This window comes from Paenibacillus solanacearum, assembly GCF_910593845.1.
Lineage (GTDB): Bacteria > Bacillota > Bacilli > Paenibacillales > NBRC-103111 > Paenibacillus_G > Paenibacillus_G solanacearum.
The window spans coordinates 177,069-234,363 of the sequence record NZ_CAJVAS010000002.1; the positions used below are offsets into that span (position 1 = coordinate 177,069).

At 55.9% G+C, this 57,295-nt stretch carries 54 protein-coding genes (2 of these 54 only partly in view); 14 read left to right on the plus strand and 40 right to left on the minus strand.

Translation table 11 applies throughout. The features are described from left to right. From rsmB to KXG62_RS03230, 11 genes are all read right to left on the minus strand, one after another. Positions 1–1,183, minus strand: partial view of a 16S rRNA (cytosine(967)-C(5))-methyltransferase RsmB gene (gene rsmB / locus KXG62_RS03180; protein ID WP_281426615.1) — the 5' portion only. It extends 230 nt beyond the left edge of the window; only the first 1,183 of its 1,413 coding nucleotides appear in the window; it begins with the start codon at positions 1,181–1,183; the stop codon falls past the left edge of the window. A 98-nt stretch (positions 1,184–1,281) separates the two neighbouring features. Beyond that, positions 1,282–2,232, minus strand: coding sequence for a methionyl-tRNA formyltransferase (gene fmt / locus KXG62_RS03185; protein ID WP_246627268.1), 951 nt, complete (start codon positions 2,230–2,232; stop codon positions 1,282–1,284). After that, complete coding sequence (def, locus tag KXG62_RS03190) at positions 2,229–2,711, minus strand: peptide deformylase (RefSeq protein WP_218090473.1); 483 nt, start codon at positions 2,709–2,711, stop codon at positions 2,229–2,231. The genes fmt and def overlap by 4 nt, the downstream gene beginning before the upstream one ends. Before the next feature lie 90 nt (positions 2,712–2,801). After that, on the minus strand, positions 2,802–5,285 hold the full coding sequence (gene priA, locus KXG62_RS03195; RefSeq protein WP_218090474.1) for a primosomal protein N': 2,484 nt from the start codon (positions 5,283–5,285) through the stop codon (positions 2,802–2,804). After that, on the minus strand, positions 5,270–6,499 hold the full coding sequence (coaBC, locus tag KXG62_RS03200) for a bifunctional phosphopantothenoylcysteine decarboxylase/phosphopantothenate--cysteine ligase CoaBC (RefSeq protein ID WP_218090475.1): 1,230 nt from the start codon (positions 6,497–6,499) through the stop codon (positions 5,270–5,272). The genes priA and coaBC overlap by 16 nt, the downstream gene beginning before the upstream one ends. Positions 6,500–6,622: 123 nt before the next feature. Continuing rightward, entirely contained in the window at positions 6,623–6,838 is a 216-nt protein-coding gene (rpoZ, locus tag KXG62_RS03205) for a DNA-directed RNA polymerase subunit omega (protein ID WP_218090476.1), read from the minus strand. Next, positions 6,838–7,479 (minus strand): guanylate kinase, encoded by a 642-nt coding sequence (gmk, locus tag KXG62_RS03210; protein ID WP_218090477.1) that lies wholly within the window; start codon positions 7,477–7,479, stop codon positions 6,838–6,840. The genes rpoZ and gmk overlap by 1 nt, the downstream gene beginning before the upstream one ends. Then, positions 7,469–7,729: an extracellular matrix/biofilm regulator RemA gene (remA, locus tag KXG62_RS03215; RefSeq protein WP_009672664.1), complete on the minus strand. Its 261-nt coding sequence runs from the start codon at positions 7,727–7,729 to the stop codon at positions 7,469–7,471. Before remA ends, gmk begins: the two co-directional genes overlap by 11 nt. 173 nt (positions 7,730–7,902) lie before the next feature. Continuing rightward, positions 7,903–8,784 (minus strand): YicC/YloC family endoribonuclease, encoded by an 882-nt coding sequence (locus KXG62_RS03220; protein ID WP_218090478.1) that lies wholly within the window; start codon positions 8,782–8,784, stop codon positions 7,903–7,905. A 257-nt stretch (positions 8,785–9,041) separates the two neighbouring features. Then, positions 9,042–9,878: a diaminopimelate epimerase gene (gene dapF / locus KXG62_RS03225; RefSeq protein ID WP_218090479.1), complete on the minus strand. Its 837-nt coding sequence runs from the start codon at positions 9,876–9,878 to the stop codon at positions 9,042–9,044. A gap of 182 nt (positions 9,879–10,060) precedes the next feature. Further along, positions 10,061–12,847, minus strand: a complete 2,787-nt coding sequence (locus KXG62_RS03230) for a calcium-translocating P-type ATPase, SERCA-type (RefSeq protein ID WP_218090480.1) — start codon at positions 12,845–12,847, stop codon at positions 10,061–10,063. 429 nt (positions 12,848–13,276) lie between these two features. Here KXG62_RS03230 and KXG62_RS03235 point away from each other — a divergent pair, with 429 nt between their 5' ends. Continuing rightward, on the plus strand, positions 13,277–15,082 hold the full coding sequence (locus KXG62_RS03235; protein WP_218090481.1) for an Rqc2 family fibronectin-binding protein: 1,806 nt from the start codon (positions 13,277–13,279) through the stop codon (positions 15,080–15,082). 235 nt (positions 15,083–15,317) lie between these two features. Here the strand turns inward: KXG62_RS03235 and galU are convergent, their stop codons facing one another. The 5 genes from galU to KXG62_RS03260 form a co-directional block, all read right to left on the minus strand. Next, a complete protein-coding gene (gene galU, locus KXG62_RS03240; protein WP_218090482.1) occupies positions 15,318–16,193 on the minus strand; it encodes a UTP--glucose-1-phosphate uridylyltransferase GalU in 876 nt (291 codons plus the stop codon). Beyond that, entirely contained in the window at positions 16,190–17,038 is an 849-nt protein-coding gene (locus tag KXG62_RS03245) for a PHP domain-containing protein (protein WP_218090483.1), read from the minus strand. Before KXG62_RS03245 ends, galU begins: the two co-directional genes overlap by 4 nt. Before the next feature lie 88 nt (positions 17,039–17,126). After that, positions 17,127–18,038, minus strand: coding sequence for a selenium metabolism-associated LysR family transcriptional regulator (locus KXG62_RS03250; protein ID WP_218090484.1), 912 nt, complete (start codon positions 18,036–18,038; stop codon positions 17,127–17,129). A gap of 95 nt (positions 18,039–18,133) precedes the next feature. Next, positions 18,134–18,571 carry a hypothetical protein gene (locus KXG62_RS03255; protein WP_218090485.1) on the minus strand — a complete coding sequence of 146 codons (438 nt, stop codon included), beginning with the start codon at positions 18,569–18,571 and terminating at the stop codon, positions 18,134–18,136. 202 nt (positions 18,572–18,773) lie between these two features. Further along, on the minus strand, positions 18,774–19,040 hold the full coding sequence (locus KXG62_RS03260; protein WP_218090486.1) for a YlbG family protein: 267 nt from the start codon (positions 19,038–19,040) through the stop codon (positions 18,774–18,776). Positions 19,041–19,092: 52 nt separating this feature from the next. Between KXG62_RS03260 and KXG62_RS03265 the strand changes: the two genes are divergently transcribed. Continuing rightward, positions 19,093–20,115 carry an asparaginase gene (locus KXG62_RS03265; RefSeq protein ID WP_218090487.1) on the plus strand — a complete coding sequence of 341 codons (1,023 nt, stop codon included), beginning with the start codon at positions 19,093–19,095 and terminating at the stop codon, positions 20,113–20,115. A 13-nt stretch (positions 20,116–20,128) separates the two neighbouring features. On the opposite strand, the gene KXG62_RS03270 is transcribed toward KXG62_RS03265, so the two are convergent. The 3 genes from KXG62_RS03270 to KXG62_RS03280 all read right to left on the minus strand — a co-directional run bounded on the left by KXG62_RS03270 (position 20,129) and on the right by KXG62_RS03280 (position 24,390). Beyond that, positions 20,129–20,575: a YlbF/YmcA family competence regulator gene (locus KXG62_RS03270; RefSeq protein ID WP_218090488.1), complete on the minus strand. Its 447-nt coding sequence runs from the start codon at positions 20,573–20,575 to the stop codon at positions 20,129–20,131. A gap of 78 nt (positions 20,576–20,653) precedes the next feature. Next, positions 20,654–22,684, minus strand: coding sequence for a helicase-associated domain-containing protein (locus tag KXG62_RS03275; RefSeq protein ID WP_218090489.1), 2,031 nt, complete (start codon positions 22,682–22,684; stop codon positions 20,654–20,656). Further along, on the minus strand, positions 22,681–24,390 hold the full coding sequence (locus tag KXG62_RS03280; protein WP_218090490.1) for a DNA repair helicase XPB: 1,710 nt from the start codon (positions 24,388–24,390) through the stop codon (positions 22,681–22,683). Before KXG62_RS03280 ends, KXG62_RS03275 begins: the two co-directional genes overlap by 4 nt. A gap of 137 nt (positions 24,391–24,527) precedes the next feature. Here KXG62_RS03280 and KXG62_RS03285 point away from each other — a divergent pair, with 137 nt between their 5' ends. Beyond that, positions 24,528–25,085 (plus strand): thermonuclease family protein, encoded by a 558-nt coding sequence (locus KXG62_RS03285; protein WP_246627269.1) that lies wholly within the window; start codon positions 24,528–24,530, stop codon positions 25,083–25,085. A gap of 39 nt (positions 25,086–25,124) precedes the next feature. Here the strand turns inward: KXG62_RS03285 and KXG62_RS03290 are convergent, their stop codons facing one another. The 3 genes from KXG62_RS03290 to KXG62_RS03300 all read right to left on the minus strand — a co-directional run bounded on the left by KXG62_RS03290 (position 25,125) and on the right by KXG62_RS03300 (position 28,208). After that, complete coding sequence (locus KXG62_RS03290; protein WP_218090491.1) at positions 25,125–26,291, minus strand: Gfo/Idh/MocA family protein; 1,167 nt, start codon at positions 26,289–26,291, stop codon at positions 25,125–25,127. 179 nt (positions 26,292–26,470) lie between these two features. Continuing rightward, entirely contained in the window at positions 26,471–26,902 is a 432-nt protein-coding gene (locus KXG62_RS03295; RefSeq protein WP_218090492.1) for a CBS domain-containing protein, read from the minus strand. Between the two features lie 118 nt (positions 26,903–27,020). Then, positions 27,021–28,208 carry a M20 family metallopeptidase gene (locus KXG62_RS03300; RefSeq protein ID WP_218090493.1) on the minus strand — a complete coding sequence of 396 codons (1,188 nt, stop codon included), beginning with the start codon at positions 28,206–28,208 and terminating at the stop codon, positions 27,021–27,023. A gap of 294 nt (positions 28,209–28,502) precedes the next feature. Here KXG62_RS03300 and KXG62_RS03305 point away from each other — a divergent pair, with 294 nt between their 5' ends. Next, on the plus strand, positions 28,503–28,850 hold the full coding sequence (locus KXG62_RS03305; RefSeq protein ID WP_218090494.1) for a YugN family protein: 348 nt from the start codon (positions 28,503–28,505) through the stop codon (positions 28,848–28,850). 13 nt (positions 28,851–28,863) lie between these two features. Beyond that, on the plus strand, positions 28,864–30,003 hold the full coding sequence (gene ftsW, locus KXG62_RS03310) for a putative lipid II flippase FtsW (RefSeq protein WP_218090495.1): 1,140 nt from the start codon (positions 28,864–28,866) through the stop codon (positions 30,001–30,003). 36 nt (positions 30,004–30,039) lie between these two features. Here the strand turns inward: ftsW and KXG62_RS03315 are convergent, their stop codons facing one another. The 3 genes from KXG62_RS03315 to KXG62_RS03325 all read right to left on the minus strand — a co-directional run bounded on the left by KXG62_RS03315 (position 30,040) and on the right by KXG62_RS03325 (position 31,688). Beyond that, positions 30,040–30,429, minus strand: a complete 390-nt coding sequence (locus KXG62_RS03315) for an Asp23/Gls24 family envelope stress response protein (protein WP_218090496.1) — start codon at positions 30,427–30,429, stop codon at positions 30,040–30,042. A 158-nt stretch (positions 30,430–30,587) separates the two neighbouring features. Beyond that, entirely contained in the window at positions 30,588–31,373 is a 786-nt protein-coding gene (locus KXG62_RS03320; RefSeq protein ID WP_218090497.1) for an SDR family oxidoreductase, read from the minus strand. Positions 31,374–31,499: 126 nt separating this feature from the next. After that, entirely contained in the window at positions 31,500–31,688 is a 189-nt protein-coding gene (locus KXG62_RS03325) for a hypothetical protein (protein WP_218090498.1), read from the minus strand. A 253-nt stretch (positions 31,689–31,941) separates the two neighbouring features. Here KXG62_RS03325 and KXG62_RS03330 point away from each other — a divergent pair, with 253 nt between their 5' ends. The 4 genes from KXG62_RS03330 to KXG62_RS03345 are packed head-to-tail and all read left to right on the plus strand — an operon-like array spanning position 31,942 to position 34,429. Beyond that, positions 31,942–32,580, plus strand: a complete 639-nt coding sequence (locus KXG62_RS03330; RefSeq protein ID WP_218090499.1) for an energy-coupling factor ABC transporter permease — start codon at positions 31,942–31,944, stop codon at positions 32,578–32,580. After that, a complete protein-coding gene (locus KXG62_RS03335) occupies positions 32,577–32,852 on the plus strand; it encodes a PDGLE domain-containing protein (protein WP_218090500.1) in 276 nt (91 codons plus the stop codon). Before KXG62_RS03330 ends, KXG62_RS03335 begins: the two co-directional genes overlap by 4 nt. After that, positions 32,849–33,571: a cobalt ECF transporter T component CbiQ gene (cbiQ, locus tag KXG62_RS03340; protein ID WP_218090501.1), complete on the plus strand. Its 723-nt coding sequence runs from the start codon at positions 32,849–32,851 to the stop codon at positions 33,569–33,571. Before KXG62_RS03335 ends, cbiQ begins: the two co-directional genes overlap by 4 nt. Before the next feature lie 9 nt (positions 33,572–33,580). Next, complete coding sequence (locus tag KXG62_RS03345; protein ID WP_218090502.1) at positions 33,581–34,429, plus strand: energy-coupling factor ABC transporter ATP-binding protein; 849 nt, start codon at positions 33,581–33,583, stop codon at positions 34,427–34,429. Here KXG62_RS03345 and KXG62_RS03350 read toward each other — a convergent pair. Genes KXG62_RS03350 through KXG62_RS03360 form a run of 4 tightly spaced genes read right to left on the minus strand, consistent with a single transcriptional unit; the run spans position 34,426 to position 38,760 of the window. Beyond that, positions 34,426–35,679, minus strand: coding sequence for a M20/M25/M40 family metallo-hydrolase (locus KXG62_RS03350; protein WP_218090503.1), 1,254 nt, complete (start codon positions 35,677–35,679; stop codon positions 34,426–34,428). The genes KXG62_RS03345 and KXG62_RS03350 overlap by 4 nt on opposite strands. After that, a complete protein-coding gene (locus KXG62_RS03355) occupies positions 35,676–37,577 on the minus strand; it encodes a heavy metal translocating P-type ATPase (protein WP_218090504.1) in 1,902 nt (633 codons plus the stop codon). Before KXG62_RS03355 ends, KXG62_RS03350 begins: the two co-directional genes overlap by 4 nt. 31 nt (positions 37,578–37,608) lie before the next feature. After that, positions 37,609–37,737, minus strand: a complete 129-nt coding sequence (locus KXG62_RS34345) for a hypothetical protein (RefSeq protein WP_281426624.1) — start codon at positions 37,735–37,737, stop codon at positions 37,609–37,611. Between the two features lie 18 nt (positions 37,738–37,755). After that, positions 37,756–38,760, minus strand: a complete 1,005-nt coding sequence (locus KXG62_RS03360; protein WP_246627290.1) for an ABC transporter substrate-binding protein — start codon at positions 38,758–38,760, stop codon at positions 37,756–37,758. A gap of 349 nt (positions 38,761–39,109) precedes the next feature. On the opposite strand from KXG62_RS03360, the gene cax reads away from it, so the two are divergent. Then, the gene (cax, locus tag KXG62_RS03365; RefSeq protein WP_218090506.1) at positions 39,110–40,162 is read left to right on the plus strand and encodes a calcium/proton exchanger; all 1,053 of its coding nucleotides are present in this window, start codon (positions 39,110–39,112) and stop codon (positions 40,160–40,162) included. 107 nt (positions 40,163–40,269) lie between these two features. Here the strand turns inward: cax and KXG62_RS03370 are convergent, their stop codons facing one another. The 4 genes from KXG62_RS03370 to KXG62_RS03385 all read right to left on the minus strand — a co-directional run bounded on the left by KXG62_RS03370 (position 40,270) and on the right by KXG62_RS03385 (position 42,858). Then, a complete protein-coding gene (locus KXG62_RS03370) occupies positions 40,270–40,557 on the minus strand; it encodes an Fpa/YlaN family protein (RefSeq protein ID WP_218090507.1) in 288 nt (95 codons plus the stop codon). A 198-nt stretch (positions 40,558–40,755) separates the two neighbouring features. Continuing rightward, on the minus strand, positions 40,756–41,004 hold the full coding sequence (locus KXG62_RS03375; protein ID WP_218090508.1) for an HPr family phosphocarrier protein: 249 nt from the start codon (positions 41,002–41,004) through the stop codon (positions 40,756–40,758). Positions 41,005–41,113: 109 nt separating this feature from the next. Beyond that, a complete protein-coding gene (locus KXG62_RS03380) occupies positions 41,114–42,232 on the minus strand; it encodes an aminopeptidase (protein WP_218090509.1) in 1,119 nt (372 codons plus the stop codon). Between the two features lie 35 nt (positions 42,233–42,267). Continuing rightward, complete coding sequence (locus KXG62_RS03385; RefSeq protein ID WP_218090510.1) at positions 42,268–42,858, minus strand: TVP38/TMEM64 family protein; 591 nt, start codon at positions 42,856–42,858, stop codon at positions 42,268–42,270. Between the two features lie 326 nt (positions 42,859–43,184). Here KXG62_RS03385 and rpsD point away from each other — a divergent pair, with 326 nt between their 5' ends. Further along, positions 43,185–43,784 (plus strand): 30S ribosomal protein S4, encoded by a 600-nt coding sequence (rpsD, locus tag KXG62_RS03390; RefSeq protein ID WP_218090511.1) that lies wholly within the window; start codon positions 43,185–43,187, stop codon positions 43,782–43,784. Positions 43,785–43,970: 186 nt separating this feature from the next. Here the strand turns inward: rpsD and tyrS are convergent, their stop codons facing one another. Next, entirely contained in the window at positions 43,971–45,230 is a 1,260-nt protein-coding gene (gene tyrS / locus KXG62_RS03395; RefSeq protein ID WP_218090512.1) for a tyrosine--tRNA ligase, read from the minus strand. A gap of 499 nt (positions 45,231–45,729) precedes the next feature. Here tyrS and KXG62_RS03400 point away from each other — a divergent pair, with 499 nt between their 5' ends. Further along, positions 45,730–48,936, plus strand: coding sequence for a transglycosylase domain-containing protein (locus KXG62_RS03400; RefSeq protein ID WP_218090513.1), 3,207 nt, complete (start codon positions 45,730–45,732; stop codon positions 48,934–48,936). Positions 48,937–49,114: 178 nt separating this feature from the next. Here the strand turns inward: KXG62_RS03400 and acsA are convergent, their stop codons facing one another. Continuing rightward, positions 49,115–50,839 carry an acetate--CoA ligase gene (gene acsA, locus KXG62_RS03405; RefSeq protein ID WP_218090514.1) on the minus strand — a complete coding sequence of 575 codons (1,725 nt, stop codon included), beginning with the start codon at positions 50,837–50,839 and terminating at the stop codon, positions 49,115–49,117. A 168-nt stretch (positions 50,840–51,007) separates the two neighbouring features. Between acsA and KXG62_RS03410 the strand changes: the two genes are divergently transcribed. Both KXG62_RS03410 and KXG62_RS03415 read left to right on the plus strand, forming a co-directional pair. Further along, positions 51,008–51,640, plus strand: a complete 633-nt coding sequence (locus KXG62_RS03410) for a GNAT family N-acetyltransferase (RefSeq protein WP_218090515.1) — start codon at positions 51,008–51,010, stop codon at positions 51,638–51,640. A 48-nt stretch (positions 51,641–51,688) separates the two neighbouring features. Continuing rightward, positions 51,689–52,864, plus strand: a complete 1,176-nt coding sequence (locus tag KXG62_RS03415; protein WP_218090516.1) for an acetoin utilization protein AcuC — start codon at positions 51,689–51,691, stop codon at positions 52,862–52,864. Positions 52,865–53,249: 385 nt separating this feature from the next. Here the strand turns inward: KXG62_RS03415 and KXG62_RS03420 are convergent, their stop codons facing one another. The 5 genes from KXG62_RS03420 to ccpA form a co-directional block, all read right to left on the minus strand. Beyond that, complete coding sequence (locus KXG62_RS03420; RefSeq protein ID WP_218090517.1) at positions 53,250–54,008, minus strand: alpha/beta fold hydrolase; 759 nt, start codon at positions 54,006–54,008, stop codon at positions 53,250–53,252. A gap of 286 nt (positions 54,009–54,294) precedes the next feature. Beyond that, entirely contained in the window at positions 54,295–54,624 is a 330-nt protein-coding gene (gene csaA / locus KXG62_RS03425; protein ID WP_218090518.1) for a chaperone CsaA, read from the minus strand. Between the two features lie 313 nt (positions 54,625–54,937). Further along, complete coding sequence (locus KXG62_RS03430; RefSeq protein WP_218090519.1) at positions 54,938–56,323, minus strand: glycine--tRNA ligase; 1,386 nt, start codon at positions 56,321–56,323, stop codon at positions 54,938–54,940. A 44-nt stretch (positions 56,324–56,367) separates the two neighbouring features. Continuing rightward, complete coding sequence (locus KXG62_RS03435) at positions 56,368–57,069, minus strand: 5'-methylthioadenosine/adenosylhomocysteine nucleosidase (protein WP_218090520.1); 702 nt, start codon at positions 57,067–57,069, stop codon at positions 56,368–56,370. 126 nt (positions 57,070–57,195) lie between these two features. Next, positions 57,196–57,295 carry the final stretch of a catabolite control protein A gene (ccpA, locus tag KXG62_RS03440; RefSeq protein ID WP_218090521.1) on the minus strand. The gene runs 920 nt beyond the window's last position, so only the last 100 of its 1,020 coding nucleotides appear in the window; the start codon falls outside the window, past its right edge — the gene reads right to left on this strand; the stop codon is at positions 57,196–57,198.

Sequence of the window (57,295 nt, forward strand, 5' to 3'; positions counted from 1 at the left end):
GCGGGTGAACGGCTTCGAGCAGCTCGCGCTGGATCTTGCATATGTCGGCGAGCTCGCTCTCCCGCTTCTCCCACTTCATGTCCGGCTTGCGGCGAATGACGCCGAGCCCCGAGCAAGGGGCGTCCAGCAGAATTCGGTCAAAGCTGCCCGCAGCGAACCGGTCTGACAGCTGGCGGGCATCCGTCGTGATTGTGCGGATGCTCTTCAGCCCGAGCCGCTGTGCCTGATCGCGGATCAGCTTTTCCTTGTGCTCGTACATGTCGCAGGCGATGATCTCGCCGGACTCGCCCATCTTCTCCGCCAGATGCGCCGTCTTGCCGCCGGGCGCGGCGCAGCAATCGAGCACCCGCTCGCCCGGCTGCGGATCGACCCATTCGGCGACGAGCATCGAGCTCTCGTCCTGCACCGAATACAGGCCGGCCGCATACTCCGGCGTCAAGGCCATGTTGCCGCCGCCGCGGACAATGACGCCGGCGGGCGATACGGCGGAGGGCTCCGCTTCGAGCCCTCCGTCGCGCAGCCGCTCGGCCAGCGCGACGGCGCCGAGCTTGAGCAGATTCGCGCGGATACTCACGCGCGGCGGGGTGTTGTTGGCCGCGCAGATGCGCTCGGCGGCCGCTTCGCCGAATTGCGCGATCCAGCGCCGCACCATCCATTCGGGATGCGAGTGCGCCAGCGCAATTCGCCGGTCAGCAGGCAGATCGGCCGGCAGCACCAGCTCGGCTTTGCCCCGGATGACGCTGCGCAGCACGCCGTTGACCATGCCGGAGATGCCTTGATGCCCCCGGCGCTTGGCGATGCCGACCGCCTCGTTCACGACAGCGTGATCCGGGATGCGGTCCAGATAGAGCAGCTGATACAAGCTCAGCCGCAGCAGGCTGCGCACCCATGGCTCCAGCTTGCCGACCCCTTTGTTCACGAACGGCTCGAGAAAATAGTCGATCGTGTTCAGCCGCTGCACCGTGCCGTAGACGAGCTCTGTCGCCAGTCCGGCGTCCTGCTTGTCCAGCTTGTGCTTTTGCAGCGTCTGGTTCAGCAGCAGGTTGCTGTAGGCCCGGTCCTGCTCGATGCGGACGAGCACGTCCAGCGCCGCCTCGCGGGCGGACGGCTTGCGCGTAGCCGCGCCGCCGCCGCTCGAACGATGGGCCGGACGGCCGCCGTTTGGTTTGTTCCCCTTGTTCACTATTGCAAATGCCTCCGATCATTCCGCTACCTAATCACAATCTTATACAGCCGTCTCGGCGGCAGCTTGTGCCGCACGCGCGAACTGCAGCTTCAGGCTCAACCCAGTACCGTGCCGGGGGCGAGCTGGCCGCCGCGGATCAGCTCCGCTGCGCTCATCGCCTTCTTGCCGGCCGGCTGCAGCTCCACGATCCGCAGCACGCCGTCGCCGGTCGCCACGGCGATGCCGCGTTCCCCGGCTTCCAGCACCGTGCCCGGCGTCACGCCGGCAGGTGCCGCTTCCGCAGCATCCGGTTTCAGGCAGCTCCACACTTTGAGCACGTCGCCGTTCCAGTACGTAAACGCTCCCGGGCGCGGATTCAGCGCGCGGACCAAATTCCAGCTGCGTACGGACGGCTTCGTCCAATCGATCTGCTCCTGCTCTCTCTGGATGTTCGGGGAGTAGACCGCATCCGCGTCGTTCTGCGGCACAGCCTGCGCTTCGCCGGAGAGCAGCTTCGGCAGCGTGTCTTCAAGCAGTGCCGCTCCCGCCGCGCTCAGCTTCTCGAACATCGAGCCCTGCGTATCGCTATCTTCGATCGGCACTTCAATTTTGCTGATCATGTCCCCGGTATCGAGCCCTTCGGCCATGTACATGATCGTGACGCCCGTAACGGCGTCGCCGTTCATGAGGGCGTAATGGATCGGCGCGCCGCCGCGGTACTTGGGCAGCAGCGACGCATGAATGTTAATGCAGCCGAAGCGCGGCAGCTCCAGCACCGACTTCGGCAAAATTTGCCCGTACGCGGCGGTTACGATCAAATCAGGCGCCAGCGCACGGAGCGCTTCTACCGATTCGGGCCGCCGCAGCCGCTCCGGCTGCAGTACCGTCAGCCCCTGGCGCTCAGCCTCCGCCTTTACCGGCGTCGGGGTCAGCACCCGCTTCCGCCCGACCGGACGGTCCGGCTGCGTGACCACCGCCACGACCTCGATCTCGTCATTCTGCAAAAGCTTGTGCAAAGAAGGCACGGCGAAATCCGGCGTGCCCATAAAAATAACGCGTATGCTCATGCTTCACCGCGATCCGGCGGCTCGTTCTTGTACATGCTTTCCGCCAGATCCGTATACAGCACGCCGTTCAGGTGGTCCACCTCGTGCTGAATGCAGCGTGACAGCAGCTCGGTTCCTTCGATGACGATTTCTACGCCGTCGCGGTTCAGCCCCTTCACCTTCACCCGCTCCGCGCGTCTTACGTCTCCCGAAAGTCCGGGGATGCTCAGACAGCCCTCAGGGCCGAATTGCTCTCCCTCGCGCTCGATAATTTCGGGATTGATCAGCTCGATCAATCCGTGCTCATCGCCGACATCCATGACGATGACGCGCTTGAGAATGCCGATTTGCGGTGCGGCAAGCCCGACGCCTTCCGCGTCGTACATCGTATCGGCCATGTCATTCAGCAGCTTATGAATATTGGGTGTAATTTTCGATACGGGCACGCACTTCTCGCGCAGCACCGGATCCGGGTCTTTCACGATAATTTTGATCGCCATAATAGGTGCACCTTCCTTTGATTAAAAACAAGAAGCCGGGTAATATGCGTTACTTCCATATGTATATTCCGGCCGGCTTGGGCCGGAGCTTTACATCAATAATAAAGGATCGACATCGATGGACAGCGTCAGCTTCTGTCCCTTCACCGCCTCGTCGAGAACGGTGGAAGCCTGCTCTAGGATCGACGCGATGTCCGTCTCTCCCCGATATTTTATCATGCATTGGAACCGATATCTATCTTTGATCCGCGAAATCGGCGATGCGACCGGACCGAGCACCTCCATCTCCGCACGGCCGGCAAGCGACTGAGACAGCTCCTTCAGCCGGGAGGCCAGCATTTCGCCGGAGCGGAGCAGCAGCGGCACCTGTTCATGCGACAGCGTAAGAAGCACGAGCCGGTGAAACGGAGGGTAATTGTGCAGCTGCCGCATCTGCATTTCCTTCTGCATAAAGCTCGCATAGTCGTGACGACTGGCGCTGATGATGCTGTAATGCTCGGGGGTATACGTCTGCACGAACACTTCGCCCGGAAGCTGATGCCGTCCGGCCCGCCCAGCTACCTGTGTCAGCAGCTGGAACGTCCGTTCGGCCGAGCGGAAATCCGGCAGATTGAGTACCGAATCGGCGGCCAATGCGCCGACGAGGGTCACATAAGGAAAGTCGAGCCCTTTGGCGACCATTTGCGTACCGAGCAGCACATCCGCCTGCCGGTTGCGGAACATCGTCAGCCATTTCTCATGCGAGCCCTTCTCCGTCGTCGTATCCACGTCCATTCGAATGACGCGGATGCCAGGGAACAGCTTCCCGAGCTCTTCCTCCACCCGCTGCGTTCCGGTTCCGAAATGCCGAATATGCTCGCTGCCGCAGTCCGGACAAACGGACAGTTCCCGCTCGGCATACCCGCAGTAATGACAGCGGATCGCCTTCGAGCTCTGATGATACGTCAGCGAAATATCGCAATGCGGGCAGTCGGCCACATAGCCGCAGGTCCGGCACATGACGAATGTCGCATAGCCGCGGCGGTTGAGCAGCAAAACGATCTGTTCTTTCTTGTGTAACCGTTCTTCGATCGCTTTATACAGGTCGCGGCTAAACATGGAGCGGTTGCCGTTCTTCAGCTCCTCGCGCATGTCAACAATGTTCACCTTGGGCAGCGGACGCCCCTCAACCCGGGACGGCATCGAGAGCAGCTCGAATGCCGGTCTTTGCTCGGTGGCTTGCTGTCTGGCCTGAGGCAGCGTGCGGAAAATGCTTTCCAGCGAAGGGGTGGCCGAGCCGAGGACGACGGAAGCGCCATGATAACGCGCCCTTGCTACAGCAACGTCCCGGGCATGGTACTTAGGGCTTTCTTCCTGCTTGTACGTCGTTTCGTGCTCTTCATCGATAATAATAAGGCCGAGGTTGGTAAAAGGGGCGAAAATCGCCGAGCGCGCGCCGATGACGACCTGAACGTCCCGGCGCACGATTTTGCGCCATTCGTCATACCGTTCGCCATGGGAAAGCCGGCTGTGGAGAACCGCCACGCGGTTGCCGAACCTCCCCTTGAATCGTTCGACCATTTGCGGCGTCAACGAAATTTCCGGCACGAGCACAATCGCCTCGCGCCCCAGATCGAGGCATGATTGAATGGACTGCAAGTATACTTCCGTCTTGCCGCTGCCAGTCACTCCCTGCAGCAAAAAGACATGCCGCTGGCGCGCATGCAGGCTGTCCCGGATGCGTCCGTATACCTGCTGCTGCTCCGGGGTCAGCGGCAGCGGGGACGTCGGCTTAAACGAACGGCTCGCGTAAGGGTCGCGCTGCACCTCAACCTCCTCGATCCGCAGCCAGCCCCGTTCGGCCAGCCCTTTGACCGTGCTTGCGCTTATGTTGAGCTCCGATAGCAGCTCCGTCAGCTTGATCGGATCCGGCTGTTGTTTGAAATGCTCAAGCACTTCTTTCTGCTTCGCCGCCCGTGCAGGCAGCTCCTCGATCCAGCCGTCAAGCTGTTCCAACTGCTCCGGGGGAAATACGGTCAGCGCTTTCTTCGTCGTCATTCGGTCCTTGACGAGCTGTATTTCTTCCAAATACCCTTCAACGATCAGCTGCCGGATCAGCGCGCCTTCGGAGGCGTACCGGGCAAGCAGCGAATCCAGTTCGACCGTCTCCCGGCTCCGCACGAATTGCATAATTTCCTGCTGAACCGGCAGAAGCAGCGCGTGCTGCTGCCCTTGCGGCTCGCGTGCGCACACATGCCGCTCGTATTTCGCCTTGAGCGCACCGGGAATCATCGCCTGCAGTGCAGTGATTTCATGGCACATATACGTCCGGCTCATCCACCGGCCGAGCTTGACCAGCTCCGGCGTCAGCGGCGGCGTCAAGTCCAAGGTCTGCCCGATCGGCTTGATTTTCCCCGCATCCATCTCGCTGCCCTCGTGCAATTCGACGACAAAGCCTTGCAGCGTCCGCGGCCCGAACGGAACGCCGACCCGGCTGCCGACGGCGATCCAGTCTTTCATCGAGTCCGGCACGCGATAATCGAACGCCCGGTTCGTTTGCTTCGCCGGGACATCGACGATTACTTTTGCATACATTCGTCCGTCCCTTCTTTCCTGGTTAACCGCTCCGCTACAATGGTCAACAGCCGCTGGGCCACCTGCGCCTTGCTCATCAGTGGCGGCGCCTCCACGAGTCCGTCCTTGTCATAGATCCGCACCGCATTCGTATCGGTCCCGAATCCGGCTCCCTCCGCGGTCACATCGTTGGCGACAAGCAGATCGCAATTTTTGCGCTTCAGCTTGTCCATCGCGAACGCTTCAAGATTTTGCGTTTCGGCGGCAAAGCCTACGACGAACTGCCCGCTCGTCTTCCGCTCGCCGACCGCTTGCAGGATATCCGGATTTTTGACCAGCTGCAGCGTAAGCGCTTCGTCTTTTTTCTTTATTTTTTGCTCCGAACGCTCCGTTGGACGGTAGTCGGCGGGCGCTGCGGCTTTGATCACGATATCCGTCTCCGGCAGCCGCGCCAATACCGCATCCATCATATCCATCGTCGACTCGACCCGCACGATGTTCATCCCTGCCGGCACCGCTGTCGACACCTTGGCTACGACCAGCGTCACTTCCGCGCCCATCCGCCTTGCTTCCTCGGCGACCGCAAAGCCCATTTTACCCGAAGAATCGTTCGTCAAATAGCGGACCGGGTCGATGCGCTCCACCGTGCCGCCTGCCGTGACAAGCACCTTTTTCCCTTCAAGCCGCTTTTCATCGGCAAAATGGCTCCGAATTGCTTCGACGATTTCTTCTGGCTCAGCCAGCCGTCCCTTGCCTACATACCCGCATGCGAGCTGACCGGTCCCCGGTTCGATGAACATGACGCCGCGATCGGCAAGCGTCCGCAGGTTGGCCTGAACCGCCGGATGCGCATACATGTGCACGTTCATCGCCGGCGCGACGAGCACCGGCGCCTCCGTTGCCAGCAGCGTCGTGCTGAGCATGTCATCGGCGAGCCCGAGCGCCATCTTCCCAATCATATTGGCCGTGGCCGGAGCGACGACGATCAGATCCGCGCTGTCGGCAAGATTGATGTGCTGTACGACGGAGGCATCCTTCTCGTCGAACGTATCGACGGCTACCTCCTGCCGCGATAGCGTTTGGAACGTCAGCGGCGCAATGAACTTCGTCGCCGATTCCGTCATGATGACACGGACCGTCGCCCCCGCCTGCGCCAGCTTGCTGCACAGCGCCGCCGCTTTGTACGCCGCAATGCCACCGCACACGCCCAGCACGATCGTCTTTCCGTTCAACATCCGATCCACTCCTCTCTATATACAAGAAAAGCTTCCGATCGAAGCTTTTCGGTAAACTGCGGATGCGTTCTTTTTCACGTTACAGTATCAAGATAGAAAAAAAGAACAACCGCGAAGGGTTGTTTATTTTACCGTCTCTTTGGATTGAATCTTTTCGTAGGAAATATGATCTTCGTAGATCTCTTCGAGTGCCAGACCAACGAATTTATGCGATCTTTTTTGGCGCAGCTCGGTTTTGGAACCGTCTCGCAGCAAGCGGGCCCGCTTGGCGGCAGCGACGACGAGCGAATATTTGCTGTCTACTTTATCGAGCAGACGGTCAATGGAAGGATACAGCATTACTTTTTCACCTCGGCCATCCAATGTTTTATTTTCGAAACCATCCGGTCCTTGCGGCTGCGTTCCGCCACAAGAATGGAGCGAATCCGGGAACAGGCCAAATCGACCTGATCATTAACAATAGCATAATCGTAATGTTCCATCAAGGCGATCTCTTCCATGGCGACCGACATCCGGCTTCGAATGACGTCTTCCGTCTCCGTGCCTCGGCCGACGATCCGGTTTTCCAGTTCGGGAAGCGATGGGGGCAGCAGGAAAATAAACACGCCTTCCGGGAATTTCTGCTTCACCTTCAACGCGCCCTGCACTTCGATCTCGAGAATGATATCTTTGCCCGAAGCGAGCGTGTCTTCGACGAATTTCCGCGGCGTGCCGTAGTAATTGCCGACATACTCGGCCCATTCCAGCATCTGGTCCTGCTCGATCAGCTGCTGAAACTGCTCTCTAGACTTGAAAAAATAATTAACCCCTTCGACCTCGCCTTGTCTCGGCGCGCGGGTCGTCGCGGAAACCGAATAAACGATATCGCTTGCGCATTCGCGAAGCGCCTTGCACACCGTGCCTTTACCGACCCCGGACGGTCCGGAAAGTACAATCAAAATGCCTCTATCTGCCGGGGCATAGCTCGTATTACTCGTCATGATCATCGTCCTTATTGGAGAGTCGATGGGCCACCGTCTCCGGCTGAACCGCCGATAAAATGACATGATCGCTGTCCGTAATAATGACGGCCCGGGTACGTCTTCCGTAGGTCGCATCGATCAGCATGTGGCGATCGCGCGCTTCCTGAATGATCCGTTTGATCGGCGCGGATTCCGGGCTTACGATGGAAATGATTCGATTCGCGGAGACGATATTCCCGAAACCGATGTTGATTAACTTGATCGCCATGAATGGTTTTCCCCCTGAATCTTTCCGTTGAAGCGGCCGTCTTCGGCGAATCGCCTTGTGCATACCCGAACGAACGGATACCCGTTAGGTGGAGCGCCGGACGAGCCTGCTTTCGCAGGAAAGAGTTTTATTACATTGTTGTTCGACCTGAGAGCATCTATATGCTTCTTCGTTCACTCGATGTTTTGAATCTGCTCGCGCATTTTCTCCAGCTCGGCCTTCATGTCGACGACAATCGCCGTAAGCGAAGCATTGTTCGCTTTGGAGCCGATCGTGTTGACTTCCCGGTTCATTTCCTGAACGAGAAAATCGAGCTTGCGCCCTACCGGTTCCTCGCTTTGCAGCAAGCTGCGGAATTGGGCGAAATGGCTTTGCAGACGGTTCATTTCCTCATCGATATTAACCCGGTCCGCGAAAACGGCGACTTCCATAGCCAGCCGGTTCTCGTCGATCGGCCCTTGATGAACCAGATCCCGTATGCGGGCGTTCAGCTTCTCCGCGTATTCCTTAACGGTCTGCGGCGCCAGGACGGCGGCTAACCCGCAATAATGCTCCATGGTGCCGACGCGCTGCTCCAGTTCCCTCTGCAGGAACGAGCCTTCCCGCTCTCTCATCGCTACAAGCTCCCGTACGGCGCTGACCGCACATGATGAGATGGCTTCCGCAATCTCGTTCTCCCCGTCCGTCGACGACTGCTGAAGCGTAACGACGCCGGGAATGTCGAGCAGTTCCTTCAGCGTAATGTCCCCCTGCAGCGACAAGCGCTCCTTGAGCTGCTCCGCAGCCAGCTTGTAGGCGGCGGCAAGCTCCCAGTCGATCTGCACCGCATGCGCGGATTCCTTGATCTTCTCGAAGTTGACGAACACATCGACGCGGCCTCGCCGGACATGACGGAGAACGGTCTGTTTGAGCGTATCCTCGAAGCGCGCCCATTCGCGCGGCATGCGGACGGCCACTTCGGTATAACGATGATTGACCGATTTCAGCTCAATTTGGATTTGGATTCCGGCTGCGGTAAGCGCAGCTTGTCCGTATCCGGTCATACTGATGACCATACCGCTCACCTTACCAATCTATTCTAATTCATTTTGTTAGTGGGTACAAGTGGGAATCGAGCCCCGGTTTTTCGTGCCGCCGCGCCGTTTTCCGGGCGGCCGGGAGCCGCGTTTGGACACCGCTCTCCCCGCACTCGGGCATCCGAAGGACCATCAATCCTCGCGGGATCGCTGTTCGGCCCCCAGCGGCGCTTCATTCGGCAGGCAGGCGTTGTTCTCCGGCCTCGGCCTCCGTTTCCCTCTACCCAGCATGAACATTAAATCGTTCCTTTAAACACGACCTCAGCGGGACCGGTCATATATACATGATTGTCCGCTTCATCCCATTCGATGAGCAGGTCGCCGCCCTTAAGCGAAACGATGCCCCGGCGGTCCATCCGCCCGGTCAGTACGCCGGCCACAAGTGTGGCGCAGGCGCCCGTGCCGCAAGCAAGCGTCGGTCCGGCACCGCGCTCCCAGACGCGCATCTCGGCAAAGTCTCTTCGCTTCACCGTAGCGAACTCGACGTTGATGCGTCGCGGAAACAGCGGATGATGCTCCAACGGAGGGCCGTATGTATGCAGATTGGTATGGACCGCATCGTCCGTGAAAATAACGCAGTGCGGGTTGCCCATCGATACGGCGGTAAAACGGAATTGCCGTCCCGCCGCTTCAACAGGATATTCGGTCACCGGTTCCGCATCGATCGTCGTCGGCACCGCAAGACCGTTCAGAATCGGCGCGCCCATATCGACGCGCACCGCGCTTACGGCGCCATTCTCCACCGTGAGCCGCACCGGCTGCGGCCCCGCGCCGATCGTCTCGATGACGAGATCGGTCCGGGACGCGTCGATCAAGCCGTTATCATATATATATTTGGCTGCGCAGCGGATGGCGTTGCCGCACTGCTCCGCTTCCGTGCCGTCGGAGTTGATGATGCGCATCATATAATCCGCCCGATCCGATGGCAGCACGTAGACGACGCCGTCCGCTCCGATCCCGAAGTTGCGGTCGCAATATCGGACCGCAAAGCTCGCGGCATCAGCGGGCAGCGCCTGTTCCCCGAACAAGACGATGAAGTCGTTGCCCAATCCTTGCATTTTCGTAAAATTCATCGCGCAAGCTCCTGTCAAGACGTGTTTTATCCCCTATCATAGCGCAAATTCGAAACCATGCATAGGTTTTCATAAAATATTCAATTCCCGCGCCGTTAAAAAGCCGGAATTCCGAGGATTCGGAATTCCGGCCGGCCTTTCACTCTTACGAGCCACGCTCTTGCTCACCTGCGCTTCGAAGCTTATCGGACAATAGGCTTCACCGGCTTCTGTCCTCCGCCGAGCGAAAGCGGCTTGCGCTTTGCCGGTTTGCTCATGAGGCTGCCCAGTCCCATCAGGAACGTCGGTATGCCCGCAAAGACAAGCACGAGGAACCAGTCAGCCGCCCCCAGCGGCACGGTTTTGAAGATCGGCCGCAGCGCGTCGACATACAGCACCGGCAGCATCAGCAGCAACGAGGAAATAGTCGCCAGGACAAGCCATATGTTCTGCAGCGGGTTCCGGTGGAAAATCGAGCGCGAGCTGCGGCAGTCGAATACGTGAATGAGCTGGGCCATGACCAGCGTTACGAAGGCGACGGTTTGCGCTTTGATCAGCGCGTCCGGGCCGTCCTGGCCCTGCTTCAGCGTAATGTAGAACGCCGCCAGCGTGCAGAGCCCGATCAGGATGCCGCGGGACACGATTTTCCAGCCCAGCCGCCGCGCGAAAATATTTTCTTTCGCCGGACGCGGCTTTTGCTGCATCAGATCCTTTTCCGCCTGATCGACGCCAAGCGCCATCGCCGGCAAGCCGTCGGTCACCAGGTTGACCCACAAAATTTGAATCGGCACGAGCGGCAGCGGCAAGCCGGCCATCATGGCCAGGAACATCGTCAAAATTTCGCCGACGTTGGAAGCGAGCAAATAACGGATAAACTTGCGTATATTTTCATAAATGCCGCGGCCTTCTTCAATCGCGGAGACGATCGTCGCGAAATTATCGTTGCTCAGTACGAGCGCGGAAGCTTCCTTGGATACGTCCGTGCCACTGATCCCCATGGCGATCCCGATGTCGGCCGCCTTGATCGCCGGGGCATCGTTCACGCCGTCGCCGGTCATTGCCACGACATGACCTTGGCGCTGCAGCGACTTGACGATGCGAAGCTTATGCTCCGGCGATACTCTCGCATAGACGTACACGTTGTCCACGTGCTTGTCGAGCTCTTCGTCGCTCAGGCTGCTGAGCTGCTGCCCGTTCAAGGCAAGCCCGTCCGTCGGCAAGATCCCGAGCTGTCGGGCGATCGCTTCGGCCGTCGTCTGATGGTCACCGGTAATCATCACAGTCTTGATGCCGGCACGCCTGCACTTGACGATCGCTTCACGCACCTCGCGCCGGGGCGGATCGATCATCCCTGTCAAGCCGATGAAGATCAGGTGTGTTTCCACTTCTTCTTCCTGCTCGCACCGCTCCGATGGCTTCATATCGCGATACGCGAGACCGAGTACGCGGAGCGCGTTTTTCGCCATTCCTTCGTTGGCCGCGAGCACTTTTTGCTTGAGCGTCGGAGTGAACGGAATCACCTTGTCGTCCCACAGTACATAAGCGCATTGCGACAACAGCACATCCGGCGCGCCCTTCGTGCATACCATGCGTCCGCCCTGATGCTCGACAACGACGGACATCCGTTTCCGTTCCGAATCGAAAGGCATTTCGGTCACGCGGCGGTACAGGCCGTCTAGCGTTTGCTGAGTAACGCCCGCCTTCGCGCTCAGCACGACAAGCGCCCCTTCCGTCGGATCGCCCTTGATGTTCCACACGGGCGGAGCCTCTTCACCTTTTTTCTTTTTCGCTTCGCCCCGCTGCTCGTGGAGCACCGCGTTGTTGCAGAGCACGGATACTTGCATCAGCTTGCGGAGCATCTGGTTTTTGCGGACATCCATCGGCTTTCCGTTCTTCATGATCTCGCCATGCGGATCGTAGCCGTCGCCGGTCACTTCCAGCACGTCGCCGCCGATCCACAGATGCGTCACAGTCATCTTGTTTTGTGTCAGCGTACCCGTTTTGTCCGAGCAAATGACCGACGCGCATCCGAGCGTTTCCACGGAAGGCAGCTTGCGCACAATTGCTTTGCGCTGGATCATCCGCTGTACCCCGAGCGCCAGTGCGATCGTAACGATCGCTGGCAGCCCTTCGGGGATCGCCGCGACCGCAAGCGACACGCCGGCTAGGAACATGCCATACGGCTCCTGCCCGTGCAGGATGCCGGCGACGACGACGAGCACGGTAAGCGCAAGCGCCACGATGATCAATATTTTCCCCAGCTGCTCCAGACGATGCTGCAGCGGCGTTTCCATCGCGTCGGTATTTTGGATCAGATCGGCGATTTTTCCCATTTCCGTATCCATCCCGGTGCGGATGACCACCCCTTTGGCCGTGCCCCGGGTGATCATCGTCCCCATAAACCCGAGATTGCGCTGATCGCCGAGCGGCACTTCACCGCTGGTCAACGCTTCCGTATGTTTGGCGACCGGGACGGATTCTCCCGTCAATGCCGATTCTTCCACATACGTGCCAAACGCTTCGAGGAAGCGAAGGTCGGCCGGGATCCGATCCCCGCTTTCCAGCAGGACGACATCCCCGGCAACCAGCTCCTTCGCCGGCACTTGCTCCAACGCCCCGCCGCGAAGCACCTTGGCTAGCGGCGCTGACAGTTCCTTCAACGCCCGCAAGGAACGCTCGGCACGAAACTCCTGTACGAAGCCGAGGATACCATTCATAATAATGATGGCCATAATCGTGACAGCGTCAAGGTATTCCCCAAGCAGTCCCGACACGAGCGTAGCTCCGACCAGCACCAGCACCATGAAATCTTTGAACTGGTTCAGAAACAACGCCAGCGGCGATACGCCCTCCCCATCCGCCAGTTCGTTGGCTCCGTGAGCTGCAAGCCGCTCGCGCGCTTCTTCCGCAGTCAGTCCTCCGGCGGGATTGGTCCCGGTCTGCTCCAAGATCTCCTCCGCCGTCATCTGGTACCACTGTTTCTGACTCATTTGCTTCTCCCTCCCACAACTTATGGCACCGACGGTGCTTGAAACATGAATGGGTAACACGTTCCCGCAGCCGCTTAGCGACATGACTGAGCTGCCCGGGTTCGTCCCATCCAAAAGGTTGTCTAGCCTAAATGTATTCAGACAAGCCGCAAAATAGCACGAAATGTTGCCACATTCGCAGACACTCCCGTCTTGACCGGATTCGCGGGACAGCACAGGCCTTGACGCGAATCCCAAGCGCGCATTGCGGCGCTGCGCGGTTCGTTCGAACCCCACGCAGTCTGTTCCCGCTCCCGCAACGGGTGTCAGCGGTTGAAAAAAGCTTAAGTTTTCCCATAAAATATGGCATGATAGAAGGTAGCGCTTATTAAGCCGCCGCGGCCGATTCTTTTCTCCGGCTGCGGCGATGAAGAAATGGAGTTGTACAGCATGTCGTTAGACGGTCTCGTCGTACACAGCCTCGTGCATGAGCTGCAGCGCTGTGTCGGCGGCAGAATCAATAAAATTCAAATGCCCACCGAAAATGATATCGTGATGCAGCTTCGGATATCCGGCAGCGGGGTAAAGCTACTGCTATCCGCCAACCCGACTTATCCGAGAGTGCATCTTACCGAACAAAGCTACATCAATCCGTTGGAAGCCCCGATGTTCTGCATGCTGCTCCGCAAGCATTGCGAGGGCGGCGTCATTGAAGCGATCGAACAGCCGGGAATGGAACGCGTGGTTCATATAAAAATACGCCAGCGGGACGAGCTCGGCGATATTAGCACCAAGCTGATCGTGGTCGAAATTATGGGACGCCACAGCAACATCATTTTGTTGGACCCGATAGCCGGAACGATTCTCGACGGCATCCACCATGTCACCCCAGCAATCAGTTCCTACCGCATCGTTATGCCCGGGAGCGCTTATACCGCGCCGCCGGAGCAGCATAAAGAGCTTCCTTTCGGCTGGGGCAAGGAACGGTTTGCCTCCGCCTTCTGGCATATGCTCGCGGACGCGGAAGAAAACGTCGCCGAAGGCGTGCCTGGCGCAGCCCCGCGCTGGTGGGAGCAGGCGATCGTAAGGCAGTTCAGCGGATTTAGCCCGCTGGCCGCCAAAGAGCTTGTGCATCGTGCGATGAAAGCGGAAAGCGGCGCGGCCGAAATCGCGAACCCGGCTGATTTTGCCGTCAGCCTGTGGGAGCCGTTCCGCGAAGTGACCGGGCGGCTGCAAGCCCATCAGCCGGACACGAACATGGTGCTGCAGGAGCAAACCGGCAAAACGTTCTTCTCGGTCATCGAATTGACCCATATCGAGGGAAAGAAGACCCGGTTCGAGACGGTCAGCGCTTGCCTTGAGGCGTATTTCGGGGATAAAGCGGAACGGGATACGGTCAAGCAGCGTGTCTCGGACTTGCTTCGGCTGCTTACGAACGAGCGCAGCAAAAACGTCAAAAAGCTCGAGAAGCTGGAGGAAACGCTCGCGGACGCCCAGCAGGCGGACCGGTTCCGCATTGTGGGCGAGCTGCTGACCTCCTCGATGCACCTGATCCGCAAAGGTGATAAGCAGATCGAAGTGATCAATTATTACGACGAAGAGCAGCGCCCCGTCACCATCGAGCTGGACCCGCTGCTCACGCCGTCTGAAAATGCCCAGCGTTATTTCAAAAAATATACGAAAAGCAAAAATAGCCTAGCCGCGGTAAGCGAGCAAATGGCACAGGCCAACATGGAAATCCTTTATATGGATAACCTGCTGCAGCAGCTTGACAGCGCAGGACTTAGCGATATCGAGGAAATTCGCGAGGAGCTGGCGGAACAAGGGTATTTGCGCGCGCGGAACAAAAAAGGGCGCAAAAAAAAGCCGAATCAAAAGCCCGTTCTGGCCTGCTATACGTCAAGCGAGGGCATTCCGCTGTATGTCGGCAAAAACAATACGCAAAACGAATATTTGACGAACCGGCTTGCGCATGCGGGCGACACCTGGCTCCATACGAAAGACATTCCGGGCTCTCATGTCGTCATCCGCAGCCCGGAGTATGGGGAAGCGACTTTGAACGAAGCCGCCCAACTGGCGGCCTATTTCAGCCAGGCCAAGCAATCGAGCCAGGTGCCTGTCGATTATACGCTGATCAAGCATGTCCGGAAGCCCAGCGGCGCCAAGCCCGGCTTCGTTATCTACGATCATCAGAAGACGCTGTTCATTACGCCGGATGCCGAGCATATCAAGCAAATGCCGATGCAGCTGAAATAGCGCTACTCTGCCATACAGAGGCGGGCCTCTATACCGGGTGACGATGGTTTTGTACCGCCTCGCTGCATCCGTTCCGTCTACAAGCAAAAAGGACCTCGATATCCACTTAACCGTGAATACCGAGGTCCTTTTAACTTGTACGGGGCTGCGCCGGACAAATCCGAGCATGGGGGGAACTCTAGCCCCAGCTGAGTCCATTTGTTCGCTTGCACTCGTTGCTGATGCGTCTCTTCTCTTAAAGTTCCTTTATTAGCCTGCGCAAATATTGCTTCAGCGGTTCATTCAGCTCGTCGCTAGCCAGCGCCATTTCGACGGTGGCCTCCACGAACCCGAGCTTATCGCCGACGTCGTACCGTTTTCCATCGAATTGGCAGGCGATCATCCGCCTCATTCGGTTCAATTCGCCCAGCGCATCCGTCAGCTGAATCTCGCCGTTGCGGCCCGGCTTGCTGTTTTCGAGAATAGCGAAAATTTCCGGCATGATGATGTAGCGGCCGATGACGGCCAAATTGGACGGCGCCTTGTCGCGTTCCGGCTTCTCGACCAAGTCGTCGATGTAGCAGTGCCGGTCCGATGCAGTGAGCGGATCCGGCGAAACGATGCCGTACTTGCCAACGTCCTCCCAAGGCACTTCCTGCACGGCAATGACGGATGTCTCCGTTTGCTCGTACAGCTCGATCATTTGCTTGAGACACGGCTTCTCCGAGCGAATGATATCGTCTCCGAGCAGGACGGCGAACGGCTCGTTCCCGATAAACTTGCGCGCTGTCAGCACCGCATGCCCGAGCCCGAGCGGTTCTTTCTGCCGGATGTAATGCACATCGGCCAAATTCGATACAGAACGCACGATTTCGAGCAGCTCCAGCGAGCCTTTATGCTCGAGCGCCGCTTCCAGCTCGATCGATTTGTCGAAATGATCCTCGATCGCGCGCTTGTGCCGGCCCGTGACGATAATAATGTCCTCGATGCCCGACGAGATCGCTTCTTCCACGATATATTGAATGGCCGGCTTGTCGACGATCGGCAGCATTTCCTTCGGCTGCGCCTTCGTCGCGGGCAGGAAGCGGGTGCCTAGGCCCGCTGCGGGAATGATCGCTTTGCGAATGTTCATGGCCGTCCGCCTCTCTGCTCGTACAGCCGCTTGCACACGCTCGCATCGATGCGCCTTGCGCCCAGCGGCGCGTGAAACACGACGCCTCCCCGCTCCCCGTGAAAATCGGAACCGGCCGTAATCGTCAGTCCCAGCGACTCGGCTAACGCCGTATAATGCGTCTCTTGCTCCGGCGTATGATCCGAATGGTACGCCTCTAGACCGACCAGCCCGGCTTCCTTCAGCTGCGGAATGATGTCATCTTGATCGTACAGCCCCGGATGCGCCAATACCGGCGCTCCTCCCGCTTCCAGAATCCACTGGATCGCGGTAATCGGCTCGATCCGCGGCGGGTTGATATACGCGGCCGCTCCCTTGGCCAAATAGCGTTCGAACGCCTCGGCCATGTTCGCGACATAGCCTTTGCGGACGAGTGCATCGGCGATATGCGGCCGTCCGACGGTTTCTTCCGCCTTCTTCGAGGCCATGAGCGAAGCCATCACATCGTCCATGGTCACCTCGAGTCCCAATGCCTGCAGCCTCTCAATAATCATATCGTTGCGCCGGTCGCGCACACGCCGAAGTTCGGCGAGTCTCGACAAGAACGTCTCGTCTTTCCAGTCGATGAAATAGCCGAGAACATGAATGTCTTGGCCGGCATGTACGGTGCTGATTTCAACCCCCGGCACAACCTCGATCCCGTATTCCTTACCGGCTTCGATCGCTTCTGCCAGCCCCGCGACGGTATCGTGATCCGTTATGGCTACAGCAGCCAGACCAGCTGCGGCAGCCAGTTTTACGTTGTCCGCCGGAGGCTGCGTGCCGTCCGACGCCGTTGTATGTGAATGCAAATCGACAAATGGCATGCTGACATCCCCTTTTCTATCGTTCATTGCATCGCTGGCCCGCGCTTGTGCGGTGCAGCCGGGCGGATGCATTCTCCCTGGCTCCGTGTTACAGCCACTGGCTTAAATCTTTCTCCCGCAAAAACGTAAGGAACGTCACGGCCGAAATCGGCAGCAGCGTAGAGTTCAGGTAGATCGCGTGAAAGCTGCGGCCAAAGCTGACCCCTTCCACGTCCTTCACCTGGATGACGCCGAGCGCGGACTCATGCTTGACCGACGATTGCGATAAAATCGAAATGCCCAGCCCCGCTTCCACCGCCGATTTCACCGCGCCGGTGCTGCCAAGCTCCATGACGATTTTGAGCGCGTCGCGGTCGTAACCGGCCCGCTCGAGCTCCTCCTCCATGACGGTCCGCGTTCCGGATCCTTGCTCCCGAAGCACGAACGGATAATGGAGCATCTCTTCGACGGTGACGCTTTCCTTCCCGGCCAGCGGATGATTTCGCGGCACGATCAGCTTTAGCTCGTCGCTGAGCACCGCTTCGGTGTGCACGTCGGGGTGATGCACCTCCGCCTCGACAAGCCCGAACGTCAGCTGGTGCGCCAGCACCTCGTCGAGAATTTGCTTCGTATTGATCACTTTCATGCTGACGGATATGTTCGGGTATTCGCTGCTGAACGGCCCGAGCAGCCGCGGCAATATATATTCGCCGACTGTCAGGCTTGCCCCCAAATGAAGACGGTCTTCCAGCATATGCGTAAAGCGGGACATGCGAATGCCCGTTTCCTTGATCAGCTCGATGCTCTGCTTGGCGTACGGCAGCAAGGTTCGTCCCGCTTCCGTCAGCTCCACCCGCTTGGTGGAGCGCAGAAACAGCTTTGTGCCGAAATACTCCTCCAGCGACTGCACCTGCATCGTTACGGCGGGCTGCGTCATATGAAGCGCCTGTGCGGCGTGCGAGAAGCTGCCTTTTTCCGCAACGGTATAAAAAATGTGAAGCTGATGAAAATTAAGCGCCATGATTGTTCCTCCGGTGGAGCATGAATACTACACATTATACCAAAAAACAAAGAGGCATGCCTGATTTTCGGCACACCTCCCGGATCATTCGCCTATTATCTTCGTTTCCGGCTGTTCTTAATGAGCGTCATCCGCCGAGAATGACGCAACCATGAATAGTAGGAGCGCAAATCCCGAAGCTCCATCGTTTCGGACATACGGCCGAGAAACGTCACGACGATCATTTTATAATAAACGGGTCCCGGTCCTTTATATTCAGGTTGTACGGGCGTAAATTCCGCGACCATCACCAAGTCTTCATCGATCAGGAACACGTCCTGCTCGTTCTTGTAATAGGTGCGTATGGAATCCGTCTTCAGTTTGCTCCATAAAAAAGCGGAAATATCCGCGAAACCGGTCTTCTCCGACTCCACGCGATCCGCCCAGCGGCTTCGGGCATGATGAGTGATGATGATCTCTGCAATCCTTCTGTTGCCAAGAAGAGTCGTATTCGTTTCGTTCTTCTCCAAACCTTCGATTTTGCTCGAGCCCATTATCCATACCCTCTTCCTATAAAAATAGTTCTTTAAACCTATGTACTGTATGATCGCTTATCTATTATTTTAGTTCATTTAGGCACAGAATCAACTTAAAAAATCTTTAGAAAACCTACATTTCGAAAACAAATCACAAAAAACAAAAAAGCTTCTGCGAACAGAAGCTTCATGCCAGGCGTATCGTATAGGAGCGTGCAAATTATAGCGTGTAGAATCTTGTTTTATCAGGAATATTACTGTTATACTCGGTTTTGATTTCACTGCGGTAAGACCGCTCGACTTTCTTAACGAACGGAAGCCTTTGCAGTTGTTTGACCGTCTCGTCGAGCCGACTCGCATAGACGTACATAGCGGCGTAATGCAGCTTTTTGGATATAAAATGGACGTTGCCGTACTTCTCCAAATGCTTGCCTGCCGCCTTCAAATCATTAACCCACACGATGATGCCGCTACGCTCGGTAAACATGGGAAAACCCTTCTTTCATTGCCATTATATTTTTGGGAAAGGAACGATCATCATGTCGTCTTCCGCTGCAGCACAAATATTAATCGAAGTCACTCGGGGAGCGATGACGGAAAGCGTGCACCGCGGGCATATATCCGTCGTTGATTTCCGCCGTCATACGATAGCGTTCACCGGAAATCCGGATTATTATACGTATATCCGCTCTACCGCCAAACCGATTCAGGCGATCCCGCTGCTCGAAGCCGGCGGCTTGGAGCGCTATAGCTTCACCCCGGCCGAACTCGCGCTTTGCTGCGCATCCCACAATGGAGAATCGGCGCATGCCGAAACCGCGCTGGCCGTGCTTCGGAAATCAGGACTCGATGAAAGCGCTCTTAGGTGCGGCGTGCACGAGCCGCTCTACAGGCCGGCTGCGGACGCGCTCAAGCAATCCGGGCAAACTGCGACGCCGCTGCACAATAACTGCTCCGGCAAACATGCCGGCATGCTCGCATTGTCGGTTCTTTTGCAGGCGCCTACTCAACAGTATACCGCAACGGCTCATCCTGTCCAGCTAAAAATGCTCCAGACGGTCGCGGAGATGTGCGGCGTCGCTCCGGAAAGCATCGGCCTCGGAACGGACGGCTGTGGCGTGCCGGTATTTGCCATGCCCCTGTCGGCGCTGGCGTATGGATACGCGCGACTGGGCCGGCCTGAGGAGCTGTCCGCGCCAAGGGCGGACGCCTGCCGACAGGTAATCAGCGCCATGCGCGCGGCGCCCTATTATGTAGCCGGTACCGGGCGATATGACACCCGGCTCGCCGAAGTAACCGGCGGTCGCATCATCGGCAAGATGGGTGCCGAAGGCGTCTATGCGCTTACCGTTCCACAGGAGGGCCTCGGCCTCGCGCTCAAGATCGAGGACGGCGCCGAGCGCGCGCTGTATCCTGCGGCTACTGAAGCGCTGCTCCAGCTCGGTCTGCTGTCACCGTCCGAAGCGGATCAGCTCGAGGCGTTCCATCAGCCTGCGGTCACGAATCGCCGCGGCGAAACGGTCGGCATCATCCGGCCGGTGTTCCGGCTTCAACGAAGCTGAACCGGGCAGCTCGTTAGCCGCATTTGCCGCTGCAGCTCCCGCCGGTCGAGCAGCCGCCGCCGCTGTCAAGCGGGTCGTTGCCCGGAACCTTGATCGTATCGGAGACGGCAAATGCGATCGATTGCGACACTTCGTGCAGCAGTTCGTCGAGCTTGCGCTCCGCATCCTTGAAGCGGTTTACGCACTCAATCGCATCGAGCTGCCGAATCACTTCATTGACCTGGTCCATCGCTTCGTGGTAATTCGGATGATAATGCCCGAAGCGCTGGGTTTCCTCGAACAGCTCCTTCTTCCGGTTAAGCAGCGGCATGAGCCGCTTCACTTCCTGATCCTCGTCCTTGCGTTGTTTCCAATATAGGTAATCCGCCGTTTCCGCGGAATTTTTTATCATGTCGGCAAGCTCGTAAGCCCCCAGCAAGATAGCAGACATGTCGAGCGTCTGCGGTTCCATGATCGCCATGGTTCAAGCACCTGCCTTTCGCTCATCCATTTGTCCTTTGCATCTACCTCTCTATCATATCACATTCGCCGAGCTACATTAATATAAATATTTATCATTAATGCCAGGAAGAATCAGCTTCATCTCCTGCCATTCCTCCGGCATGAGCCGCATTTCCGCGGCCGGATCGGCCGATTCGGCCGTGCGGACAATCCCCGTCATGCACCAGCTGCCACGTGTGTCCTGCAGCTTATGCGGGGCGATCCGGTAATCGCAGCCGTTTTTGCGGATTTGCAGCACCGTTTTCATCCGAATCGCCTGCTCCACCATTTCTTTGCGCGTCGACGCGTGGTAGGCGCGATAGTCTTTCAGCCAGCTGGCGGGAATATCCGCATAGTCGGGATATAAATCCGCCGCACTCGGGATGCGCGCTTCCATTTCATAGTAGGCGACCGAGGTGCGGGAATAGATGAAGCCTTTGTCTCCCGTCGGTTCGCGCCGCTCTTGAAGGCTGTTCTCCCCGAGCACGTCCAGCTTTGGATACGTTATCGCTTGCGCTGCCGGACCATTTCCGCCAGTGTCCGGCAAGAGCCCCGGGAGCCAGCCCGCTTTCTCAAGCGCCGCGGCCAGCGGCTTGACGTCGTCCGGCGCAATCAAATAATGCGTGCCGCCGAGTTTCTCGCGCAAATAAGAGACCGCCCCGGGAATCCGCTCCAGCGATTGCGCGGTCGCTTCATCCGCGCAGCGCAGCAGGCATGCCTGCAGGAAGCGCGTCTTGCCGTACGGCGCCGCCCACTGCTCCACCGCCAGCCGGACATGCTCCGGCACGCCGTACAACGCGCGCTCCTCCAGAAACGCAGCGATCGCTTCGGCCGTTCTGCCGTTATCCAGCGCCCGGCGCACACTGTTTTTCGTCAGCTTGAACACGCTGATCTGATCGAGCCGCACCGTGTCGGCCAGACAGCACAGCTCCCAGAGCACCTTCCCGGGCACATCGGGAGGCGCGAAGATTTCAAAATCCGGCTGGATCATCAAGGCTCCGTCTTCCGAAGCGTCCGCTTCTTCGGCCGCAGCCGGAACCGGCTGCTCGACCCACCGAAACCACGCCTCGTCCGCTGTCAGGCTTCGGCCTTCCTCTATCCAGCCGAATGCTACCAGCGGCTGCAGCCACCGTTCCTGCAGCAGACGACGCGGATCCTCCTCCGTCTCGTGCCGCTCCAATATCCCTAACTCCGCCAACCAGGCTATCAATGTGTCCGCTTGAAACCATTGTCCGCCGGAAGCAAGCCGTTCCGCCATGCACACAGCATGCTGCATCCACGCTTGCGCCGGCCACGTCAGCTGCTTCCACTGCGCGTACAACCGTTTCGTTTGCGCTTCCGGCGGCATCGAAAGCCATTCTTCGATCGCACCGGGCTGCAGCTCCAGCTCGTCTCCGTTTGACGTGAGCAGCTGCAGCCGCAGCAAAAAGTCCAATGCGACGGCCACCGGCAGCGAATAGGCGTCTGCATAAGCATACTTGAGCGAGGCGCCCTGCAGCAGCGCTTCGTCCAGGCTGATCTGCTCCGCGAGCTTCTGCAACTGCTTCTTATGTACCGTGCCGCCCTTCGACAGCTTCAACCCATGCCGGGCAGCGAATACAAGCGCTTGGAACAGCTCCAGACGCAAACCGAGCCGCGCGCTGCGAGTCACTTCCGGCATGACGTCATCCCCCGATCGCTCGGGAGCGGAGGAATGTACAGCAGGCAGTACCAACTCGCGCCACGTTCTGAATCCATCAGCGGGAAGCAAGTACAAATATTCTCCCCACGTTTTGCGAAAGGCGAATACGATTCCTTTGCGCATCAGCCCGCTCAGGCCATGCCGCATTTCCGCCCCGGACAATACGGGCGATGCCGCCTTCTCAAGCCGCGCCTCGTCAAAGGGCTCGCTGCCAATATAAAGAACGAGTGTTCTTAGCACCATTCGTTCCGTTTCGTTCATGCGGCCCAGGATCGTCTCCATGACGACCGGGTCCGTGCAAACGTCCGCGAGCGATACGCCACGGCTTAGCCACGGCCGGTACAGCTCCGTCTCGAGACTTCGCCGCAGCTCGGACGGCATTCGCTTCAACAGCTCCGCATAGTTCATTGTGCTACTGCTCCTTCCTCATCACGCGTCGCCGCCGCGTTCACCGATTCAATCCGGTACCGGTAGCCCTGCTCGATCAAAAACAGCTGGCGGTTGAGCGCAAACTCCTGCTCTTTCGTCCCCTCGCTCACAATCGAATAAAAAAACGCCTGATTCGCTCCCGCTTTCGGACGCAAAATACGGCCGAGCCTCTGCGCTTCCTCTTGTCTGGAGCCAAAGCTGCCCGATACTTGCACCGCCACCGCCGCATCCGGCAAATCGACGGCAAAATTGGCTACCTTCGATACGATCAGCACGCGAATCTCTCCGCTGCGGAATGCGCTATACAGCGTTTCCCGCTTTTCATGCGCCATCTCTCCGCTGATCATTGGCGCGCCGGTCCGTTCGGCGATGTGGTGCAGCTGATCCAAATATTGACCGATAATGAGCACCGGCTCCGTCGCATGCTGCTGCAGCAGCCGCTCGACAGCGTCCAATTTCAACGGATTGACGCTCGCCAGCTTCATCTTTTGCCGGGCGTCCGAAGCTTCATAAGCTTCGCGCTCGCCTTCCGTCATCGGTATCCTGACCTCTACGCATTCAACGCCGGCAATCCAGCCTTTGGTCTCCAGATCCTTCCATGGCATCTCGTAGCGTTTCGGTCCGACCAAAGAAAAGACGTCATCCTCCCGCCCGTCCTCTCGGATTAATGTCGCGGTCAAGCCGAGCCGCCGGGTCGCCTGTATGTCGGCCGTCATGCGAAATACCGGGGCCGGCAGTAAATGTACTTCGTCGTAAACAATCAATCCCCAGTCCCGTTTGTTGAACAAATCCATATGGACAAACGGATCGTCCTTCGACTTCCGGTATGTCAGTATTTGATATGTCGCGATTGTGATCGGGCGAACTTCTTTTTGCGTTCCGGTGTATTCGCCGACCATCTCTTCTGAAACGTCCGTCTTTTCCAATATTTCACGCTTCCACTGCCTTACCGATGTGCCGTTCGACGTTAAGATCAGCGTCGCGCAGCCGAGCCGTTCCATCGCGGCGATGCCGATCACCGTTTTGCCCGCGCCGCACGGCAGGACGAGGACGCCGCTTCCTCCCCGCATGCTCCCTTCCTTATAAAACGACTCCACCGCCTTGTGCTGGTAATCGCGAAGAGCGAACGTCCCTTCCTCGCTGCAATCCGTTCTCAGCCGAATAGGGAGCGCCTCGCCTTGGCTGTATCCGGCCAAATCCTCCACCGGATAACCGAGCTTGATCAGCTCCTGCTTGAGCATACCGCGATACAGCGGCGAAAAGCGCAGCGTCTGCGTATCCACCTGGCACAGCCCGTACGAGCGCAGCGATTTATAGGACACCATTTCCTTAATGATGTCGACATCTTCAGAAATAAGCAGCAGGTCTTCCCCGAGCTTCTCGATGCGCACCAGGCCATACCGTTCGACAAACCGGCGAATATCCTGCTTGACGGCGGCTGGAACGCCGAACTTGGACCATCGTTCCAGAAATTCGACGACTTCCTCCGACGTCAAACCCGCGGCGGCCGCATTCCACAGCGACAGCGACGACATCCGGTATGTATGAACATTGTCCGGCGATTTGACCAGATCGGCGAAGCGTATCAATCCCGCCCGCACTTCATCAAAATCCGGATGGCGCGTCTCCAGCAAAATGCAAAAATCGTTCTGAACGACAAGCGGCCGTTCTTTATGAAATGGCATGCCGGTCCCTCCAAACTTTAACAGATAGCTTTAGTATGAGGGGAACACGCCGGATTTAAACATCGGTTTGTAAGCGGCATTTGCAAGCGATGGCGGCAAGCCCTACAATATATTGCGGGAGCGGGAGGAATGGAAATATGAAGGAATGGAAAATGAACATTTGGCACAAGCTGATCGCCGTTATGATCCTGACGCTGCTGGCAACAGCTTGCGGGGGAGGCGCGAAGCAAGGCGCAGCGGGCGATTTCGTCCAGCAAATTTACAAGCAATACCCTGCGCTGAAAGACCGGAAAGCTACAACGACGGAAGTCAAGCGCGTTGTAGACGGCGACACGTTCGAGACAAAAACGGGGGACAAAGTTCGGTTGATCGGCGTCAACACACCGGAGACGGTGAAACCCGGCTCGCCTGTCGAAAAATACGGAAAAGAAGCAAGCCAATTTACCAAATCAAAGCTGACGGGGAAAACCGTGTACATGTTCGCCGATGCCGGGGATAAAGACAAATACGGACGTTTGCTGCGCTATGTCTTCATTGAAGGCGATCCCGTCATGTTCAACGAGATGCTTATCCGCGACGGCTATGCGAATACGATGTCGATTGCGCCTAACGTCATGTTCCAGGATATGTTCCGAAAGCTGGAGCGCCAGGCGCGGGAAAGCAAAAAAGGCCTGTGGGCCGATGGAAAAAAATAAAGAGAGGGGTCCATGACCTCTCTCTTTAGGCTGCCCGCATTAGTGCGTGCCGCTGACGTCCATATGTTTCAATTCGCTGGTTACTTTTTTGAAGCTGGAGAACTTGATGCGCTCCTGGAGCTTCTCGTAATACAAATCTTCGTTAATCGGCAGATCGACCCAATTGTCGGTCCAAGTGGACAAATGCATCGCATTGGACAGCGTCAAGCCTTTGATGCCTTCTTCGCCCGGCGCGAGCAGCTTGGTCCCCTTAAGGATATGATCGACGAAGTTTTGCGTAATCCCCTTATGCTGCGTACCGTCAGACCCTTTAACCGGAATTTCGCATTTCCAGCACTCCGGCGATCCAAAACCGCCTTTGAACTTGGCGTTGAACTCCGGCTCCGGCACAACCAGCCGCCAGAACGTCATTTTCCCGTCCTCGATGACGATTTTGCCGCGGTCGCCCGTGACTTCATAGCGGTTCGTTCCCGGCGCTTCCCCTGTCGTCGTCACGAACAGGCCCGTTGCGCCGTTCTCGTATTCGACATAGGCGGTCACGTCGTCTTCTACTTCAATGTTGCGGTATTTGCCGAAATGGCAGAACGCACGGACGCGCATCGGCATCATATCGACCGTCCACTGCCACAGGTCGAGCTGATGCGGATCTTGGTTGATCAGCACACCGCCGCCTTCACCGGCCCACGTTGCGCGCCAGCCGCCCGAATCGTAATAGCTTTGAGAGCGATACCAGTTCGTAATAATCCAGTTCGTGCGGCGCACTTCGCCAAGTTCTCCGGATGTGATCAAATCGCGCAGCTTCTGATACAGCGGGTTCGTGCGCTGGTTGTACATAATGCCGAACGCTTTATCCGACTTCGCGGCAGCTTCGTTCATCTCGCGTACTTGCTTGGTGTATACGCCAGCCGGTTTCTCTACCAGCACATGGTATCCGTGCTTGAACGCGGCGACGGCGACTGTCGGATGATCGTAATGCGGCGTGCAAATCAATACAGCATCGAACGCTTTGGATGCAAAGAAGGCGTCCAGGTTGTCAAACAGTTGATAGCGGTCGCCGTAATGGCAACGAGCCCAATCCAGCTTCGAAGGATCCGTGTCCACCATCGCAGTCAGTTCGCCGCCCTTGATCTCATTCTTGGCAAAATAGCCCTCGTGACCCTTGCCCATGTTCCCGATTCCGACGATGCCGAAACGTACTTTATCCATCGTTTCCCCTGCCTCTCACAGCTATATAATTGTTAATGTAAGCATTTACGCGACAATCTTATTATACTATGCACACGTGAACAAGACAACATAAAAAAAGCTTTAGATTAAAGAAGATTCGATGAGGATATATAAAAAACGTCCAGCCGCGTGAGCGGATGAACGTTTGGCATTGCGGATTAGACCGGCTGCTTGTCCTTCTCGGAAATTTGGCTGAGCGCTTCGCCCGCCTCATCCTCGAATTTATCGCGCACCGCAAGGTCGCCGATCGAAACGATACCCACGAGCTCGCTGTTCTCAACGACCGGCAAACGGCGAATTTGCTCCTTGGCCATCACTTTCGCCGCTTCGTCCACTGTCGTATCGGGAGGCACCGAAACGACGCGATCGCTCATGACTTCCTTGATCGCGGTCGACCCTTCTTTTTTCTCGGCAAATCCCCGGATCACGAGGTCGCGGTCGGTAATGACGCCGATCAGTTTCTTGCCTTCCACGACCGGGATAAATCCGGTGTCCTCCTGCTTCATCTTCACTGCGACTTCATATACGTTGTCTTTCAATGTAACCGTAGAAACGTCTGTCGTCATAATTTCACGCAATGTTCTGGCCAAAGGATAATCCCTCCCGTCAAAAGTTACAGCCCGCTGCCAAAGTCACGCGCGGCCACGGCCTGCTTCAGGAATAGCTTCTCCTTTTCCGATCGCCCCCATGCGCGGATTCGGCTAGCACTTATCGGGAGTAGGCATGCTCCGCCAAATAATCCTCGATCATTGCGATAAACAGCTTTGCCGCGTGAAGCATCGCAATTTCATCGATATCGAATCGCGGATGATGATGCGGGTGCACAATGCCGCGCTCTTTGCGACCCGCGCCTACGAACATAAAACATCCCGGAACGCGCTCCAGATAATAAGCGTAATCTTCTCCGGCCATAATGAGCGGCGAAGTCCGCACGCCCGCTTCTCCTAGCGCGAGCGACGCAGCCTTTCGGAACCGTTCTTCTTCCGACGCGTGATTGATGACAGGGGGATACCCCAGATTGTATTTCACAAGGCATTCTGCGCCGTTCATCCGGCACGTATGCTCCACGATTTCCTCCAGATGGCGCTTCACCTGCAGCCGCAGCTCCGGATCGAACGTTCTCACCGTTCCTTTCAACGTAGCCGTTTCCGCGATGACATTAAAGCTCGTTCCGCTGTGAAAGGATCCTACCGTTACGACGCATGGCTGCGTCGGGTCGGAGAAGCGGCTGACGATGCCCTGAAAGTTCACGACAAGCTGGGATGCGACATACACACTGTCGACTGTCTGATGGGGCAGCCCACCGTGACCGCCCTTCCCTTTTACTTCAATTATAAACTCATCCGCCGCGGCCATGATCGCTCCGGGCTTGCAATAAGCGGCTCCTGCTTCGAACGGCGACCATAAATGAACGCCGTAGATCACGTCCACGCCTTCCAGCGCACCGTCCCGGATCATCTCAAGCGCTCCGCCGGGCGTCGTTTCTTCCGCCGGCTGGAACAGGAAGACGACGTTCCCCGCCAGCCGGTCTTTATTGTCCTGGATCAGCTTCGCTACCCCAAGCAGCGTTGCTGTGTGCGCGTCATGCCCACAGGCGTGCATTACACCGGGCACCTGGGAAGCATACTCGCAGTTTTTTTCGTCCTGAATCGGCAGCGCGTCCATATCAGCCCGCAGCGCTACGGTCGGTCCTTGAACCGCCCCTTCGATTTTGGCGACGACGCCATGCCCTCCGACTCCCGTGCGAACCGCAATTCCCCACTCCCGCAGCAGGCTCGCTACAAACGCAGCTGTTTGCGATTCCTGAAACGACAGCTCGGGATTCATATGCAAGTATCTACGCCACTTTACCATCTCCGGATATACCGCTTCCGCGGCATCATTCCATCTGCTCATGCCCGTCCCCTCCGCTTCCGTCGCTACTATCGCATAATACCGAATACGATCCGTGCTTCAAATTTTATTGTATTTTATTCATTTTATCAAAAGCGGGCGCATGATTCATCTTTCGTTTTCACAAGAATTTCAAACTTTGGGCGAAACGGTGACAGCTCACGATGCATTAGGCTTGCACAAGTAAGGGAAACATACTATCATGAATAAAGGATTTACCAGTGAAACCCGTATAAGCTTTTTTTGTCATTTTTCATGTTACCTTCAAGGCGACATACATATCAGGGAGGGCTTGCTGTGATTATTGAAAACAGTGGTGTTAAAGGAATGAAAAGCGATCTCGCCCATCTGGACGAAACGATGGAACAACTCGGCTTCGTGCGGTGGCAATGGGAGTACTACCGGGCTACATACGACCTGAAAATCGAAGATAAAGCGAACCGCGAAGAATATTTCCTGCGGGTGAACACGCGCGTGGAAACCGGTAAGCTGGAATCCCCTTACGCCATTCTAAACATCGAGGACGCTTATATCGGCAGAGCGACATTCCCTCACGGTCTGGACTATGAATCGAAAGTACCGGATGCCATCATGAAGCAAGTAAACGGAAAGCTCGCAGAATTGAAATCGAAGCTCGCGCAATAAGCGGAGGCCTTCCATGACGGCCCCGCGACGAGGAACGCCTGATTTTTTGCTGCTGTTTCTGACGTTTTCCTTAGTTTGCTTCGGTCTCGCTTTTGTGTTTAGCGCCGGCATGGCTTATAAACCGAGCAATCCGTGGTATTTGGCGATTCGTCAATCGATCTCCATCGGCATGGGGACGGTAGCCATGTTTTTTTGCATGAATGTGGATTACCGCAAGTTTCAAAAATGGGTCGCCCCCTTTTTCGCGGGCGTTGTCGGGCTGCTTTTTCTCGTTCCGCTTATTGGCAAAGAAATTAATGGCGCCAAGAGCTGGTTTTCCATTGGCGGCTTTTCATTGCAGCCGACGGAATTCGCCAAGCTGGCGGTCATTATTTATTTGGCAGTCATTATTAGCAAGAAGGGCGAGCGGATTCAGGAGTTCAAGCGCGGTCTCGTTCCTCCGCTGCTTGTCATATGTTTCGTCTGCGGCTTGATTATGCTGCAGAACGATTTGGGCTCGACGATGATTCTCGTTCTTGTCGCCGTCTTGATGCTCGTGATCGGCGGCGCCAGCCTGAAGCATATGTTCATGCTCGGATCGGCCTTTGCTTGTCTCGGCGCACTCGCCGTTTCCGTCTACTTGCTGAATGCCGGAACTAGTAACTACAGGGTCGGCCGAATCACCGCCTTCTTGAATCCTTGGTCCGATCCGGAGCATTCGGGCTTTCAACTGATTCAATCGCTGTATGCGTTCGGCCATGGCGGCTTGACCGGTGCGGGCTTCGGACAAAGCATCCAGAAGCTGCATTATTTGCCGGAAGCGCACAACGATTTCATCTTCTCCATTATTGGGGAAGAGCTTGGCTTTATCGGCACTTCTATCTTCCTTATGATTTATCTTGCCTTTCTCTGGAGAGGCATCATTATCGCCCTGCGCTGCCAGGATGTGTTCGGCACCTTGGCGGGGATCGGCATCGTCAGCATGATCGGCATCCAGGCCTTCATCAATATCGGCGGTGTGACGAACAGCATCCCGATGACCGGCGTCACTTTGCCTTTGATCAGCTACGGCGGGACCTCGATGCTCGTCACCTTGATGGGACTCGGGATATTGCTCAGCATTTCCCGCGAACAAAACAAGCCGGAAAAAGAAACAACAAAAAAGAGAGCCTGAGGAACGATTTCGTTCCATTATGGCTCTCTTCTTCGGTTACTTCACCCGATGCGGATCTTCCACAATCGCAGTTGTCTCTTCCTCTCGGAACGCTACGCCTTCGACTTTCACGTTCACTTCAACCACGGTTAATCCCGTCATATTCTCAACCGCATCCCGCACGTTCTCCTGCAGATCGCGGCACACTTCCTGGATTTTCGAACCGTAGTTCACGATAACGCGCAGATCGATGGCCGCCTCGACTTGCCCGACCTCTACCGATACGCCTTTCTGCACGTTTTTACCGCTTAAGCGTTTGGCAAGCCCTTCGGAAATACCTCCCGACATGGCTGCGATCCCCGGCGTCTCCAGTGCAGCTAATCCTGCGATTGTCGCAACGACGTCATCTGAAATCCGGATAAGACCAGTTTGTACTTCTTCGCTCATGAGGATCACTCCATTTCGGTTGACACCTGATCCCGGTGAAACCGGTAAACAGTTGCAACAGGATTATATTTCTATTGTAATAAGTTCCAGGCCCGAAAGCAACTGGACTTAAGTACAGGCTCGCCGCAGCGCAGCGGACTTTCCTTCGTCAAAATCGCTTAGATCGCCTTGACCGCGCCGCCGTCCACATAAAACACGGAGCCGGTCATGTAGCTATTGCGGGGAGAGAGCAAAAACGCCGCGGCAGCCGCCAATTCTTCGGGCTCCCCGTAGCGGCCGAGCGGAATGTCCCGGATCATCTCGTCCTGCACTTGTTCCGTTGTCATGTTCTCCCGAGCGGCCCGCGCCGTATCCAGCTCGACGATCCGGTCGGTCATAATACGTCCGGGACAAATGGTGTTCAAGAGGATACCGTCGCCCCCCCATTCAGCCGACAGCGTCTTCATCAGCCCGACCACGCCAGTACGCAGCGTGTTCGAAATGACGAGGCCGGGAATCGGCACTTTCACGGAAGTGGAGGCCACCGTCACAATCCGCCCTCCCCGCTCTTTCATGAGCGGATAAAATCCTCGCGTCAACCGGACGACGCTCATCAGGTTGAGCTGCACCGCGTTCATCCAAGCGTCCTCATCCAGCGATAGGAAGCTGCCGCTGGGTGGGCCGCCGGAGTTGCACACGAGGGCGTCCACCGTGCCGAACCGGTCCTTGGCCTGCTGCACAAGCCAGCCGATTTGCTCAGGGCTGCTCAGATCGACAGCCATGCCCGCCGCTTCGATGCCGTACGCCTGCTGGAGCCTCGCCGCCACCTCGCATACGGACTGCTCGTCCCGGCTGCAAAGCAGCAGGCTCGCGCCTTCCGCCGCGAGCTGCTCAGCGATCGCACGCCCGAGTCCCTTACTGGAAGCAGTTACGACTGCCGCCTTTCCTTTCAGCTGCAAATCCATCGGAAAAAACCCCTTTCCGGCAATTTGCTTCATTATAGCGTTTCCCGCAGATCAACGCCAATCAGAGCACTTTCCACAATATAAATGCCGCGATCGCGCCCAGTACGATGACGCCCGCAGCAATTTTTAAACCGTTTCCATTTCCGTGGTGGTGGTGATGTCCATCATGATGATGATCGTGATGATGATCATGGTCATGGTCGTGATGATGGTCGTGACTGTGATCATGGTTGTGATCGTGGTCATGGCTATGTCCATGGTGATGATGCTTTCCCTTTTTTTTCGTTTTATCCAATATGCCGTGATGTCCTTCATGCATACTGCAGCAGCTCCTTGTCATCGTTTTCATAAACCTCGCCGGTCAAGCCGGATTTCAATTTTCCCTTGCATTCCTTACCTATGTAGCACAATTTATGGATAATATAACACGGCGGACCCGGAATGAAAATAGTAAATTAAAATCTCTAACTCCATCAAAAGGATATAGCGTGTTACTTATTTACGAAATAATAACACAGTGATATGATATGTTTATGTTTTTTGCATATTTCGGAGGAGGAGTTAAAAAGTGCATATTCCTGATGGCATTTTAGACCCGAAAGTATGGGCGCCTTCCGCTGTCGTCGCAGCCGCCGTGCTCGCCAAAAGCGTCCAGTATTCGAAGCATCGGCTGGAGTACCGCGCGGTTCCAGTCATGGGGGTCATGTCCGCATTCATATTTGCCTCTCAGATGATCAATTTCCCCATCCTTGGAGCGGCAACATCCGGCCATCTGATCGGCGGTGCATTGGCGGCCCTGCTGTTCGGATTTTGGCCGTCCACCCTCATCATGTCGACCGTCATCGCGATTCAGGCGATCGTCTTCCAAGACGGCGGAATTACGGCGCTCGGAACGAACTTGCTCAATATGGCGATTCTGGCGCCGGGCATCGCCGCATTGACGTTCCGGCTTCTGCGTGGCCTGCCGTTTATCCCGAGGTCCGCCGCCGTGTTCGTCAGTGCCTGGCTGTCTGTGGCGGTGCTATCGATCGTTGCAGCCGTCGAGCTGGCCTTGTCCGGCGTCATTCCCTTCGGTACGGCGGCCAAAGCCCTGCTGTTCTGGCACGCGTTCATCGGTATTGGAGAAGGCATTATTACCGTCATCGTCATCCCGTTTGCGCTTCGCTCTTCGTTTCAATTTGCCAATAAGGAGTCGATGCTGCAATGAAAGCCAACATTCGCAACTGGCTCATTGTATCGCTGGTAATCGGCGGTTTCATCTCGCTATTCGCTTCCTCTCATCCGGACGGGTTTGAGAAGGCCGGGGAAGAAGTCGGATACATCGAGCACGCATCCAGCTTCATGAAGTCCCCGCTGCCCGATTACGCTATTCCGGGCATGGACTCCTGGCTTTCCTCCAGCCTTGCGGGTCTGGCCGGCGTCGCCCTTACGTTCGCCGTCTTCCTGCTGCTTGGAAAGTGGATAGCGGGAAAAAAATGACGGCGATGCTGAGCCACCCGCCGGTCCGGATCGTGACCGCTCTTCTGATGATCATGCTGAGCGTTTCTATGAAGCATACGGAAACGCTCTTCATTATGCTGCTGTTTACCCTGCTGCTCGTGCTCTACTGCAAGGTTCCGTTCCGGCAGCTGCGCCGCCGGCTGCGGCTGGCGCTTCCTTTTATCGTGTTTTCGTTCGTCTTTTTCTCGTTATACGAACAGGGGGACGTGATGCGGCTGGCGGGCGTAACGCTCTCCGTCGACGGCCTGCACAAAGCGCTGACGTACAGCCTGCGTCTAGTCGTCACGCTCCATGTGCTGACGCTGCTGTTTCACCGGTTAAGCAGCTCCGAGTTTTTTCAAGCGCTCGTCAAGCTGAAGGTTCCCGGCATTTTCGTAGAATTGATCTTGTTCACGCTTCGTTTTATGGATGTCATTCGAACCGAAGCGCTGCATATGCTGCAGGCGTTGAAAAGCCGGGGATTCCGGACGGGGCGCTTCTTCTCGCTGTCCCAATACGCGGTGCTGTCGAAGCTGCTGGGCAGCCTGCTCCTGCGGTCGCTTCAGCGATCGGAGCGCATTTATATGGGCATGATGTCCCGAAGCTACCGCGGCATCCCGCCGCAGCGCCACACGGCGCCGCTGCTCCGGTCCGACGTGGCGATCGCCTTCCTCTGGCTTGTCCCGGTTGTGGCCGCATTTATTTACGATATCAGATAGGAGATTCCGATGGAACCGGTTTTCGTCTTTAATCAGGTCCGCTATCATTATAACAACGACCGGGCCGCCGCCCTGAACGGCATGGATTTCGAAATTCCGCTTGGCCAAAAAACAGCCATTGTCGGGCCGAACGGAGCAGGCAAATCGACGCTTATTTTTCACATGAACGGGCTGTACGCCTGCACTTCCGGAGAAGTGTGGTTTAAGGGCGAGCCCGTGTCCAAAGCCAATCGATCCGGGCTCGTCCGCCATGTCGGCGTCGTCTTTCAGGATCCCGACGATCAGATCATTTCCATGACCGTTCGCGACGATATCGCTTTCGGCCCTGCGCAGCTGGGGCTGTCTGCAGCCGAAGCGTTCCGTAGAGCGGACGAAAGCATGGAGCTGCTGCACATATCGCACCTGGCCGAGCGGAACCCGCATGAGCTCAGCTTCGGGCAGAAGAAGCAGGTCGCGATCGCAGGCGTGCTGGCAATGGATCCCGATGTCGTCATTCTTGACGAGCCGATGGCTTTCCTGGATCCGGCGGGACAGAAGCGCGTGCAGGACATTATGAACTTACTGATGGATAGAGGAAAAACGGTCATCGTGGCGACCCATCACATGCAGCTCGTTGCGGAATGGGCGGATCATGTCATCGTTGTGAAGGAGGGGCTGTGCCTCGGCAGCCTCACGCCCCGGGAGCTGTTCTGCGAACGCCCCTACCTGCTGAAAGAAGCCAACTTGGATCTGCCTCCGGTGCTTCAGCTGTTCTCCGGCCTGTGGGGAGAAGAACGCGCCGAACCCATGCCGGTCACTATGGAAGAAGCCAGAGCGGTGCTGTCCAGACTGCTGACGAACAAAGAGGATACCCTTTAGCGCAAGCGCAGGGGTATCCTCTTTGTTGCTGCTTCCGCAGGGTCAGCCGCAAACCGACTGACCAGCGTATATAAACGCTCGACCGCACGCGTGAACCCCGCAACAGAGATGCGTTCATCCGGGCGATGCATACGCATCAAATCATCCGCATCAATATGCGGAAACCACCCGTATACGGGAATGCCCGCATTGCGGAACCAGCTGCTGTCGGAGCGTCCGGACGCAATGTACGGCAGCACCGGCAAATCATGCGCAGCATGTATAGCCTCGTAGAGCGGGTCGTCCAGCGGCGACGCGGTCGGTTCGTCCAGCTCCAGCAAGTCGCACCCCTCGTTCAGCCGCAGTCCCCAGCGGCGCAGCCCATGGTCCAATACCCGCTCCATAAGCTCCCCCGGCAGCGCTCGGCAAATCAGCTCATGCCGTCCCGGATATTCGACGCTTCGTCGAACTTCAAAACAATGGCAGAACATCTCGTGCGGGTCCAGCGCATGTGGACTGTTACGCTGCATCCACTGTGTGAACCATACGGCGGCAGCCCCCTCCAGGCGCGCCGCCCATGCACCCGCCACGCCCCCGGCGCTGCGCAATAACGTTCTGTGCGCCTCCGGCAGCCGGGCATGGATACGCACCTGCCCGCAGGCATAGGCACGCCCCTCCGGCAGCAGCAGCCTCGCATAGCCCTTTTCGCCGACCTGGCACACGGCGAAAGGCGTGCGGCCGAGGCGAAGCGGCCAGCCGCCGCCTTCATTGAGCACTCCGCTGCATCGGCGGAGCTCCGGGCAATGCTCCCGCAGCCACCGGGCGCCCCAGGGCGACCGCGTCTCTTCGCCGGCGGCAGCTGCCCAGACGACGGATCGTTCGAGCGGCGTTCGCTCGAGCAGCAGCAGCACCGCCCACCAGACGGCGACAAGTCCCTTGCAATCGACGGCACCTCTCCCCCATACATACCCATCCGCTATCTCGCCCGACAGCGGATCGCGACTCCAGTCTCCTACAGAGCCTACAGGTGCCGTATCCAGATGCGAGAGCAGCAGCAGCGCATCCTCGCTGCGCCCCTTGAACGTGGTGAGCAGCGAGCCGTACCCCGCCTGCGGCTCGACGACTTTCGCCTGCCAGCCGCGTTCTGTGGCGCGCCGGCACAGCCAAAGGGCAGCTTTGGATTCCAAACCTGCCCCTGCGGTCGTATCGATTTGAATGAGCTGCCTCAGCACCGTCAAGCCTTCGTGAACGGCGTCCTGCAGATCCGTCATGCTTGAGCGGGCGCCGCCTTCACGGCAATCTGCTCTTTTCTGCGGTACGTAATCATTCGGGCTGAATTCATGACGACAAATAGCGAAGCGATATTGTGAATAATCGCGCCCATGACCGGCGAGATCAGACCCAGCATCGCGAGGGCGATGCCGATGACATTGAAGCCGACGGCAAAGCCCCAGATGTTTTGCTGAATCAGCTGCATCGCTCGGCGGCTGATCCGCAGTACTTCCGGCAGCAGTTGAAGCTGATCGCCCATAAGCGCCACGCCCGCCGATTCGATGGCGATATCGGTGCCTCGTCCGGCCATCGCGATGCCGACATCGGCCAGCATCAGCGCCGGCGCATCGTTCACGCCGTCGCCGACCATCGCGACGACATGACCCGCCTTCTGCAGCTCGCGGATATATTCCAGCTTGTCTGCCGGCAGCAGCGCGGAACGTACCTCTTCGATGCCCGCCTGACGTGCAACGGCCTGTGCGGCCGCTTCGTTGTCACCGGTCAGCATGACGACGCGGCGAATCCCTTCCTGCTTCAATCCGGCGACCGTAAACTGCGCCTCAGGGCGTACCGTGTCCGCAATGGCGATGCCGCCGGCGCACTCGCTCCCGACGATGATGACCAGCGCGGTTCTCCCAAGCTGCTGCTGCTCGGATATGAATCTCCTCGCCGTATCCGCAGCGTTCGCGCCAAGGCCAGCCGACGACGAAACGACTCTTTCGTTTCCAATCCAGATCTCGTTACCGGACAGCACCGCATGAACCCCCGCTCCCGGCAGAGCGGTAAACGCATCCGTTTCCTTCCCATCCAACGTTCCGCGCTCTTGGGCATAGTCAACGATCGCACGCGCCAGCGGATGCTCCGAGTGGCGCTCTACCGCTGCCGCCCATTGCAAGACGTCCGCTTCCGAATGATTGCCGAATACGGCAAATTCAACGACTTTCGGCTGACCCGACGTTATTGTGCCGGTCTTGTCCAAACAGATCACATCGACCTTGCTTAGCGCTTCGATCATTTTTCCGCCCTTGATGAGCACGCCGCGCTTGGCCAAATTGCCGATGCTCGCCACGGCCGCCGTCGGCGTAGCCAGCACGAGCGCGCAAGGGCAGGCGATAACGAGAATCGTCATCGTCCGTACGATGTCGTTCGTCACAAACCAGGCGACGGCGGCTACCGCAAGAATGAGCGGAGTAAAATATTTGGCGAACCGGTCGGCAACTTTTTGCGTCGGTCCTTTTCGCTCCTCCGCTTCATAAACGATGTCGATCACTTTTCCCATGACGGTGCCGGAACCGACCTTCTCCGTCTCGATATGCAGGGAGCCGTATTCATTGATGGTACCCATCAGTACGCCATCGCCCGGCTGCTTGTCGACCGGCAGCGATTCTCCGGTCAGCGCGGACTGGTTAACGGCGCCCTCGCCCTTGACGACCCGGCCGTCGACGGGAATGCGCTCCCCGGCCCGGACCCATACGACTTCTCCGGCGCGAAGCTCATCCGCATCCACCGTCTGCCAAGCTTCGTTGCGCCATACGGTAGCGGTATCCGGCACGTAGTCCATGAGCTGCTGCACCGCTTTTCGCGTCTTGGCCAGCGTAATTTCCTCCAAAAACTCGCCGATGAACATCATCAATGCGACCAGCGCAGCGGCTTGATAAAATCCAAGATAAGCGCAGCCTACGATCGTAATGACGACCATGATGCCAGCTGTGATCGTTCTCGTCTCCAGAATGGCGAGGAGCGACTTATAGGCGATGATGCCGCCTCCGAGCAGCATCGGTATGAAGGCGATCGTGAAGCCGAGCCAGCTCTCCTGCCCCGGAATCGTGGACAATAATATTGTCGCCAGCATGAACGACGGCAAAAACCAAATCCATATGCGTTTCATCGTTTCCATTCGATGTGTTACCCCCATATTCCCATTCAAATTATAAGGTTTGGCTCATCTCCCACCATACGTACATCGCGAGACCGACAATGACGACGACCGCCGCGATAATCCGGCAAATCAAGCTTTTGACGCTAATGCGCTTTCGCTGCGCTCTTCTTCCAGTCATAGGCGGCAGTTCCTCCTTCTACAGATTGGTAAACGCGTCTTTCGGCTCGACCGCCTTCGCGACAAGCCCCTGCTTGTACATCCACTCGGAAACCGCTTTCCATTGTTCCGTCTTTTGCGGCTCGTAGCTTCCTTGCTCCGCGGTCATGAGCGGGAGCAGCCGCTGCAAGCTGGCCAGCTCGGTTTTGCCCTCGAGCGGAAACTCGGTCGACTGCTGCGATATGAGCATGACTGACGCTTTTTCCGCATGATCGCGGGTATACTCTTCCCCTTTGCGCGCGCTATCGATAAACGCTTTAACCGGCAGCTTATTATTTTTGGCGTGTTCTTCACTTGTAACGAGAAACATCCCGTCCATTGCCGGAACGCCGTACTTGGCCGGCTCCCATGTTGTCGCCTTAAACCCGCTGCGCTCGAGAAGCAGTACGTCCCGGTACAACGACCCTTTGCTGAGTGCTGTCACTTTGCCCTGAAGCAAAGCGTTGACGCCGTCATTGCCGACATTGACGAATTGAACCTTGCCTCCGTCTCCTCCGGCCTGATCCACCATCGCTTTGACGACGGCCTGCTCCGCCGCGTCACCGGAATAGCCGACTTTCATACCTGCCAATTCTTTGGGCGATGCGACAGCCCCTTCGGCGGCGATAACCGCATACAAGCCCGCTGGAATGACGGCCGCGACCGATACGACGGGGAGGTTGTCCGCCCGCGCGGCGATCAGCTGTGCCGGATTGACCAGCGCAAAATACGATGTCCCTTCCGCTACCTTTTGGAGCGACTCCCGGGCGCTCGGCGCCAAATCGATCTTCACCTTCAAGCCCGATTTTTGGAAATAGTTCTGAAACTGTGCCGCAATAAACGGCGTATGGATGGAATGCGGCGGTTCCGCGAGCGTCAGTGCCATCGGAATCGGATCGTTCCACTGCCGCGGCTTGACTTCCTCGCAGGACGTATGCGCTGTCAGCAATAAAAAGGCAAGTACGGATAATAGCATCCGACATGCCATATTCACCCGAAAAACCATATTCACACTTTGTCCCCTTATGACTTATGACTTATGAAAAATCGCAATCCTGCTGAACACATTATACTACGAAACACAGATTTTTACAGTAAGAAACTGCTTCTCACGCCCGCTCTGCGGCCTCGCAAAGCGATGGTTTCCATCCATACCGATACCGGCCTGCACCGCAAAAAACGTTCATTCCCTCTGCCTTCATTCCTTGATAGAAAAACCCGGAGACCTTGAAATGCAAGCGTTTTCTAAAAAATGCCGTAAATGTTATATTTTAATCAATGATACTTTATATGCTTTTTTTTGGATATATTTTAATGTACACTATGGAAATGATATTTTATTGAGGTGATGGACTGTGAAGCGTTACGGCTTTACGATCGGACTGATCGGAAGCTTTATTCTAAGCGGCGCGGCGCATTATATCGGCGCCCCCGTATTCGGCCCGACTGCTCAGTTTCTGATCGCCGCGGTGGCGATCATCTTCGTTGCCGGCTTTCTGGGCAAAACGACGGAGAGCGTGGCCCATTATGCCGGCGAGCGGATGGGCGGCTTTCTGAATGCGACATTCGGCAATGCCGCCGAGCTCATTATTGCCTTTTTCCTGGTGAAAGACGGCATGTTCGATGTGGTTAAGGCGAGCATCACCGGTTCGATCATCGGCAATATGCTGCTCGTGCTCGGGCTTAGCGTCCTGATCGGCGGACTGAAGTACAAGGAGCAGCGCTTCAACGTCAAGCTCGCGGGACATAGCGCTTCCTTAATGATGCTGGCCGTGATTGCGCTGTTTATTCCCGCATCCTTCGCGCGAAGCTTTACGAAAATGGAAACGGCTCAGTTGAGCGTCATCGTCTCCGTCATTCTCATTATCGCCTATTTGCTCTGGCTGTTTTTCTCCATGGTGACACATAAGAACGAGCTGTCGGAAGAAGCCGTCGAGCACGGCGAGCCCGCTTGGTCGAAGGGCACTTCCATTCTCTTTCTCATCATCGCCACCGTCATGGTCGCATTCGACAGCGAATGGCTTGTCGGCACACTCGAATCGTTCAGCCACCAATATGGACTTTCGGAACTGTTCGTCGGTGCATTCCTGATCGCTATCGTCGGCAATGCCGCCGAGCACAGCGCCGCCATCATCATGGCCCGCAAAAACAAGATGGGCGCTGCCTTCGAAATCGCGATCGGCAGCTCGCTGCAAATATCGCTGTTCGTTGCGCCTGTCCTGGTGCTCGCCTCGCTCTTCTTCGGCAAAACGATGGATCTCGTCTTTACGTCCTTCGAGCTTGTCGCGATCGGCGTTGCCGCGTTTATCGCCAAATCGATTTCGCAGGACGGGACGACCACCTGGTATGAGGGCGTTCTGCTGCTGGTCGTTTATTTGATTCTCGGCATCGCATTCTTTCTGGTATAGCTGCCGCTGCCAAGCCTTTCGACACGCTGGCGGACCGATTGCCTACTGAGAGCGCACCCAATCGCGAGAGCGCTTAAAAAATAAAAAATAGTCTTCGTCGCCGAAGACTATTTTTTATTTTGCTCCAGTGCTTCATAAAGCTGCGCGAGGTTTCGCTCCAGCTTGATCATAATTTGCTTGCCGGACGATTCCGAGATAAGCTCCGCGCGAATAGCAAAGTCAATCTCCCGGGACAACCCGTACATTTGCGTATCTAATACCTCTTCATACAGAGGACATTGGCGCGTGGTCAAGTTTTCCATTTGTACTTCGATCAGCTTTTCGATCTTATCCGCGTCCTCCTGAATCAAATGGAGCGCCTTCTGCGATAAGCTGAGCAGCACATCCGACGACATGTTGCTTCCCCCCTGTACCCTTGGAGTGTCGGCAATTCAGCGCTCTGGCTCCCTCCCGGTTTCCAAAGACGAATCCTCCATGCCAACCTTACCCCATTAGCTTTATATTAGACGAAAATCGAGGAATAAACAAGTCACCCGATGCGGAAAAAGGGCATTTTCGCTGTGCGAAAACGCCCCTCTCCTGCTTAAAGCCTATTAGTCGACAATGCTGTTAAGTTCCAGGCCATGCTTGGCGAACACTTCAGCCATCGCTTTTTTCGCTTCGTCCGCATCCGGACCGTGGACGTGCAAGTCATATTTACTCGAAGTCAGCAGCGTCGTGAACAATCCAAGAATGCTTTTCACATCGATAAACTTATTATCGTACTGTAAAACGATCGACGATCTGAATTTGTTCGCAGTTTGTGAAATCTCCACAATCGCGGCGTTGTTGGCGTTAGTCATACAAAATTCCCTCCAGGCGTCGAATGACGCAAAAATAAAAAGTAAATCGCTTTCTTACGCTTATGATACATTGGAAAATCGGTTCACGCAATACTATTTTACCCAGCCGTTACTTCAGGTTTTCCGGATTCAGCCCTGCCAGCTCCGGAATGACGAATCGGCCGTCTTTGCGGATCAGCCGGTCGTCAAAATAAATTTCGCCGCCGCCGTACTCCGGCCGCTGAATCAGCACAAGGTCCCAGTGCACCGCCGAACGGTTCCCGTTGTCCGCCTGCTCATAAGCTTGGCCGGGCGTAAAGTGAAGGCTTCCGGCGATTTTCTCGTCGAACAGCGTGTCCTTCATCGGATGCAGAATGTGCGGGTTGAAGCCAAGGCTGAATTCGCCGATGTATCTCGCGCCTTCATCCGTATCGAGAATCTGGTTCAGGCGGGCCGTATCGCTCGCCGTCGCTTCGACGATTTTCCCGTTCTCGAACCGAAACGTGATTTGCTCGAAGGTCACGCCTGCATTGACCGAAGGCGTGTTGTAAGCGATCGTTCCGTTCACCGAATCACGCACGGGCGCGCTGTATACTTCTCCATCGGGAATGTTGCGCCGGCCGCAGCACTTGACCGAGCCGATCCCTTGGATCGAGAAAGAAATATCCGTAGCCCCCGGCCCGACGATACGGACACGATCGGTTCGGTTCATCAGCTCCTGCAGCGGGTCCATAGCAGCGGACATTTTGGCGTAATCCAGATTGCAAACATCGAAGTAGAATTGCTCGAACTTGTCTGTGCTCGTGCCGGCCAGCTGCGCCATCGAAGCGTTCGGGTAGCGCATCACGACCCAGCGGGTATGCTTCACGCGCTGCTCCTGATGCACTTTTTTGCGATAAATCCGGTTGAATTGGCTGAGCTTTTCTTCGGGCACGTCGGACATGTCGCTCACATTTTCCCCTGCGCGGATCGCAACGTAGCAGTCCATATCCTTCATGCGCCGCCAATCCGTCTCGGCCCAGTGCTCGAGCTGCTCCGTCGAAATCGAACGCAGTACAGCCGCTTGGACGGCATTGTCCGTCAGCTCTACATAAGGAAATCCGCCCCGGGCATGAACCTCCTCCACGAGACATTTGACGATTTCTCTTTCGGAGCCGATCATGTCGATCAGCACTTTTTCGCCGGGCTGGACATTCAGCGAATAGCCTACAATGTTTTGCGCCAGCTGTTGCAAACGGGGATCACGCATAATGCATAGTCTCTCCTTCCGGGACAAAAATAATGTTAAATGCCGGTCTTGCTCGAGTTAAACCATCGATCCTTGACGAAGTGGCTCACGAGCAGAAGCACGATGAATATAGCCGCCAAAATCATCAGCCTGCCCTTGTAATGCTGAAAATGCAGCAGGTCGTGCCCGATCATCGATTCAAGCAGTATGACCGGCGCCTTCCCGATGAGCGTCCCGGCCACAAAGTGAAGGGGCCGCACCTTCATTACCGCCGCGCTCAAATTGATGACCGATGACGGCAGCACCGGCAGCAGCCGAAGCAGTATCATATAAAGCAATCCGTGGCGCTCCAGTTTCTCATTGAACCTCTCGATATAACTGTACTTCGCCAGTCTTGCCTGTACCCACGGTCGTCCAAAATTTCTCGCCGCAAAAAACACGATCGCCGCACCCAGGCAAGAGCATATGTAATTGACGGCGAAACCGCCCCAAAATCCGAACAAGAGCACATTCACACCCGCAACGACGAAAAACGGCACAAACGGAAATATGGTTTGCAGCATGACAAGCAGTGCCCCGGCCATATGTCCGTACCAGCCGAAGGAATTCAGCACATCGGATATGTGCCGGACACTCCATACGGTCAACGCTTCCTACCTCCCTTATCCCCTATCCTGATGTCTGCAATACGAATCATTGTACCAGAAAATTCGCTTTGTCACGAATATTATACGCCATCATCCCGCACTTGACACGCCAATGCCAATCTTATAGAATTAGAAGTCGAGTATAAGCATGCATTTCTATGAAAATGCGCGCTTATAATGTGGAAGCTTGTGTCACCCTCTATACAGATTTTGCTGCCGGCGGGACCGCGGCTGGTTCTTCCTTCCAGGCGTTCGCAAAGTCGGGCACGCGCTTCACGCGAAAACACCCATAAACCCATTATTCATGACAAAGGAGCTCGTCATACATGTCACGCTACACTGGTCCTAAATTTAAATTAAGCCGCCGTCTGGGCATCTCCCTGAGCGGTACAGGCAAAGAATTGAAGCGCCCTTTCCCTCCAGGACAACACGGTCCGGGGCAACGTAAGAAACTGAGCGGCTACGGCGTTCAATTGCAAGAAAAACAAAAGCTTCGCCATATGTACGGCTTGAACGAAAAGCAATTCCGCAACCTGTTCGACAAAGCAACCAAACTGCAAGGGATTGCCGGCGAAAACTTCATGTTCCTGCTTGAAAGCCGTCTGGACAACCTCGTTTACCGTCTTGGTCTTGCGAACTCCCGCGCAGGCGCGCGTCAGCTCGTTTCCCACGGTCACGTGACGGTTAACGGCAAAAAAGTCGACATCGCTTCCTACCTCGTGCAAACCGGTGACGTGATCGGTCTTCGCGAAAAAAGCCGCAACCTGACTGTTGTAAAAGAAGCGATTGCAAACCGCAACTACTTGCCGGCTTATCTTGAGTTCAACGATGCTGCACTGGAAGGCAAATTCATCCGTTTGCCTGAGCGCTCTGAGCTTGCTCAAGAAATCGATGAAAAGCAAATCGTCGAGTTCTACAGCCGCTAATTGTAAGCGATATGGAAAAACCTTGGTTCTTCATTGCGAAGAGCCAAGGTTTTTTGCATGCGTGCACACACCAACACGCCGAATGAACCGCGACGCCGAAGCAAAGACAAAGCCCCGGCCAAAGCGCGGAGTCATCTTCCATTCCGCAAAGCTTAGGCACGGAGCCATGGTCATGCGCTTGAGACTTTATACGAATTTAGCCAAATAGTAATTGCGCTTGCCCCGGCGAATAACGACGAACCGTCCGTCGATCCCGTCATCCCGGCCAATCTTCTTCTCCAGGTCGGTTACGCGCGTTCCATTAACGGATACAGCGCCGCTCTCGATGTCTTGACGCGCCTGGCGCTTGGATGGCGCCGCCTTCACTTCGAGCAGCAGGTCGATCAGCCCGATCTCCGTCCCGCCGGCAATTTCAGTCGAAGGCACATCCTTGAACGCTTCCTCCACCTCGCTGCCGGACAGCGCCTGCACGTTGCCGCTGAACAGTACCTCCGAGATGCGGATTGCGCTGAGCGCCGCCGCCTCGCCATGCACCAGCTGCGTCACTTCCTTCGCCAGCACGCGCTGTGCTTCGCGCTTCTCCGGGCTTTCCTGCACTTGCCGCGCCAGCTCGTCGATCTCAGCCGCCGTCAAGAACGTAAAGTACTTCAGAAACTTCACGACATCGTTATCGTCGGTGTTGATCCAGAACTGATAAAACTGGTACGGAGACGTTTTGCTCGCATCGAGCCAGATCGTGCCGCCCTCCGTTTTACCGAATTTCGTGCCGTCGCTCTTCGTAACGAGCGGCATCGTCAGGCCGAACGCCTGGCGACCGGTTGTCTTTCCGATCAATTCCAACCCCGCCGTAATGTTGCCCCACTGATCGCTTCCGCCGATTTGCAGCGTGCAGCCGATATCCTCATTTAATTTGTAGAAATCGTATGCCTGCAAAATCATATAGCTAAATTCCGTAAACGAAATGCCTTTCTCCAGCCGCGAATCGACCGAATCTTTGGCCAGCATGTAATTGACGGTGAAGTTTTTGCCGATATCCCGCAAAAAACCGATCACGTTCAATTCCCCGAGCCAGTTGTAATTGTTGACGATTTGGGCTGGGTTGCCCGCTGCATAGAAATCCAGAAAACGCGAGAGCTGCTGTCTCAGCTTGTCCGTCCACTGCGCCACTACATCCTGGGTGTTCAGCGTGCGCTCCGATGCCTTGCCGCTCGGATCCCCGATCAGTCCGGTTCCACCGCCAACCAGCGCAACCGGCACATGGCCGGCCAGTTGAAACCGCCGCAGCGCCAAGATCGGCAGCAAGCTTCCGATATGAAGGCTGTCGGCCGTCGGATCGAAACCGACATACAGCGTAACCGGCTCCTCGCCGAGTTTTTTGGCCAATCCTTCGCGATCAGTCATTTGATTAATTAAACCGCGGTATTCCAGTTCTTGTAAAATATTCATCGCATGCTTCGACCCTTCCTATGATTAATGGTTTGAAAACGCAAAAAAGCCTTCTAATCCCAAGGGATGAGAAGGCTGCGGCTCGCGGTACCACCCTAATTAAAGCCGAAAGATCGAAACATAATGATAGGTTCCCTTTATTCGATTTCCGGACTTTCACTTTGACGGATAAGGGCCGTTCACCCGGAAGAAGCTACTAACGAAGGCGCGGCCGCTTGCGGCTCGCCTCGTCGGGTTCCCTTCCCCTGCTCCAGACGGTAATTCAGCCAGGCCATACGCCGGTTTGCACCTTCCACCGGCTCTCTGCAAGTATGGATTCCTGAACCTACTGTATGTCCTTCGACGCATTTTGCGATAATTTCAAAGCTATTTATATCACAGCGGCATTTCACTTGTCAAACCGTCAGCAATTTATAATCTTCCATTCGGTTTTTCGACTGTGCGCTTTATGCTATAATGACGTAGGAATGTTTTTCAAAGTCGGGAGGATTTTGCATTCATGGGTGTGGAGAAAAAGCAAAAGAGATACATAAAAATATTGAAGTCGACCGTCAAATTCATAGGCTTAACGATCAAATGGTGTTTCATCATCGGCATCATCGCAGGCTTTCTCGGCGGCGGCGTCGCCTTTGGCTACGTCAGCGCGCTTGTGAAGGACGATCCGGTGCGCGACAAGGAATCGATGATGGCGCAAATGCAGGACAACGCCTTGACCGGCTTCGTCTACTTCCGCGACGATTCCGTGATCGGACAGCTCCGCACGGAAGAAGACCGCAGGCTCGCCGGGATCAACGATATCCCTCAACATGTGCTTGATGCCGTCTTCTCCATCGAGGACAACGACTTTTACAACCATCCGGGGATTGATATTAAAGGAACGCTGCGCGCGGTTGTCCAGAAACTGCTCAGAGAGGACGTGCAGACCGGCGGCAGCACAATTACGCAGCAGCTTGCCCGCCGCGTGTTCTTAACGCTAGACAAAGCGGACAGCCGCAAAGCCAAAGAAATTTTCTTGTCGCTCCGCATGGAACGACTGATGTCCAAGGAAGAAATTTTGCTTGCTTACCTGAATAAAATTCCTTACGGAAACGGATCGTCCGGCTATAACCTGTACGGGATCAAAGCGGCGGCCAAAGGCATATTCAATATCGACGACCTGAGCCAGCTGAACATCGCACAAGCCGCTTATTTGGCCGGCGTTCCGCAGCAGCCAAGCAATTATTCTACGTTTACGGGCAAAGGCCAATTCGACGGCGCCGCCTTCAAGCGGGCGGTAACCCGGCAGCAGCTTGTGCTAAGGCGTATGCTGGAAGAAAAGAAAATCACCGACGAGCAGTATCAAGAGGCGCTTGCCTTCGATCTCAAGGCGTCGCTTGCGGAGCCGGCCAAAAAAGCCTACTCCACGTACCCGTATCTGATGATCGAGGTGGAAAAAGAAGCTGCCAAAGCGCTGGTAAAGGCGCAGCAGCCGAAGCTTGATCCGCAAAAAAGCCCTGAAGCGTATAACGAAGCGATCAAAGCGGCCCAAGCGCAATTAAGCCGCGGCGGCTACCATGTATATACGACCATCGACAAAGACATCTACGATTCCATGACGGACATCGCGAAGAACGAGAAGAACTTCTCGCCGGACGATCCGACCAAAGGGGTCGAGCAGATCGGCGCCGTCATGATGGACAGCAAGACCGGCGCCATTCTCGGCATGATGGAAGGGCGTGACTTCTTTATCGAGCAGCTCAACCACGCGACGCAGGCATACCGCCAGCCCGGTTCGACGATGAAGCCGATTGCGGCGTACATTCCGGCGATTGAGAAAGGCTCGATTGGACCGGCTTCCATTATCGACGATTCGCCGATTGTTCTGAAGGACGGCACCAAGGTTGGCTATCATATTCCGGAGAACTGGGACGACGGCTTCCACGGCCTCATTACGGCGCGCCGTGCGCTTGATCAATCGTATAACATTCCGGCAATCAAGCTGTTCCTGGACGTTGTCGGGATCAAGGAAGCTTGGGGCTTCGCGAATCGCATGGGCATTACGACGATTACGAAAGATGATTACGTCGCCCAGACCGGCGTTATCGGCGGATTAAAATACGGAGTGAACGTCAAAGAGCTGACGAATGCGTATGCTACAATCGGCAACAACGGCGTCTTCAACGAGTCGTATATGATCCGTAAAATTACCGATTCCGACGGAAAAACGATCTACGAGCACGAGCTGAAGCCGAGCGTTATTTTTTCCGAGCAAACCGCTTATTTGATGACCGACATGATGCGGACGGTCATTACGTCCGGAACGGCGACCGATTTGATGAAGAGCTTCAAAAATTACGGTAAAATGCCGATCGTCGGCAAAACCGGCTCCACCCAGGACGATGCGGACGCCTGGTTCATGGGCTACACGCCTGACATTACGCTTGGCGTCTGGGCTGGGTACGATATGCCGGTTCATAAGCTCAGCAAGAAGACCGGCGGTACGATGCGCGCCAAAAATATATGGGCTCTCTCGATGAATGCGGCGATGGAGAAGCATCCCGAATTGTTTCCGACCAAAGAGTTCAAGCGGCCCGACGGAATCGTAGAGATGACCGTGTCCAGCCTTTCCGGGAAGCTGCCGAGCGAAGCGACAACCAAAGCCGGCAAGCTGGTCACCGACTTGTTCAACAAAAAGTTCGTGCCGACGGAAGAAGACAATGTGCTCGTCCGGCTCCCGATCATTAAATACAACAATATCAACTATATTGCGCAGCAAGGCACGCCTCCCGATTTCGTTCATGAACGTACGGTGATCAAGCGGGAGAAATCGCTCAGCGACGTCTTCGCGCAAATCGCCAGCATCATGGACCGGCTGCCTGCAGACCGCAAGCGTTCGCTCGACTTCTACAAGCCGTCTGATTACGATCAGGATGCGCCGACTGCGACCGATCCGCGCACGGATGACGGCAAGGCGCCGGCCGCGCCGACGACGGTTGCCGCAACGAACAATGGCGATACGAGCACCATTACGTTCGAGGCGAGCAGCAGTGCGGATGCAATCGGCTATCGGCTGTACCGTTCCGTCAACCGGGGCCCTTTCCAGCGGGTGGGCAAGGTCGTCATGGCAGGAGATGAAACGAAGTTTACGGAATCTGTCGCAAACGGAGGCATCTACGGTTATTACGTCACTGCTGTCGATGTAGCTGGTAAAGAGTCTTTGCCGAGCAAAGCGGCTTATACGGATGGATCGGTGATGGATTTGCTGCTCATGACCCCGGACGAGTCTGGCCTCCTCCTTCCGCCGGGGACGACAGGAAATACAGGAAATGCTGGCAACAACAAACCGGGAACCAGCGGCGGGACGCCGAACAACCCGGGCAGCCCAGGCAGCACGAGCGGTTCTAACGGAACTGGCGGTGACGCCGGGAACAATAATAAAGACGCGAGTCTTTCCAAGCAGGCGCCCTCTGTTCCTTCCGGCTTTACGGTGAAAGCGGAAGGGAATGAGCTTCAGTTCAAATGGAAAGCGAATGGCGAGAAGGAGAATGTAAAGCAGTATACCGTTTACTATAGCGACAAAGAAAACGGCAACTTCTCCAAAATTGGCAGCAGCAATGGCAAGGCGGAATATAAATATTTGATTCTGCTGGAAGGCTATTATAAAATTACCGCGACGAACGAAGCCGGCGAATCCAAGCCGTCCGCCGCGGTAAGATATAAGAAGTAATCACTAAGCCCGCTTTGGCTGGAATGCACCCCTTAGGTCCATTTCAGCCGAAGCTTTTTTTATTAGGCAGCATAGGTTTGCACGCAAAAAAGCCGTGCGCTTCAACAGCTGAACTGTCGTGCGTACGGCTTTTTTTGGAGCTATAAGTATGTTGTATAAAGATGAATGATGACGCGAATTAATCCTCGATCGTAGACAAATCGCCTGTCGGCAAGTTCAGCTCCCAAGCTTTCAGCACGCGGCGCATAATTTTGCCGCTTCTCGTTTTCGGAAGCTTATCCTTAAACTCGATTTCCCGCGGAGCCGCATGGGCGGACAATCCGACTTTGACGAACTTGGCGATATCGGCTTTCAATTCCTCCGATGGCGTGTACCCTTCGCGAAGCGCGATAAATGCTTTAATGATTTCCCCGCGCATCGGGTCCGGCTTGCCGATGACGCCGGCTTCCGCAACGGCCGGATGCTCGACCAGCTTGCTCTCTACTTCAAACGGACCTACCCGCTCGCCAGCCGTATTGATGACATCGTCGATCCGGCCCTGGAACCAGAAATAGCCGTCCTCGTCCATGTACGCCGAATCACCGGAAATGTACCAGCCTGAGATGCGGAAGTACTCTTCGTACTTGGCCGGGTTATTCCAGATTTTACGCATCATCGAAGGCCAAGGCGTCTTGATCGCGAGGTTGCCCATCCGGTAAGGCGGCAGCACATTGCCGGCATCGTCGATGATCGCCGCTTCCACGCCTGGAATCGGTTTGCCCATGGAGCCCGGGCGAATCGTCATGCATGGGTAGTTACAGATCAGGTGACCGCCGGTTTCCGTCATCCACCAAGTGTCGTGAATACGTTGACCGTACACCTTCAACCCCCAACGCACCACTTCCGGGTTCAATGGTTCCCCGACGCTCAGAACGTGACGCAGCGAGGAAAGATTGAATTGTTTGACCGTCTCGTCCCCGGCTCCCATCAGCATCCGGAATGCGGTAGGCGCGCTGTACCATACCGAAATGTTGTACTTTTGGATCGTGTTGTACCAGTCCTGCGGGCTAAACCGTCCGCCGCGAATCACATTGGTCGCCCCGTTCAGCCATGGCGCGAATATCCCGTAGGATGTCCCCGTCACCCAGCCCGGGTCAGCCGTACACCAATATACATCGTCTTCCTGCAAGTCCAGCACGATGCGGCCGGTATAGTAATGTTGAATCATCGCATTATGAGCGTGGAATACGCCCTTCGGCTTGCCTGTCGATCCGGAAGTGTAATGGATCAGCAGCCCGTCTTCCCGGTCGACCCACTCGATGTCCAGCTGATCGGAAGCAGCGGCCATCTCTTTATGGAAATCAGTTTGTCCTTCGGACAACGTGAGATCGTCGCCGACCAAAATCACATGCTTCAGATTCGGCAAATCTTGAACCGGCACGCGCGGCAGCTGCGAAGGCGTCGTGACGATCGCTACAGCTTCGCTATCCTCCAGCCGGTCTTTGACCGCCGTTTCCATAAACGCTTCGAACAAGGGGCCGACCACTGCGCCGATCTTGATCGCGCCAAGCAGCGAAAAGTAAAGCTCCGGTGTTCTCGGCATAAAGATAAATACGCGATCTCCTTTGCCAATGCCCAAATTGCGCAGCACGTTTCCGAAGCGGTTGGACTGCAGCTTCATGTCCTGGAATGTATACTTCTCGTCTCTGCGGTCGTCGCTGTAATACAGCGCGATTTTGTCGCTCCGTCCGGACTCCGCATGGCGGTCTATCGCTTCGTACGCCGCATTGACTTTCCCGGTCTTCGACCAAGTAAACGAATCCTCAACCTGCTTCCAATCGAACTGGGCGCGAGCTTCTTCGTAGCTTTTCAAATTCGGATTCACCGCTACAGGCGCGATGCTTTCTACATTGGCTTGTTCCATGTCTCTATACCTCCTGAGCCATTTGTTAACAGTTTTTTCTGAAACGCTTTCATTTGTGATGTGTTAAATTTATGTGACGTTCACGTTGTATTATACCATAAGCCTTTTTATTCGACTATTTTTTTGTTATGCTAGATAAGCGAAGCTCTGGAAGGGAGACCAATCGTCATGGAGCATTTGAAAATATTTCAATCCCGCGTCATCTCCCGCACGCCGAACGATCTTGTTCTCGAAGGACCCGTGCCGTCCGATCGCCTGCGCACCTATACGATGCACCCCGATCTTGACGCGTTTCGGCGCCCTAAGGAACAGTTCGAAGCGTTGATCGAGATCGCGGAGCTCCCGGAGGGCCGCATCATTCTAGCGCGGAGCGAGCAGCAAATCGTCGGCTATGTAACCTTCCATTATCCAGATGAGCTGGAACGATGGTCGGAAGGCGGAATGGAAGATTTGATCGAACTCGGGGCCATTGAAGTGGCCGACGAGTACCGCGGACTCGGGCTGGGCAAGAAGATGATTCAGCTCGCATTTGAAGACGGACAGCTGGAAAATGTCATTACGTTTACGACCGAATATTATTGGCATTGGGACCTGGAAAAAAGCGGGCTCAACGTCTGGCAGTATCGCGAGATGATGGAGAAACTGATGAAGAGCGTCGATATGGTATGGTTTGCGACCGATGATCCGGAAATATGCTCCCATCCGGCGAACTGCCTGATGGTGCGCATCGGGACAAACGTTCCGCTGTCTTCCGTCGAGCAATTCGACCGCGTCCGATTCCGTCAGCGGTTCATGTACTAACGCATAACGGTTGCTGCTTCAGCTATCGTCAGCAGGGGGCCTGTGTCCATGAATTCGAAAACGATGTTTATGTATGATGAAAACGAAACCGGCTACCGGTTTAACGATACGCATCCGTTCAATCAAAAACGGCTGGTACTTACCGTAGATCTTCTCCGCAAAGCGGGCGCGCTCCCCGATTCCTTTCTGAGCGCGCCGGCAAGCGCCAGCAAGGAACAACTGCTGACCGTTCACTCGGCGGAATATGTGCAAGCCGTCGAAGCGCTCAGCCTTCCATCGCCGGATGTCTTAACGGTTCAAGCCGCCGGCAAGTACGGGCTGGATACGGAAGATACGCCGTTTTTCCCTCACATGCACGAAGTTACCTCAATGCTGGTCGGCGGATCGATTGGCGCCGTGGAAGCGGTGCTCTCCGGTACGAAGGAGCATGCCCTTCATCTTGGAGGAGGACTGCACCACGCGCTCCCGAGCAAAGGCGCCGGCTTCTGTGTATACAATGATGCGGCAGTCGCCATTGAATATGCCAAACGGGTATATGGCGCCCGCGTTCTTTATATCGATACCGACGTGCACCACGGGGACGGGGTACAATGGACCTTCTATACCGACCCGGATGTGTGCACTTTTTCTATTCATGAAACCGGTAAATATTTATTTCCCGGCACCGGCGCGGTTAACGAGCGCGGTGATGGAAACGGTTTCGGCAAAGCGATCAATGTGCCGGTCGAGCCTTTCACCGAAGACGCGTCCTGGCTGGAGTGCTTCGAGGAGGTGCTGGAGAAGACGGTAGCCCGCTTTCAGCCCGATTTGATCGTGTCTCAGCATGGCTGCGACGCCCATGCGTTCGATCCGCTTGCCCATATCCACTGCAGCATGGAAGTGTACCGGGCCATGCCTCGCTTCATCCACCGGTTGGCGCATGAGCACTGCGGCGGGCGGTGGGTTGCGCTCGGCGGGGGCGGCTACGACATCTGGCGTGTCGTGCCGCGGGCATGGAGCTTGCTCTGGCTGGAGCTGAGCGATCATCCGCTGATCCGGGAGCTTGAGCGCAACCCAGGGCTTGCGCTGCCGCCATCCTGGCTCGAAGCTTGGAAACCGTATAGCGAAGAAGCGCTGCCGCATACGTGGCTCGATCCGATCAACTCCTGGACCCCGATGCCGCGGCGCGAAGAGATCGTGTCGAAAAATCGGCATACGAAAGAGCTGGCGATGATGTACTTATAAATTGGCTTCCAACCCCCTAAATCCCCCTTTGTAAGGGGGACCCCAGGCGCTGCGCCCTGGACCCGCTCTTATTGTTGGCCGTGGGAGGAGCGGGTTCGTCTTCGACGGGACTTTGGGGGAAGGAGCGCGTTTGTATCCTCTGCTTTGTACCAAAGCGCGAGGATACACGCTTGCAGAAAGTGTTCTTATGTGAAACATTCGGACCGGGCATTATTGAATGGGAAACAAGCTGCGTACGGAATCATGCCGTTGCAGCTTGTTTTCTGTTCATAAAAAGGATTAGTTTAGAGTAAAGCATCAAAATACTTGGCTACTGCGGGCTCTCGATTTACGAGGAAGCTTCTTGTCTCCCTATTCCTTATGCGCCTAGTGTCTCTTGCCCTACTTATCGCTGAATCGGGTTGGACGCGATAAAATCAAGCATCGCATCGTTTACTTGGACCGGATATTCCCTTGCCATATGGGGCCTATGGCTGCCGCCGGGAACCATCATATAGCTGGAGCCTTCTACATAAGAGCTTAACTTCTGTACCCGCTCTTCACCGACAAACGGATCATGTTCTCCCGTAATAAATAATGCCGGACATTGAATACTGCTTAACTGCTCGGTGCTAAGCTGCGGGTATAAGCGCCAATCCTTAGCGCTCTGTCTCATGAATTCCTGCCAGTTGCCTCGATGCGCTTCTTCATGCCTTTCCGTCATTTGATCGATTGTTTGCTGCTTTCCTTTCGCCATGAGCCACTCCGGTTCGAATTGTTCGACGCCCGTCGGGTCGCAAAAGCCGCTCGTACCTATCGTTGACAAGGTGGCGGCTTTATCGGGAGAGAATACGGCCATATACAAGCCCACATTGGCCCCTAGACTGTAACCTATCAAATGCGCTTTGTCGATATTCAAGCGGTTCATGAATGTTACTACGTCGTCCGCAAGCTGCGGCGTACTCCATTCCAGGCTTTCGCACTTCGTTCTGCCATGGCCTCGAAAGTCGGGAAAATAGCACGTATATTGCTTTTGAAAATCGAGCATTTGACTCGCAAATGCCAAGATCCCCCGCGAGTATCCGCTGTGCAAAAAAATAACCGGTTCACCCGATCCCATTTTCTCATAAAACATATCCAGATCGTTAACGCGAATGTACGGCATGGTTTCACCTCGACTCCAAATATTTAGTTCCAGCTTTTCGTTCGTGCTTTCTCCATTGTAATCCGTCTTTCCAGCAAATCCGCCGCTTCTATAATCGCTTCCCTATTTCTTGTTTGACGACCTTTCCACCACTAAAAGTAATCAGCTAAAACTTACGTATGGAGAAGGCGCTTCCCTCTCCTGCTGAATTATAATTTCTTATTATGACATAACACAACAGAACATACGTTCTATACCCTTTATTCTAACATCTCGCTTTGTATATGCTATAAACCTATATAGATCACTAGGCTATCGGCGTCCCATTGGGAACGGGATGATCCGGTTTCAGCAGTACCACATCGCCTTCCTCCGGCACGCCGCCTATGACGAGTACCTCCGAAGCGAAGCCGGCGATACGCCGAATGGGAAAGTTCACCACAGCGGCAACTTGCCTGCCGATAAGCTGCTCGGGAGCGTATCGCTTCGTAATTTGCGCCGACGAATGCTTGAGCCCCAGTTCGCCAAAGTCAATTTCCAATTTGATCGCCGGCTTTCGCGCCTCTGGAAACGGCTCCGCTTTAACAACAGTCCCGATCCGAATGTCCAGCTTCAAAAAATCTTCGATCGTTGCCATATCTCTTTCCCTCTCTTAAATTCGAATTCTAGCGGATCAGCTTTCCTGCGCACTCCTTGTAATTATCCCCGGCCTTTCACAATGTACTAATGCCCTAATGAAGTCTGCGGCCCACGCTCTCTCGCATGTGAAGGTATACCTAACATAAAGCTTGATCCTGCGGTTGTACAGGGAAAAGTTCGTTTCAGCGATAGTGTCCCCACTTTGTCCCGAACCGAGCTTCTCCCGCTCATGGTCATGCTCAGCCACGCATTTTCCCTTCCGCAAAAAAAGCCCGCGACCTATACAGGACGCAGGCTACCAAGCAGCTCAATTAAAATTCAAGCTTCGATTCGATGAACGCCTTCAGCTCGCTGATCGGCATCCGCGTTTGCTCCATCGTGTCGCGATCGCGGACGGTTACTTGGCCATCCTGCTCCGACTCGAAATCGTACGTAATGCAGAACGGCGTACCGATCTCATCATGGCGGCGGTACCGTTTGCCGATCGAACCGGACTCGTCATAGTCGACGAGGAAATGCTTCGACAGCTCGCCAAACACGTTGTGCGCGCCTTCAGACAGCTTCTTGGACAGCGGGAAGATCGCCGCTTTATAAGGCGCCAAAGCCGGATGCAGATGCAATACGGTACGGCTGTCGTCGCCTTCCAGCTGCTGCTCTTCGTAGGAATCGATCAAGAACGCGAGCGTAACGCGATCCGCCCCGAGCGACGGCTCGATGCAATACGGAACATAACGTTCGTTCGTCTCCTGCTCGATATAGTTGAAGTCTTCGCCGGAATGCTCCATATGCTGCTTCAGGTCATAGTCGGTGCGGTCGGCGATGCCCCACAGCTCGCCCCAGCCGAACGGGAACTTGTACTCGATGTCCGTCGTCGCGTTGCTGTAGTGGGACAGCTCGTCGTCGGAATGGTCGCGCAGCCGGATGCTGTTTTCGCCCATGTTCAGGGACAGCAGCCAATCGCGGCAGAACGCGCGCCAATATTCGAACCATTTGAGATCCTCGCCCGGCTTACAGAAAAATTCAAGCTCCATTTGCTCGAATTCGCGCGTACGGAACGTGAAGTTCCCCGGCGTAATTTCATTACGGAAGCTTTTGCCGACTTGGCCGATCCCGAACGGCAGCTTTTTGCGCATCGTCCGCTGCACGTTTTTAAAGTTAACGAATATGCCTTGCGCCGTTTCCGGACGCATATAGACGACGTTGGCGCTCGATTCGGTAACGCCTTGGAACGTTTTGAACATCAGATTGAACTGACGGATCTCGGTATAGTCGAATGCGCCGCAATCCGGACACACGATATGGTGCTCACGGATCAATCCCATCATCTGATCGAACGTCAGGCCGTCGACGACCATTTCGATGCCTTTTTCCGCCAGCGCATTTTCGATAATTTTGTCCGCGCGATGACGTGCTTTGCACTGCTTGCAATCGATCATCGGATCGTTGAAGTTGCCGACATGGCCGGATGCGACCCAAGCCTGCGGATTCATCAAAATCGCGGCGTCCAGACCGACGTTATAAGGCGATTGCTGGATGAACTTTTTCCACCAAGCGCGCTTGATGTTGTTTTTCAATTCCACGCCGAGCGGGCCGTAATCCCATGTATTCGCCAAGCCGCCGTAAATTTCGGAGCCGGGGAAAATAAAACCTCTGTGTTTCGCCAATGCGACGATCTGATCCATCGTAACGGATGCCATATGTATATTCTCTCCTTCGATATAAGCTGCAGCGCGCCGGGCGTCTACAGTTGTTTCAGCATTTGTTCCACAATGCGGAACGAATGATTGGATGCCTGGACCGTAAATTCGGCAAAATTCACGTGCGCCGATCCATCCGCCTTATCCGACATCGACCGGATCACGACGAATGGCACGCGATTCATGGAACATACTTGCGCGACCGCCGCGCCTTCCATTTCGGTGCATGCACCGCCAAGCTCGCTATACAGTGCCGCTACCGTATCCCGATTGGCAATGAACTGGTCTCCCGACAGCACGCGACCTTCCTTCACCCGCCCCGCAAACAGCTCGTCGCTCGCTTGCTTCGCCAGCTCCCGCAGCTGCGGGTCCGCGATAAACAGTGACGTCTGCTCATAAGGAATCGTTCCCCGCGGGAACCCAAGCGCCGTTACATCCATATCATGCTGCATGCATTCGGTCGAGACGACGATATCCCCTACGTTCAGTTCAGGGTCGACCGCGCCGGCCACTCCCGTAAACACGACGGCGCCGGCTCCATACGTATCGATCAGCAGCTGCGTCGTCACCGCCGCATTCACTTTGCCTACGCCGGACTTGCAGAGAACGATCGATTTTCCGTGAAATTCGCCTTCATAAAACGTTATGCCTGCCCGTTCCGTTTCGCGCACCTGCTGCATGTGCTCATGGAACAGCTCGATTTCTTCTTTCATGGCGCCGATGACGCCGATGGTGCGATACGCCAAACGATTGTCCCCCTTACCTGCGATAAATACTAAAAAAGCACACAGCGGGTCTCCACGCTACCCTGCCTGCCCGTATTTACGGTACAATAAGCCCATTTCCCGGGCAACAAAAGAAAGAGGCTCACGCTAGCGTTGAGCCACCGAATTTCTATGAATGACCTCATGCGGCAATACGACTTCCGTCAATTCCGAAGCGTCCTTCGTTTCCTTGTTCATCAGCTTTGTC

What these genes read in the sequence shown, in the direction of transcription:
- KXG62_RS03360 (WP_246627290.1), bottom strand. Translation starts at nt 38,760, where the DNA reads ATGGTTTTTCGGGTGAATATGGCATGTCGGATGCTATTATCCGTACTT.
- KXG62_RS03355 (WP_218090504.1), bottom strand. Translation starts at nt 37,577, where the DNA reads ATGGAAACGATGAAACGCATATGGATTTGGTTTTTGCCGTCGTTCATG.
- priA (WP_218090474.1), bottom strand. Translation starts at nt 5,285, where the DNA reads ATGTATGCAAAAGTAATCGTCGATGTCCCGGCGAAGCAAACGAACCGG.
- KXG62_RS03275 (WP_218090489.1), bottom strand. Translation starts at nt 22,684, where the DNA reads ATGAACTATGCGGAGCTGTTGAAGCGAATGCCGTCCGAGCTGCGGCGA.
- fmt (WP_246627268.1), bottom strand. Translation starts at nt 2,232, where the DNA reads ATGAGCATACGCGTTATTTTTATGGGCACGCCGGATTTCGCCGTGCCT.
- galU (WP_218090482.1), bottom strand. Translation starts at nt 16,193, where the DNA reads ATGAACATTCGCAAAGCGATCATTCCCGCAGCGGGCCTAGGCACCCGC.
- remA (WP_009672664.1), bottom strand. Translation starts at nt 7,729, where the DNA reads ATGGCGATCAAGTTAATCAACATCGGTTTCGGGAATATCGTCTCCGCG.
- KXG62_RS03280 (WP_218090490.1), bottom strand. Translation starts at nt 24,390, where the DNA reads ATGCCATTTCATAAAGAACGGCCGCTTGTCGTTCAGAACGATTTTTGC.
- KXG62_RS03250 (WP_218090484.1), bottom strand. Translation starts at nt 18,038, where the DNA reads ATGGCGCTTAATTTTCATCAGCTTCACATTTTTTATACCGTTGCGGAA.
- KXG62_RS03325 (WP_218090498.1), bottom strand. Translation starts at nt 31,688, where the DNA reads ATGAAGGACATCACGGCATATTGGATAAAACGAAAAAAAAGGGAAAGC.
- csaA (WP_218090518.1), bottom strand. Translation starts at nt 54,624, where the DNA reads ATGGCAACGATCGAAGATTTTTTGAAGCTGGACATTCGGATCGGGACT.
- KXG62_RS03420 (WP_218090517.1), bottom strand. Translation starts at nt 54,008, where the DNA reads ATGCCGTACATTCGCGTTAACGATCTGGATATGTTTTATGAGAAAATG.
- KXG62_RS03410 (WP_218090515.1), top strand. Translation starts at nt 51,008, where the DNA reads ATGGAGCATTTGAAAATATTTCAATCCCGCGTCATCTCCCGCACGCCG.
- KXG62_RS03320 (WP_218090497.1), bottom strand. Translation starts at nt 31,373, where the DNA reads ATGGATTTGCAGCTGAAAGGAAAGGCGGCAGTCGTAACTGCTTCCAGT.
- rpsD (WP_218090511.1), top strand. Translation starts at nt 43,185, where the DNA reads ATGTCACGCTACACTGGTCCTAAATTTAAATTAAGCCGCCGTCTGGGC.
- KXG62_RS03335 (WP_218090500.1), top strand. Translation starts at nt 32,577, where the DNA reads ATGAAAGCCAACATTCGCAACTGGCTCATTGTATCGCTGGTAATCGGC.
- KXG62_RS03380 (WP_218090509.1), bottom strand. Translation starts at nt 42,232, where the DNA reads ATGCGTGATCCCCGTTTGCAACAGCTGGCGCAAAACATTGTAGGCTAT.
- cbiQ (WP_218090501.1), top strand. Translation starts at nt 32,849, where the DNA reads ATGACGGCGATGCTGAGCCACCCGCCGGTCCGGATCGTGACCGCTCTT.
- KXG62_RS03350 (WP_218090503.1), bottom strand. Translation starts at nt 35,679, where the DNA reads ATGACGGATCTGCAGGACGCCGTTCACGAAGGCTTGACGGTGCTGAGG.
- KXG62_RS03345 (WP_218090502.1), top strand. Translation starts at nt 33,581, where the DNA reads ATGGAACCGGTTTTCGTCTTTAATCAGGTCCGCTATCATTATAACAAC.
- KXG62_RS03290 (WP_218090491.1), bottom strand. Translation starts at nt 26,291, where the DNA reads ATGGATAAAGTACGTTTCGGCATCGTCGGAATCGGGAACATGGGCAAG.
- ftsW (WP_218090495.1), top strand. Translation starts at nt 28,864, where the DNA reads ATGACGGCCCCGCGACGAGGAACGCCTGATTTTTTGCTGCTGTTTCTG.
- KXG62_RS03430 (WP_218090519.1), bottom strand. Translation starts at nt 56,323, where the DNA reads ATGGCATCCGTTACGATGGATCAGATCGTCGCATTGGCGAAACACAGA.
- KXG62_RS03255 (WP_218090485.1), bottom strand. Translation starts at nt 18,571, where the DNA reads ATGGGCTCGAGCAAAATCGAAGGTTTGGAGAAGAACGAAACGAATACG.
- KXG62_RS03415 (WP_218090516.1), top strand. Translation starts at nt 51,689, where the DNA reads ATGAATTCGAAAACGATGTTTATGTATGATGAAAACGAAACCGGCTAC.
- acsA (WP_218090514.1), bottom strand. Translation starts at nt 50,839, where the DNA reads ATGGAACAAGCCAATGTAGAAAGCATCGCGCCTGTAGCGGTGAATCCG.
- KXG62_RS03260 (WP_218090486.1), bottom strand. Translation starts at nt 19,040, where the DNA reads ATGTTTACCGAGCGTAGCGGCATCATCGTGTGGGTTAATGATTTGAAG.
- KXG62_RS03220 (WP_218090478.1), bottom strand. Translation starts at nt 8,784, where the DNA reads ATGGTCATCAGTATGACCGGATACGGACAAGCTGCGCTTACCGCAGCC.
- KXG62_RS03245 (WP_218090483.1), bottom strand. Translation starts at nt 17,038, where the DNA reads ATGCCATTTGTCGATTTGCATTCACATACAACGGCGTCGGACGGCACG.
- KXG62_RS03400 (WP_218090513.1), top strand. Translation starts at nt 45,730, where the DNA reads ATGGGTGTGGAGAAAAAGCAAAAGAGATACATAAAAATATTGAAGTCG.
- tyrS (WP_218090512.1), bottom strand. Translation starts at nt 45,230, where the DNA reads ATGAATATTTTACAAGAACTGGAATACCGCGGTTTAATTAATCAAATG.
- KXG62_RS03230 (WP_218090480.1), bottom strand. Translation starts at nt 12,847, where the DNA reads ATGAGTCAGAAACAGTGGTACCAGATGACGGCGGAGGAGATCTTGGAG.
- rpoZ (WP_218090476.1), bottom strand. Translation starts at nt 6,838, where the DNA reads ATGCTGTATCCTTCCATTGACCGTCTGCTCGATAAAGTAGACAGCAAA.
- coaBC (WP_218090475.1), bottom strand. Translation starts at nt 6,499, where the DNA reads ATGTTGAACGGAAAGACGATCGTGCTGGGCGTGTGCGGTGGCATTGCG.
- KXG62_RS03270 (WP_218090488.1), bottom strand. Translation starts at nt 20,575, where the DNA reads ATGGCGATCATGGAACCGCAGACGCTCGACATGTCTGCTATCTTGCTG.
- KXG62_RS03370 (WP_218090507.1), bottom strand. Translation starts at nt 40,557, where the DNA reads ATGTCGTCGGATGTGCTGCTCAGCTTATCGCAGAAGGCGCTCCATTTG.
- KXG62_RS03315 (WP_218090496.1), bottom strand. Translation starts at nt 30,429, where the DNA reads ATGAGCGAAGAAGTACAAACTGGTCTTATCCGGATTTCAGATGACGTC.
- KXG62_RS03285 (WP_246627269.1), top strand. Translation starts at nt 24,528, where the DNA reads ATGAAGGAATGGAAAATGAACATTTGGCACAAGCTGATCGCCGTTATG.
- KXG62_RS03300 (WP_218090493.1), bottom strand. Translation starts at nt 28,208, where the DNA reads ATGAGCAGATGGAATGATGCCGCGGAAGCGGTATATCCGGAGATGGTA.
- KXG62_RS03375 (WP_218090508.1), bottom strand. Translation starts at nt 41,004, where the DNA reads ATGACTAACGCCAACAACGCCGCGATTGTGGAGATTTCACAAACTGCG.
- KXG62_RS34345 (WP_281426624.1), bottom strand. Translation starts at nt 37,737, where the DNA reads ATGACTGGAAGAAGAGCGCAGCGAAAGCGCATTAGCGTCAAAAGCTTG.
- KXG62_RS03265 (WP_218090487.1), top strand. Translation starts at nt 19,093, where the DNA reads ATGTCGTCTTCCGCTGCAGCACAAATATTAATCGAAGTCACTCGGGGA.
- KXG62_RS03235 (WP_218090481.1), top strand. Translation starts at nt 13,277, where the DNA reads ATGTCGTTAGACGGTCTCGTCGTACACAGCCTCGTGCATGAGCTGCAG.
- dapF (WP_218090479.1), bottom strand. Translation starts at nt 9,878, where the DNA reads ATGAATTTTACGAAAATGCAAGGATTGGGCAACGACTTCATCGTCTTG.
- gmk (WP_218090477.1), bottom strand. Translation starts at nt 7,479, where the DNA reads ATGACGAGTAATACGAGCTATGCCCCGGCAGATAGAGGCATTTTGATT.
- def (WP_218090473.1), bottom strand. Translation starts at nt 2,711, where the DNA reads ATGGCGATCAAAATTATCGTGAAAGACCCGGATCCGGTGCTGCGCGAG.